This is a genomic window from Amycolatopsis jejuensis, from assembly GCF_000717335.1.
Classification (GTDB): Bacteria; Actinomycetota; Actinomycetes; order Mycobacteriales; family Pseudonocardiaceae; genus Amycolatopsis; species Amycolatopsis jejuensis.
The window spans coordinates 57,672-115,342 of the sequence record NZ_JNYZ01000010.1; the positions used below are offsets into that span (position 1 = coordinate 57,672).

Below are 57,671 nucleotides of genomic sequence, written 5' to 3' on the forward strand. Positions count from 1 at the left end.
CGCCACCGGACAGCGCGGTTCCGCCTTCGCCGACCCGGGTTTTCCAGCCCTGTGGCAGGCGCGCCACGATTTCCGTCACCCCAGCCAGAGCCGCGGCTTCCCGTACCTCCTCTGTGGAAGCGTCGGGCCGGCCGAGGAGGATGTTCGCCTCCAGGGTGTCGTCGAAGAGGTACACGTCCTGCATCACCAGGGAAATCTGCGCCATCAGGTCCACAGTGGACAGATCGCGGACGTCCGCCCCGCCGACCCGGACCACCCCGGCGTCCACGTCGAAGAACCGCATCACCAGCCGGGTGATGGTCGTCTTCCCGGACCCCGACGGCCCGACGATCGCGGTCATCGTCCGCGGTGGCACACGCAGGCTGACGTCCCGCAGCACCGGGGTCGCGCTCTCGTAACCGAAGCGGACCCCGGCGAGCTCGATCTCACCCGGACGCGGCACCGCGGCCGAGCCAGTCGCCTCCGGCAGTGGTTTCTCGTCGAAGAGCGCGGAAAGGCGCGCGAGATCGTTGCCTGCCATGCGCAGCATCCCGCTGTACCCGGCTGCCTCGGTGAGCGGTCCGACGAACCGCGCAGCCAGTGCGAGCAACGCGACCAGCGCCACCGGCTCGATCGCCGACCGCAGCACCAGCAGCACACCTACCGCAACCAGCGCGGCGAAACTCAGCTGCACGGCCAGCCCGTTGGCCAGCAACCGCGGCATGGTCTGGGCCAGCATCCGGCCGCCCGCCACCTTCTGCTGTTCGATCGCCTCGTCGAGCGGACGGTACCCGCCTGCGCCGCGGCCGAACGCCCGCAGGGTCTGCTGGGTACGGGCGAATTCGACCACCCGGTTACCCGCGAGCACACCTGCCGCGTCGCGTTGCTCTTCCGCGCGGCCCACCCACGACGACGACCAGCGGTGCATCAGGTAGATCAGCGGCGCGACCGCCACGACGACGAGGCCGAGCCGCCAGTCGTAGAAGAGCATTGCGACGCCGACGGTCGCGGGCGTGAGCACTCCGCTCGCGACCGGGGTGAGCAGATGCGCGAAAACGTTGGTGACCATGAACGTTCCGCCGGTCGCACTGCGCGAGAGCCGCCCGACCTTCTCCGACGTGAACCAGCCGAGCGGAAGCTTGGCCACGTGGTCGCCGAGCCGTCCGTGCAGTGAACCCAGGGTCACCAGTGCCAGCGCGAAACCCTTCATGGCCTGCTGGTACCGCGCAATGCAGGTCAGCAGCACGGCGCCGGCGAGCACGCCGAGCCACGGCGCGGCCCCGGCCGGGTCGCCGGACAGCACCGTCCGCAGCACCGGTACCACCAGTGCCATCGCCACGCCTTCGAGCACCGCGTAACCGGCCAGCCAGGCCAGATACGCCCGCAGCGCACCGCGGTGCTCCGGGCCGAGAATGCGGGCCAGGTGCTTGATCATCGGTCCCCCTCCGTTCCCTCGTGTGCCGCCCACATGGCCGCGTACCGGCCGCCTCGGGCCAGCAGTTCGGCGTGCGTGCCTTGTCCGGCGATCCGTCCCTCGTGCAGCACGACGATCCGGTCGGCGCCGGTGATCGTGGACAGCCGGTGCGCGATCACCAGTACCGTGCGGTCGCGGGCCACTGCCGTGAGCGCGTCCTGGATCTGGGCCTCCGACTCCGGATCGGCGTAAGCCGTCGCCTCGTCGAGCACCAGGACCGGAGTGTCGGCCAGCAGCGCACGGGCGATCGAAACCCGTTGCGCCTCGCCGCCGGACAACCGGGCGTCCGCCCCCACGACGGAGTCGTAACCACGGGGCAGCCGCAGGATCCGGTCGTGAATCCGGGCGGCAGTGGCGGCGGCGACCAGTTCCTCGTGCGTCGCGCCCGGACGGCCCAGCCGCAGGTTGTCCGCGACGGTCCCGTGCAGCAGCTGCACGTCCTGCAGGACGAACCCGGCCTGCCGGTACAGCCGCTCCGGCAGCACCTCCCGGACATCGACCCCGCCGACCCGCACCGCGCCCGCGGTCACGTCGTGGAACCGGAGCAGCAGCTTCGCGAGCGTCGACTTGCCCGCCCCCGAGCTGCCCACCAGCGCGGTCACCGTGCCGGGACGGCAGACCAAATCGATGCCCCGCACCACTTCCGCACCCGGTTCGTAGGCAAACGAAACGCCGTCGAACACCACCTCGCCGCCGTGCGGTTCCCGCGGCTTCTCCGGCACCGGCAGCGCCGGGGTTTCCAGCAGCGCGGTGATCCGCTCGGCGGCGGCGACCGCCTTCCGCTGCGCGGTGAGCCCCTGGTTGAGGACGAGCAAGGTCGACGGGATGACCACCGCGACGAGCACCTCCGCCAGTACGTCCACCGGCGCGACCCAGCCCTGCGCGACGAACCAGGTGCCACCGGCCAGCCCGGCCAGTGCGATCACCGGCACGGACAGCGCCATCGACGTCAGCGCTTCCAGCTTCAGCACCGGGCGGATCCAGCCCGCGTAGCGTTCGGCGAACCCGCCGACGGCGCGCCGGTACCCGTCGTGCGCGCGATCGGCCTGGCCGAACACCTTCACCACCGCGATGCCGTGCACGAACTCCGCGATCGCCGAGCTGACCTTGGCGAACCCGCGGTCCATTTCCCGCATCTTCCCGGTGAAGCCCCGCATCATGAACCCGTACGCGACGAGGTAGACCGGCAGCGTGGCCACCGCGAGCAGCGCCAGCCGCCAATCGACCCACAGCAGGTAGGCAAGTCCGCCCGCGGGCAGCACGATCGCCCCGGCCAGCTCCACGTCGTGGTGTGCCACCAGGTGGTGCAGATCGTCGATGTCGTCCAGCGCGGCCTTGCGTACGGCGCCGGAGTTCGTGTCGGTGTACCAGCCGAGCTCGATCCGGCCGAGCTTCGCGACCAGCAACCGGCGCAACCGGGCCTGCAACCGGTCGTCGGCAACATGGGTGAGCCAGAGCGCCGTGCCGTTGCAGCTCCAGCCGGCCACCAGCGCCACCGCCACGACCGCCGCGGTCAGCACTACCCGATCGCTGTCCAGCGGTCCCGGCGCGAGCAGTGCCCTGCCGAGCTCCGCGATGCCGACGAACGGCACCAGCGTGGTCAACGCCCCGATCGCGCCGAGAAGTACGCCGGTCCGGGTGAGCCAGGCAACCGGACGGCGTAACGCTTTCAGCGGCGGCACCCCACGTACTGCCGGAGCCGGTGCAGGACCCGTTGCGGTGTCGGGAGCTTCTTGCTCGGTGAGGGTCACGGTCGTGCCTCCGATCCGGCCGCGCGGCGCAGTGGCGCGGCCAGGTGCTCGGCCACCGCGGCGAGGTGCGGTGGCTGGATGACGCTGAAGTGGTTGCCGGGAACGTCGTGCACGGTGAACCGGCCGAGGCAGGTGCGTTCCCAGAACGGCGCGGCCAGATGCCCGACGCCGCCGGTGATGCCGAACGACTGCTGCTCGGCCGCGCGCAGGAAGGTCAGGTCACCGGCGTAGGGCTCGGGATCGAAGCGCGCGGCGATCATGCTGTGGCGGCACACGCGGTAGAGCGCAGGGACGAGTTCGGCATCGACCGGGAGCCCGGACTGCTCGGCCGCGGCGCGGGCATACCCGGCCAGCCGTTCCTCCTGCTGGATTTCAGCTCGCCGCCGGGCCGCGGCCGCCACTGCCGCCAGACCTGGATCACCGCCGAGTTCGGCCAGCGCTCCAGCCGGTACCCGGCCGCCGTACTCGGCCATCAGCAGTTCGACCGCGCGGTACACGTCGGCCGCGTCGACGTCCTCGCCGAACACCGCCGACACCGGGTCCAGGTCGAGGTTCGGCACGAAAATCGCTTCGAAAGCCAGTTCCTCGTCGGTCTCCAGGAACATCGGAATGCTGTCCACCAGGGTCAGGTCGACCACGTCGAGACCGCGTTCGGCCAGCCGTCTCGCCACCTCGACCGCGAGCAGGCCGCCGAGGCAGTACCCGACGAGCTGGAACCGGGAATGGCCTTCGGCGGCGAGGCTGCGGGCGTAGTCGTCGGCGACCGTGGAGAGCAGGCCGCCGGGAGACTGCGCGCAGTAGGCTTCCGCGTCCCTGACCGCCAGTCCGGTCACCGGGCCGAGATCCTGTACGGCAAGGCTTTTCCCGAGTTCCTGGAAGTAGTCCATCGTACCGAGCGCGGCGTGGAACAGCACACGCATCGGGCCGTCACCGTCCCCGCCGAAGGGCACCAGCAGCGCATTCCCCTGTCCGGCCCGGCGTGCGGCGGACGGCTCCGGCGCCGGGTCCGCCGCCAGCATCCGCGCGAGCGCCGCGACCGTCGGCTCGTTCAGCATCTGCCGCAACAACGTGTCGTAAGCGAAGCCCGCCGCCTCCGGGACCTCCTCGCGGAGCCGCCCGGCCATCCTTGCCATGATCAGCGAATCGGCACCGTGGTCGTAGAAGCTTTCGGTGCGGCCGATGCGGTTCGTTCCCAGTGCGTCGGCCCAGTGCGCGGTCAGCCGCTGCTCCAGGCCGCCACCGGTCGGCGCCTCGGGTTCGGCGGCAAGCTGCGCCGGACGCCATCCGGCGAGCACCCGCCGGTCGACCTTGCCGTTGGCCGTCACCGGCAGCGCGTCGACGACCTGCAGGCACCCCGGAACCATGTGTGCGGGCAACCGTTCGGCGAGGAAATCTTCCAGGTCGACGGGATGCACCGGCGTTCGATCGGTTTTGACCCGGGCAGCGAAAAGGTGCATGCCGTGCGCAGCAAGGGCGTGCTCGTCGCCGGGCAGGCACAGCACTTCCTCGGCACCCACGTCGGCGAGCAGTTCCCGCCACCGCGTGCGGGAAAGCAGCGGGCTGGGGCCGTGGTCGTCGTCGCCCGGACGCATCATGAACCCTTGGGTGAGCATGATGTTGGGGTGGCTGCCGGTGGGTTCGGTGAACACGAGCCAGCCGCCCGGGGCGAGCAGGTCGGTGATCGTGGTCAGCGCGGCCGCCGGATCCACGGTACTGCTCAGCACCCCCGCGGCCAGCACCACCTCCACCGAGTTCGGCGCGAACCCCTGCTCCCGGAGTTCACCGTCCACATCGAACAGTCCGAACCGGACTCCTTCGCCGCTGAATTCCGTGCGGGCAGCGGAAAGGTGGAACGCGGTGACGTCGGTGAAGTGGTAGTCCACGTCGTGCCCGGCGAGCAGCGGCAGCACCGAGGCGGTGGTGGCGCCGGTTCCCGCTCCTGCTTCGAGCACCCGCAACGGACGGCCACTGTCGTGGGCGGCGGCAATCCGGAGCAGGACTGCGGCCGCTCCCGCGTTGAGGTACCGCGCGGCCGGATCGTCGCGGTACACCGCATGCGCCGGTCCGGCCTGTCCCTCGGGGAAGAGCAGTTCGAACGGGTTCTGCTCGTCGTCCAGCAGGGCGTCCAGCCGGTCAGCGTGTGCCCGATGGTAGGCGACAAACTCCTTGGTACACAACCCTTCCCGGCTGCGGGCTTCCACTCGCTCCCATGCTTCGCGCACCTCGTCAGCACTCGGCACCGCCTGGTATCCGTCCACAAGAGACTCCAGCCACTGGCGGACCAGCCATCGATGCCGCCCGGCCACCCTGGCCGCGGACAGCACGTCGTCCGCCGATTCCGCCCCGGAAAACGCGCCCCGACCAGCGAGTGCGTGCAGCATCGAAAGCCGCGACGCGTGATGCAGTTCCTCGATGTACTTCCGCACGAGCGTGGGATCGGATTCGCCGATCTGTCGCTGCGCATGACGGCTCACCGTCTCCCGCAGCCGTTGCATGTCAACCGGTTCGGCAGTCCCGTGCGCCGGGACGGCGAACCCGAGCAAGCCGCCCTCTTCCCCGACCACGACCGCGGCTGCGCCCACCGCGGAATGTGTTTGCAGGACTGTCTCGATTTCGCCGAGCTCGACCCGGTGCCCGCGGATCTTGACCTGACCGTCCTCGCGGCCGAGGAACTCGATCTCACCACCCGGCAGGTAGCGGCCGAGGTCGCCGGTGCGGTAGAGCCGCGTGCCGTCGCGGGGATGGGTGACGAACTTCGCCGCGGTCAGCTCCGCATCGCCGAGGTAGCCGAGCGCGAGCCCGGACCCGGTGATGCACAGCTCACCCACTGTCCACACCGGACAGTCGCGAAAGGACTCGTCGAGCACACGGAAACCCTGGTTCCGCAACGGAACGCCGTACGGAATACTGGGCAACGTCGGGTCCACGTCGTCGATCGGGTGCACAATGGACCAGATCGACGCCTCGGTCGCACCGCCGAGCGACACCGTTTCCAACCCGGGTACCAGCTCCTTCGCTTTCCCGGGCAGCGGTACCGGAATCCAGTCCCCGGACAGCAGCGCCAGCCGCAGCGACGGCAGCGCCATCGGGTCGGACTCCAGGTACCCGGTGAGCATCTGCAGCTGCGCGGGCACGGAATTCCACAGCGTGACGCCGTGCCGGGCGACGAGGTCCGCCCAATGCGACGGGTCGGCTCCTCGCGCCGGATCCGGCAGCACCACCGCGCCGCCCGCGGCCAGCACGCCGAACACGTCGTACACCGACAGGTCGAAACCCAGCTGCGCCAAGCCGAGTACCCGGTCGTGCGGGCCGACCGAGAACCGCTCGGAGATGTCGTCGATGGTGTTCAGCGCCGCCCGGTGGCTGATCACCACTCCCTTCGGTGCCCCGGTGGACCCGGAGGTGTAGATGACGTAAGCAGGCGCGTCCGGGTCGCCCGGGACGACGGGCGGAATGTCGGCCTCCGGAGTCAACCGATCGACTCGGGTCAGCACGTGCCGCACCCCGGCCCCGGCGATGACCTTGTCCCGGCGCAGGCGTGGCTGTGTGGTGTCCAGCGGGAGATACGCGCGCCCGGCCAGCAAGACCCCCAGCGCGGCGGCGAGCTGGTCGGGGCCTTTGTCCATCACCACCGCGACCGGCTCGGGACCGGCCGGCAGTGTGGCCGCCACCGCACCGGCGCGCCGAGCCAGGTCACCGTAACTGAGTTCACCGGCCGCCGAGATCACTGCCACCGCGTCCGGAGTACGTGCGGCTTGTTCGAAGAAACCCTGGTGCAGCAAGGCATCCCGCAGCGGTCCGGCGGTGTCGTTCACCTTGTCCCGCTCGGCGACCTGCCAGGACGGCAATGCCACCGGCTCCTCGGCGAACCACGCCTGCTCCTCGTCGGCGAGGGCGCTCAGCACGGCGGAGAACGCGTCGAACATGTCCGCCACGAGACCGTCCGGGAAGATGCCCTGCCGTTCGTCCCAGTCCACGACCAGTCCTTGCGCACCGTCGTTCACCTGGCAGTCCAGGAACACCTGCGGGGTCTGGGTGATACCCGCACCGAGCCGCCGTCCGCTCGCCGGTGCGTCGCCGGGACCGAGTCCGAGCGCGCTCGTGAAAACCACCGGCAGCAAAGCCTGCTCGCGACCACGAGCCCGCGCCACCTCACGCAGCACCTCAACGCCGGAATACAGCCGATGCTCGAGGTCCGCGAACAACTGCGCACCCAGCCCGCGTACGCGATCCAGGAAACTCTTGCCCGCCAACGGTTCCACGGCGAGAACGCTGACCGAGGTGAAGTCGCCGACGATCCGGTCGACGGCCGGGTGCAGCGGCAACCGGTTCAGCAACGTGACATTCAGGCTGAACCGGCCGCCACGGCTCCATCGGTCCAGCACCGAGGCGTAGGCGGCGAGCACCACATTGCCCGCGGTGACGCCGTGTGCGGCAGCGCGTTCCCGCAGCCGGGACCACTCCTCGGCAGCCAGCCGGAAGCGATGCCGCCGGAACCGGACCGGGCCGTCGTCCTCCGGATGCGGTGCCGACGGCAGTTCGGGTGCGGCGGGCAGCTGGTCGATCCGGGCTCGCCAGTACTCGCGATCCCGCTGGTACCGCGCGGTGTCGCGGTACCGCCGCTCGGCCAGCAGGTAGTCCCGGAAGGTGAGGTCGAGCGGCGGCAGCTCGCCGCCTGCGACGAGGGTGTCGAACTCGTCCAGCAGGATCGCCGCGCTCCCCCAGTCCGCGATGAGCGAATCGAGCGAGATGTGCATACGGTCGCCCTCGGCGGTGCGCACGATCCGCGGTTCGAACAACGGCCAGCGCGTGGTGTCGTAGACGCGATGGCCGAGTTCCTCGCGAATCCGATCGATCTCGGCGGCCGGGTCGGCGGCAGTCCGCAGGTCGTGCACCGTGATCCGCAACGGCGGCACCTCGGGCAGAATCCGCTGGTACCCGTCCTCCTCGAGGACCGCGCGGAGCATGTCGTGCCGCGCGACGAGGACGTTCCACGCCGTCTCAGCTGCCTCGGGATCGAGAACCGGGTAGTGCACTTCCAGGTAGCCGTGACAGGCGACGCCGCCGTAGCCGAAGGAAGCGCGGCGCCCGAGCAGGTACGCCGTCTGCACATCGGTGAGCGGGAACGGCTCGTGCCGCGCCGCCGGGTCCGGGACGACGACCGGTTCCTCCGCGTCGAGCAGGCCGAGGATCTCGTCCCGGTGCTCGGCGAGCGCCTCCCGGCGGGTGCCGGTGAGCACGCCCTTCGGCGCCCGGAAGCGAAGCCGTCCTTCCTGGGCCCAGAGCTGCACCCCCAGGTCCTGGAGTTCGCTGATGAGCTGGTGTGCGGTCATGGTCGGAGCACTCCTCGTCGGTCCGCTGCACCGAGCAGGCGCAGGACGGATTCGCTGGGTTCTTCGTTGTCCGGCAGCAGGTCTTCGGCCCGGCCACACGCGGCGACGCGGCCCTCGGCGAGCACGAGCAGGTGATCCGCCGTGGTGGCCGCGACCCGCGGATCGTGCGTGACGAGCACGACGGCCAGGCCGAGCGCGGTCTGCAGTTCCGCGAGCAGATCGAGAATCCCGGCCTGGGTCTCCTCGTCCAGCGCGGCCGTCGCCTCGTCGCAGATCAGCACCTCCGGCTGCGCAGCCAGCGCCCTCGCCACCGCGACGCGCTGCCGCTGCCCGCCGGACAGTTCACCGGGCAGCCGCCCCACACACGAGGCAGGAAGGTGTACCGCGTCGAGCAGCCTGGCAATCTCGCTGGTCCGGGACACCGGGTCGCGCATCCTCAGCGGACGGTCGAGCGCGGTCCGCACGTCCTGTCGCGGGTGTAGTGCTTCGGCCGGGTTCTGCGCGACCAGGCCGAGCGCGGCCCGCTGCTGCGGCGTACGGCGCCGGACGTCGGCCGCCAACGCGGTGCCGTCCAGGAGGATTTCCCCGCCACCGTCCGGATGCAGGCCGACGAGCCGCCGGGCGAGCGTGCTCTTGCCCGCGCCGGACACGCCGAGCACGGCAAGGCATTCCCCGGCCCGCACCTGCAGGTCCACGCCGGAGAGCACCTCTCGCTTGCCGTGCCGAGCAGAGAGCGCACGGGCCGACAGCACCACCGGCTGGGTACTCGGCTGCGTTGCCCGGCGCCGGAGCGGGCGGACCGGCGCGCTGCTCTCGACAATCCGGCCGGAGTCGACAGTGACGACCCGGTCCACGCCGGACTCGACGTCGTGACTGATCCACAGCAGCGCAACGCCCTCGCTGCGCAGCCGCGCCAGCTCGGCCGCGACTTCCCGGGTAGCCACCGGGTCGAGCGCCGACGTGGGTTCGTCCAGCACCAGCAGCCTCGGCGAACGAGCCATCGCCGCAGCGAGCACGACGCGCTGCTGCTGCCCGCCGGACAGCTGGTGCGGATAGCGGCGAGCGAACGAAGCCGGGAGCCCCACGCGTTCCAGCAACGGCCCGGCACTGCGTCCCCCGGCAACCCGCAGGATCGACCCGACCCTGGCGTACGGGTTGAGCACCGCACCCGGGTCCTGGCCGACGTAGCCGACGATCCCGCCGCGGACCCCGGGCGCGGGTTCCGGAAGCATGTCGCGCCCGTCGACCCGGACCACGCCGGACTCGTAACGCACCCCAGGACGCAGGTGTCCGAGAACGGCAAGCGCGGTGGTCGTTTTGCCCGAACCGGAACGGCCTGCGAGCCCCACCGCCTCGCCCGCTGCGATCTGCAGGTCGATTCCGTCGAGAAGCCGCGTACCGGCCGCGCTGAGCCGCAACCCCTGGATGTCCACCAGGCTCACGCGAGCACCCCCCTGGCCCGCGCACCGGCGCCGTCGGCCAGCAGATTCGCCGACACGGCAAGCAAAGCGACCCCGAGCATCGGGCCGAGCAGCGCCCACGGCTGCAGTGCTACGCCCGGCAACGCCTCTGCGATCAGCAGTCCCCAGTCCGAATCGGAGGTGCTCAAGCCCAGGAATCCCGCTGCCGCCACGAGGTAGACCGCGGATACGAAACGCACTCCCAGGTCGGCCAGCAAGGTCGCCGCCACCAACGGCAGTACTTCCCGTCCCAGCAACCACATCCAGCCCTCCCCGCGCAGCACGGCGGCCTCCACGTGCGCCCGCCCGGCCACCTGGTCCCCGGCGGCGCGCGCGACGCGAGCGGACAGCGGGAGGCCGGACATCACCACCGCGAGTACCAGCCCGGTACGGTCCGGCAGCGCGGTGAGGATCAGCAGCAGCACCAGGATCGGCGGCACCGAGGCGAGTACGTCGAGCGGGCGCATCACCAGCGTTTCCGCCCACCGCGTTGCCGCCAGCGCGGTGAACAGCCCCGCGGCCGCACCGGCCACCGTGCCGAGCACCGCCGCACCGGCGCTGGTCAGCAGCAGTGACCTGCCCCCGGCCAGCATCCGGGACACGACGTCACGGCCGAGCTGGTCGGTGCCGAGCCAGGTATCGGTACCCGGCGCGGCAAACGGGGGTCCCACCGGAGCCGTGGCGGAATACGGCGCCAATGCCGGACCGGCCAGCACCACGACGAGCACCACCACGAACAGCGCCCACCCGATCCGGGTCATCGCGACCACCTCATCCGCGGAGTCAGCAGCACCGCCGCCAGATCGGCCACCACCAGCGCGAACACCGTGACCGCACCGAGAATCAGCACCAGCGCCTGCACCACCGGCAGGTCAGCGCTCAGCACCGACGAAACGAGCAGCTCCCCGAGACCCGGGTAACCGAACACCCGCTCGACGAGCACCGTCCCGCCGAGCAGACCGGCCGCGGTGACCGCCCACACCTGCACCGCCACCGGCGCAACCGCAGGTACCACCACATGCCGCAACACGGTGCGCGACGGAATTCCGCTCAACCGCAGGAATTCCACCGGCGCCGAGCGCAACGCCGCCACCGCGGTGCCGCGGATCACCCGGATCGCGTAAGCCAGCCCGGAAAGCAGCAGGCTCAGCACCGGCAGCACCAGCGCGGACGGCCGGTCGAGCGGACTCGTCCCCGGCGGTACGAACGAGATGGCCGGGAAGATCGGCAACACGACGGCGAACAGCACCACCAGCCCTGCGGCGACGACGAACTCCGGTACCGACACCAGCAGCAGCGCACCAGCGGACACCATCCGGCGGTTCGCCGCCACCACCCCGAGCAGGAGCGACAGCGGCATCAGCAGCACCACCGCCAGACCGGTCAGCAGCACCGAGTTCCCGACGCGATCGGACAGCATTTCGCCGACCCGCCGCCCGGTCGCCGACGTTCCGAAATCACCGCGCAGCACCCCGGCCGCCCATTCGGCGTAACGCCCGAGCACCGGCCGGTCGAGCCCGAGGTACTGCCGGGCCTGCGCGATCCGCTCGGGGGTCGCGGACGGGCCGAGGCGCGCCGTCGCCGGGTCCCCCGGCAGCAGGTCGACCCCGACGTAGACCAGGAACGACAACAGCGCCAGCACTACGACACCCAGCACCAGCCGCCGGACGACCAGTGCGCCGGCTCGGCTCATGCGAGACCGGCCTTGCCGAGGTACGGGTACTGCGCCTGGTCGTGCACTTCGATCCCGGTCACCTCCGCCCGCGACAGCGAGAGGATGTCCGCCTCACCCCATACGACGGTGTTCCCCTTGTCCGCCATCAGGTTCTGCACCTGCTGCCAGGTCCGGACCCGGTCGGCTTCGCCGGTCGCGGCCATCGCCTGCGCGAGCGCCGCGGAGAAGTCGGCGTCGGGCAGCACGAGCGACGGGATCCCGGACAGCCGCCCGTAAGCCACTGCCAGCGGGTACGTGCCGATCGAGAAGGTCACCGAGTCCGCCGCGGCAAGTGCGGCCGGTTCGAAGAACTCCGCCAGACCGACCAGCTGTGGCTGCACGTCGAGGCCGAGTTCCTTCATCTGCTCCGCGAACAGCTGGGTCGACGCGTTGTACCCGGTCTGGTACTCCGCGGACCGGGCGATCACCTTCACCCCCTCCGCGCCCGCTTCCCGCACCAGCCGGCGGGCCTGGTCGACGTCGCGCGCCAAGGGCGGCCGGTTGTCGAAATAGCGACTGCCGGCGCCGAAAAGGTCGTTACCGGGCACGCCGTACCCGAGGAACACGGTGTTCACCAGCGCCTGGCGGTCGATGCCCAGCCGCACTGCCCGTCGCAGCCGGGCATCGGCGAACGGCGGTTTGCGCGCGTTGAGCACGAAGGCGAAACCCGTGCGGTTCGCCGGTCCTGCGGTACGGACCTCCAGCCCGGACGCGGGACGACCGGCTTTGGCCGTGGTGAACGGGATGTCCCCGGTGTAGTCGGCCAGGCCGGTGGTGACGGCATTCACCTGCGCCTGCGCGTCGGCAAGGCTGAGCAGCACCATCTCGTCGGCAGGCGCGGCCTCGCCCCAGTACTCGGGAAAGCGGGTCAACCTGCTTTCCCGTCCCGCCTCGAACGCGCGCACGCGGAACGGCCCGGTGCCCACCGCCTTGTCCGCGGTGAACGACGTGGCTCCCTCTTTGACCATTTTCGCCGGGAAGGCGGCAAGGAGCAGCGCCGGATCGCCGACCGCCGTGCGCGCCGGAACCCGCACTGTCTTGGTGTCGACGATTTCGACCTTCGTGAAGTCGAAGTACGTGGACAGCTCACTCGGGTGTGGTCGTCCGGGCGAACTCATATACGTGAAGCTGTACGCCACATCCCGCGCGGTGAACGGGGTCCCGTCGTGCCAGCGCACGCCTTCGCGCAGATGCAACAGGAACGACCGGCCGTCCGCTGCGTTGTCCAGTGATGTGGCCAGCGACGGCACGGCCGCGCCGTCCTTCTGCACGAACAGCGAGTCGTACACGATGTCATTGCGGACGAAGTCGATCGGCGCGCCACCGGCATACGGGTCAAGGCTTTCCGCAGCGCCGCCGCCGGTGAAGGCGACCCGCAGCACCCCACCGCGGCGCGGCAGCCGGGTGTTCGAAGCCGACGTCGGCGCGACGGCACCGCCGGTACCGCAGGCGGCCAGCAGGGTCGCGGCACCGGTCATCCCGGCGAGCCGGAAGAACTCGCGACGGGGATGGGACATGGTTTTCTCCAGTCTCGGTCAGGCGGCGGGGACCAGCACGGCGCCGTGGGTCAAGGCGGGATCGGGCCGGGCTCGCAACCCCTCGAACTCCACCGCCAGTACCCCGGTGTGTTCGGCAGGTTCGAGCCGGAACCCCTCGGCACCGCCGAGCAACCGGGTCACGGCCGCTTCGTCGGACGGCTGCACACCGAGCACGACTGTGCGCACCCCGGTGGCACCGTTGCGATGCGCAACCGCGGGCGGATGCTGAGGCGGGTCATAGGGGGTGACGAGGAACGGCAGCCGCGCGATGCGGGGGTAGCTGAACCGGAAGCGCGTCCGACGCCCGTCCGGCCGGGTCCGGGTCCAGCGCACGGCCCGCCCGGTGGCCACCCCGGCCGCCGCGAGGTCGGCCCGCAACGCATCCAGCCGCCGGTCGTCGACCAGGACGGCCACGTCGCAGAACCCCTCGCCACGCGCGGCCCATCCCACCATCCGGCGGCCCGCACCCCGGCCGAAAGCCAGGTCGAGGCCGACCCTCAGGACGCGGGCCGCACGCGGGGTGGTGAGGAGTTCGATGATCGGGCCATCGGGGAACCACACGTGGGCATGCAGCGCAGTGTCTTCCCGGGTCGCGAAATGCACGTCGAAACCCGCGGACCGGAAGTCGGCGACGGCGCTGGGCAGGTCGGTCACCCGTACCAGGACATGACTACACCGGCTCATCGGCAAGCCTCCCCAACGACAACACCGGCGGCTCGGCAGGCCGGATCAACTCGGGAATGCCGAGCACCGCAGTAAGATCCGCCCAAGCACGCGACACCGACAACGCCCACTGGCCACTGTGGACTCTCCGGCGCGGTTCCCGGATGTCACCGGCGAACCGGCGCAGCGCAGCCCGTACCGCGCCGGGCCACAGCCGGGAGAACACCTCGTGGTAGGTCCCCGGTTCCGGGCCCAGCGCCGAGGTACTGGGCACCCCGAGCCGTTCGGTTCCCGGCCCGGCCAGCACGAGGCGACCGGTGTGGTCGCGGGGCGAGTGCAGACGGGGATGCCAGAGCACCGGTCCGTGCGTGTCGGCCAGTGTCACCACCCCGGCGTCGGAACCGGCGGAAATCCGGTGCAGCAGATGCGAATGGTTGTCCGGATCCTCGGGGTGTACCTGGTTCTGCACCCGCAGGGTCACCGGCACGCCACCGATCGCCGCGTGCAGCGTCCGGAACGGCTGCTCCCCGGCGCAGGCCCCGGCGACGGTCTCGTCCACCGGCTGCGGGGCGCCGAACGCCCACGGGCGCAGGGTTCCGGCGGCCCGGCCCAGCACGTCGAGCAGCGGGTACGCGACCTGGCTGTTGCACGCCGCGTCCAGGAACGCCAGCCCGCCCACCGGGCGCAGCGCCCGTGCCGCGACGAGGAATCGCCGTACCGGAGCCAAATCCGGGTAGAGCGTGTGCACGGAGTAGGCCGCATCGGCTTCGCGGGCGGTCCGGAGATTCGCGGCGATCTCCTCGGCGTGTACGGGATGTTCTTGGAGGACATGGATTCCGCGCCGGAGAAACGCCCCTGCGAGGTCGCTCCCAGGCCCGCCGGTGGCGCCGGACCGCACGACCACGCACACCACGTCCGCCTCGGTCACCTCGGCAGGATCGGTGTGCAGGGGCACGTCGTACCGCGCCGCCAGTGCGCGGGAGAAGTCGCTGCCCTTCGCGAGAATCCCGGTGAGCACAAAGGACTCCGGAGCCGAACGGACGGCATCGAGGTAGATCCGGCCGAAGGCGGTACCGGCGACGACGACCCGCAACGGACGACTCACGACCCCACCGCCGCCGGTACCAGGTACCTGCTGACGCTGGCCAGCTTTTCCCGCGTCTCCTCCAGTTCGCGCTCGGGACGGGACCCGGCCACGATCCCGGCGCCCGCCCGCAACCACGTCCGCCCGTTCCGGCGGAACACGCTGCGCAGCACCAGCGCGGCATCCAGCGAGCCGTCGGGGTCCACCGCGACCACGGCGCCGCTGTACAGCCCCCGCGGGCCGTCCTCCAGGCGGCGCAGCAACGCACACGCTTCACTCTTCGGAATCCCGGATGCCGTCACCGCCGGAAACAGCCCGGCCAGTGCGTCCCAAGCGTCCTTGCCCGGACGGAGTTCCCCGGTCAGCTCGGACGCCAGGTGCTGCACGCTCCCGCGTTCCTTGACCGTCATGAACTCGCCGACCCGGACCGTCCCCGGAACGCAGAACCCGGCCAGTTCCGCAGCCGCGAGCCGCACCGACACCGCGTGCTCGAAGACCTCCTTCGCGTCGCGGTACAGCTCCGCCCGCCCGGCCGCGTCGGTGTGCCGGTCGCCGGTGAGCGCCCGGGTACCGGCGAGCGGTTGCGTCGTCACCTTCCGCGCGGCGTCGATCCGCGCGACGATCTCGGGACTGAACCCGGCCACCTCCCAACCGCCCAGCCGCAACAGGAACGAGCGCGCGGGCTGGTTCGCGCGGCGACCGGCCAGGTAGGTGGCAGGCAGGTCGAGGGCAGCCAAGACCGGCACGGCCCGCGACAGGATGACCTTGTCCAGCTCACCCGCGCGGATGGCTTGCACCGCAGCGGCGACCGCCTCCAGGTAGTCCTCGGCGCCGTGGTCGGCCACCGGAATCCGCCCGGCAGGTTCGACCCCGGATCGCGCCGCCGCGGTCACGCGCCTGGCCAGCTCGTCCAGTTCCGGCTCGCTTCCGGCGATCAGGACGGCTTCGCCCCGGGTGAAGATGATTTCCCTGCGGGGCAGGAAGAACCGGGCGACGACGTCGTCCGCGACCGGTTCGAACAGCTCGGCCGCGACCCAGCCGTACGCCCGGCACCCGGCCCGGCGCAACGCCGCTCCCACTGCAGGCAGCGGCCCCTGCGCCGCCGGGAAGTCTTCCTCCTGCCCGCCCTCGCGCAACCGGACACAGCCGGGGCGCGCTTCGACGGTCGCACGTTCTCCCTCGGCCCAGGTGACCACTCCGCCGTTTTCGTAGAGGAGGTGCGGTTCCTGCGAGGTGGAGCAGAGAGCGGCCGCGGTCGCCACCGCGTCCCCGGCAAACGAAAGCACGCGTCTCATCCGGCCACCCCCTGCGGCATCGCGATCAGCCCCTGCACCGCTTTCCGATGTTCGAGCAGGTAGAAATGCCCACCGGGAAACGAATGCACGGCGAACGGGCCGGTGGTGTGCGCCGCCCATTTCCGCGCCTGCCGGAGGTCCACCTCGGTGTCCTCGGTGCCGAAGACGGCGGTCACCGGGCACTGCAGCGACGCCCCCGCAGTGGGCCGATGGGTCTCGGCAAGCCGGAAGTCGGCCCGGATCGCGGGCAGGAACACCTCCCGCGCCGCCGGGCTGCGCAGTACCTCGGTGCCGACGCCGCCGAGCCGGTCCAGCTCGGACACCAGCCCGGCGTCGTCGCGCAGATGCACGTCGCCGGTGACCGGTTCCGACGGCGCCGCCCGCCCCGACACCACCAGATGGGCGACCCGGACGTGGTGCCGCTGCTCGAGTTCCCGCGCCACCTCGTAGGCGACCAGCGCCCCGAGACTGTGCCCGAAGAGCACGAGCGGCACCTGCGCGATTCCGGCCACCGCATCGGCGATCAGCCGGGCCAGCTCCGGTATGTCGTCCGGGCCTTGCTCGGCCAGCCGGTCTTCCCGGCCCGGGTACTGGACCGCGAGCACGTCCGAGTCCGCGTCCAGGTCCGCCGCCCAATTCAGGTAGAAGCTCGCGGTCCCCCCGGCGTGCGGCAGGCACACGAGCCGGGTCCCGCACTCCGCCGGGGACCGACGGCGGCGCAGCCATGCGTCACGCACGGTCAGCGCTGGTCTGTCATCACCCATACGGGACATCCAATCGGTTAGTGATAATGATTGTCAATGTCGTTTAGTGAGTGTGGCGTCACCCTCACCAAACTCAGCACCCCAGTTGTGAAGTAAGGCTAGGCTAGCCTAATTAAGCGCGTGGCAACGGCGACGAGGTCCGTCCGGACCGGCCGGGATGCACGATCGGGAAACCCGGGTGCGGCCAACCCCGGCCGGACATCGCCGGACATCGCCGGACATCGCCGCCGGGTGGCTGGTGCCGCCCGGCCGGTCGGCGGGGCGGGGCGCGCCGGGCCACGGGTGGCGGGCCAGGTACGGCTGCGACGACACTGGACGCGGACAGCACTCCGGGAGGGTTGCAGGCAATGGTGCGGGTGGTCGTCGTCGACGACGAGGAGCTGGTGCGGTCGGGGTTCCGGCTCATCCTGGAAGCGGCAGGCGACATCGAGGTGGTGGCGACGGCGACCGGCGCGGACGCGGTCAAGGAAATCGGCCTGCACCGGCCGGACGTCGTGCTGCTGGACATCCGGATGCCCGATGTGGACGGGCTCACCGTGCTGCGCGAACTGCGCCGCCGGAAGGATCCGCCCGCAATCGCGATGCTCACCACCTTCGACTCCGACGAGTACATCGCGGTCGCCCTGCGTTCGGGCGCGGCCGGGTTCATCCTCAAGGACACCGCGCCCGACCAGCTCGCCCAGCTGGTGCGGACGCTCGCCGTCGGCGGGGTGGTGCTGTCGGCGAAGGTCACGCGCACGGTCGTCGACGGTTACCTCGAATCGGGTGCCGGATCGTCGGCCGCGAGCCAGGTCGCGCATCTGTCCGAACGGGAACGAGCGGTGCTCGTGCTGATTGCCGAAGGGCTGTCGAATGCGGAAATCGCCGCCCGGCTGCATCTCGGCGTCGGCACGGTGAAGGATCACGTGAGTGCGCTGCTGACCAAACTGGACGTCGGCAACCGGGTACAGGCGGCGCTGGTCGCGCAGCGCGCCGGGCTGCTCGAAAGCCCGTCGTGAAACAGGTTCCGCCGTGGCTCATCGACGCCGGACTCATCACGGTCGCGGCTTCCGACGCATTCATGAACCGCTCCGAGAACTACTCTTGGATCGTCGCGGTCATTTCGCTCGCCGCTCTCGCCGGACGCCGGAAATGGCCCATTCCGGCGTTCGCGCTGACCTTGCCCGCTTTGGTGATCAATGGCATCACCATCCCGACCCTCATTGCGCTCTATTCGGTCGGGGAACGCATCGCCAACCGTTACGTCCTCACCGGTTGCGGCGTGCTCACCGCGATCGGTTACGCCTTCCCCGGGCTGAATTTCACCTTCCTGCGGCTCGATACACTCATGGTGATCATCTACGCGGTCATGGCCGCAGCCGCGCCCCTTTTCCTCGGCCGCCTGGTACGCACGCGAAAGGAACTCGCGCTGCGACTGGAAGAAGTGCGGCAGGCGCGCGAACATGAGGAAATACTGGGTGCGCAAGCTTTGCTGGCCAAGGAACGCAACCAGCTGGCCCGCGAAATGCACGACGTCGTTTCGCACCAGGTCAGCCTGATCGCGGTACAAGCGGGTGCGCTTGGGGTCAGCACGAATGACGTGACAGTGAAAAATGCAGCGGAGAAGGTCCGCCGCCTTTCGGTGGACACTTTGGACGAATTGCGGCATATGGTGAATCTGCTGCGGGCGTCGGGAACCCAAGCGACGGAACTGACTCCCCAGCCGACGCTGTCCGATTTGGAACGTCTGGTGTCCGGGAGCGGCATTGAGGCACGGCTCACCGGCGAAGTACCGGACGGGCTCGACAACGCCGTTCAGCGCACGATTTACCGTACGGTGCAAGAAGGATTGACCAATGTCCGCAAGCACGCCCCCGGCGGATGCGCGACGATCGAATTCGGCGGCGACGAATCGGAGCTGACCGTCACAGTCACCAACACCCCGCCGACCCGGCCGACGCTGGCCTTGCCGAGCGACCGGCACGGACTCGCCGGGTTGCAGGAACGCGCAGCGCTGCTGGGCGGTTCCGTGGAATCCGGGAAACTGCCCGACGGCGGTTTCCGGCTACGGCTGTCGCTGCCACTCGATCGGTGACGCCTTCCGCAGCCCGAAATACGTCAGCACGACCACGGCCAGCCCGATCACGTACGCGAGGACCAGCAGCCCCACCCGGCCGCTGAAATTCCCGCCGACCGGGGGAAGAACGACGGAGAACACCGCGACCAGCGTGATCAACGCGGCCCGCGCGCGACCGGCCGGAAGCGACGCGGCGAGCGGAATTGCCGCCCACAGCAGGTACCACGGCTGCACTGCCGGACCGAACACGACGACCACCGCGAGCATCAGGCCCAGCGAGCGGACCGCGTCGATCCGCCCGGTCCATTGCCGGTGCAGTACCACTGCAATGCCCACCACCGTGAGGACGTACCCGATGATCTTGCCGACCCCGATCATCGTCTGCGTGACGTTCAAGCCGAACAGCGAGCCGATGCCGCCGGTGAGGAAACCGAACCAGTTCGTGGGCGCCATCCAGCTGTTGACCTGCCCGGACGTACCCAGCGCGGACACCCAGCTGAACCCGTGCCCGGTCAGCAGCGAAATCGCCACGGAGACCACGGCGAAGGTCGCGACCATCGCCGCACCGGCGAGCAGGAACCCGGTGACGCGGCGGCGGGCGAGCGCCGTGCCGACCGCCGCCAGCGCGACCAGCGCAGGCAGCTTCACCTCCGCACCGAGCGCGATGAGCAGCACCCCACCGGCGAGAGGCCACCAGCGGATCCGGTCGCGGACCGCGCCGAGCGCGATGGCTGTGCCCGCGATCATCAGGCCGAGCATGAGGGCGTCGTTGTGCACTCCGGCCACGACATGCCAGAGGACCAGCGGGTTCAGCACCCCGAGCCAGAGCGCGACCCGTGGCGAGCCGGTCGCCAGCCGCGGCACCGCCCACACGATCAGCGCGAGACCCAGCACCTCGACGAGCCGGTGCAACGCCACGCCGGCCACCGGGTTGCCGCCCGAAACCTGCGCAATCACCCGCTCGACGGTGCCGAACAGCGGCCCGTACGGCGACGGCGTTTCCCGCCAGTAACCGCTGACCCGCCCGACGATGTCCGACGCCGGTCCGAGCGCCTGCACCGGCCCGACGACGTTGACGTCGAACCCCCGCGCGGCGACGGCGCCTTGGGCGAGGTAGCTGAAGACGTCCCCGCTGAACAGCGGCGGGACGACGAGAAGCGGACCGCACCAGAGAACGAGGGTCCACCGGAGCCAGGCAACGGTGGTCTCGGCCATTCCGACCAGCACCCACCCGAGCACGACCAGTCCGACCCCGGCAATCCCTCCGGCGTACGGCAGCACGCCGGACATCCCCGCGTTCCCCGCGAACACCGCCGCGACCAGCAGCAGAACGCCCCCGAACCCGGTCCAGCGCGCGCCCGCGGGCGACGCGAACCCGAACGCCCGCACGGACCACGAGGGGGCAAGCGTCGGACTGCTCATTCCGTGATCGTATCTGCCGATCCGCCGGGGAGCCGGGCGCGGGTCAGTACATTGTGGACAGTCACGGACCCCAGCCGCCGCCCAGCGCCAGGAGCCGCACCTGCAGTTCCAGGGTGAACCGCTCGACCGCGTCGTCCAGATTGACCTCGCACAGCTGCTCGATCCGCTGCAACCGGTAGCGGAACGTGTTTCGGTGTACCCGCAGCGCCGCGGCCGCGCGGGTGACGTCACAGCCCGCGTCGAACCACTTCAGCAGCGTGTCCAGGTACTCGACGCTGCGCGGGGACGCGTCGTGGCGCAGGACGTCCAACGCGCCGTTCAACAGGCCTGGGTGATGCTCCGCCACCGAGGCCAGTTCGGCGATCACCAGGTGAGCGTGCAGGCCGGCGAGGTCGGCCGTCGCTGGGGTCGGGCGGCTCGATAGGACCTCGATGGCCTGCCGTAGCAGTCGTCCTTCGCTGCGGACGACACCTCCGGTCGGTAGCGGGCGGCTAACGCAGGCCACCAGAGGCGCGCTGACGGCCGTCGCGACACGGTGGCGTAGACGGTCAGCCAGGGTGTCGCCCGGGGAGAACGGCATCAGGACGTACGCGACGGAATTCACCACAGCCGTCGCGGCGCTGCGGTTCAGCATTCGTACGCAACGGGCTAGTACGCCTTCGATTTCCGGTGTCAACCCGGGCGATTCGTGTGCGCCAAGGCCGATCATGACCCAGCCACCCGGAGCCGGGCCCAGGCGTTCGGTCAACGCTTCGGCGGAGCCCGCGCCGGAAAGCAGGCCGCGGAGCAGCTCCGCTCGTACGGCGTCCTCCTCGTCGCGGGCAGCGGGTTCACCCAGGAACCACGCGGCGGCGGCGGTCGCGACGTCCTCCAGCACCCGCGGCGCAGACGGCGGCGTGTCCGCCCCCGGCGACAACACGACGTGCCCGACGACCTGGTTGCCGACCAGAATCCGGGTCACCAAACGACTTCCGGCGACGTCGATCCACCCGGCCGTCCGCCGCGTCGGTGTCAAGTGTTCCCGCAACGCCGCGGGCGCGCGCCGGGCGAGGATCGTCTCGGTGGTGAAGGCGTCGACCGTTCTCCCGCAGGCGAAAGCGAGCACGCGCGACCCGGCGTCGGTCAGGAGCACGCTGCCGTCCAGTGCCAGCGCCGCGCTTTCGGCGAGGTCGAACAGTCCCCCGGCCGTCGGTGCCGGGTCGCGGACCCCGAACCCGGCCGCCGACCGCAACGACCGCGCCAGCGCGGCGAGTTCTCCCCAGCTCACCGATTCGGCCACCGCCAGCACGGGCACCCCGGCGGTCGCCGCGTCGAACTCCCCCGGCAGCTCACGGACGACCACCGCCGCGGCATCCGCGGCCCGGGCCGCGGCGAGTGCGTCGGCGAAGTCCCGGGGTTCCGGCACGAGCACGAGCTGGTGCGTCGCGAGCGGCCGGTCCGGGTCCCAGGTCGCGACCCCGGCGAGCGGCCGGTCGAGCCCCGCCGCCGGAGCCGGCACCATCAGCCACCCGCGCCGCGCCGCGATCAGCTGCCGCAGCGGGATCGGCGAGACCTCGGCAGCCACGGGCCGGTTGTCCACCACCGTCATTGGGGGTACCTCGCCTTCCACCAGGGGAGAAATCCCAGGTTAGGAAGGAGTCCGGCGGCCGTCAGTGGGCTCTGTGCCCTGCTTGGGCCGCCGGGGTGGGCGCTGAGCCAAGTCAATCCCAGTCGACGTCCGCGGCCCGGGTGGCGAGATGCACGGCCAGCCGATCGTCCGGGTCGTCGAGATTCGCTGCCACCAGCCGGGTCACGCGTTCCATCCGCTGCATGACGGTATTGCGGTGCACGCCGAGCAACACCGCGGCTGCTTTCGCCGACGACTGGCAATCCAGGTACGCCCGCAGAGTCCGGATCAGCTCACCCGACGGATCGGCCTCCCGCAGCGGCGCCAGCAGGTCGGCCGCCGCGCCACGCAAGGGCGCCGAACCGTACCAGGCCGCAAGCAGCCGCCGGGTACTGACCGCGTCGAAGTGCTCGACGGTCGCCGGACGCCGGACTGTCCGCGCGAGCAGCGCCGCCTGCCGCGCCTGATCCGCCGAACGGCCGATCCCCGCCGCACCCGCGTGCGCGCCGCCGAGCCCTGCACACAACCGCAGGCCAGGATGCTCGGCTTCGACCGCAGCGAGCGCCTCCGCGACCCGGCGCGCCAGCGGTCCAGGGTCAGCCTCGGCGTCGGTCGTCGACCAGAACACCCAGCCCTCACCCCGTTCCGCAAGCGCCGCGCCGACCTGGTCCTCCAGCTCAGCCCCGAGCGCAGACAACCGCACGGCCGGTGCGGCGGCCGACACCTGGACGTGCACCGCCGTATGCCACCCCGCAAGCCGCCAGCCGAGCGCAGTCGCCCGCTCGACGGTGCGCCGTCCGGGATCATCGGGTTGTTCGATGATTTCGTTGAGCAGCAACGACCTTCGCCGATGCTCCCGCTCCACCCGAACCGCATCACCCGCCACCCGCACGGCGAACGCCAACGCAGCAATCGCCACCGCCCGCCGGATCGGCTCGAGCAGCACGCCGGTCGCCGACGCAGGCAGCCGCACCACAATCCACGAAACCGCCGGGCCTACTGGGTCGACCTGCACTGGCTGGAGGAGCAAATCGGTGCCGCGGAGGTGGACCGTGGTGGCGACCGGGTGCGAGGTGCTCAGTTCAGCGCCGGTCTCGGCCTCGGACGCGGTCTCGGCGCCGGTCTTGGTCGCGGTCTTGGTCGCGGTCTTGGCGCCAGTCTTGGCCGCGGTCTCAGCGCCGCTCCTGGTCGCGGTTTCGGCGCCAGTCTTGGTCGCGGTCGCGGTGTTGGCCGCGGTCGCGGTGCCAGTCTTGGCCGCGGTCCCAGCGCCGCTCCTGGTCGCTGCCTCAGCGCCGCTCCTGGTCGCTGTCTCAGCGCCGGTCTTGGTCGCGGGCCCAGCACCGCTCCTGGTCGCGGTCTCGGCACCGGTCTCGGCCTCGGTCGCCTCGCCTGCGAGCAGGGCATGCACCGCCGGATTCCCGGCCACGAAACGCGATTCCGCGTCGACGAGCGCGACCGGTTCCCCAAGCGTGTCAGCCAGCATCGACGTGAGCGCATTCGCATTGGCCGGCGGCCGTTGGAACCGCCGGGCAGCATCGCTGAGCACGCGCAACCCAGCGATCTCCGGCGCCCGCACATACGGATCGAAGGCCGTGACGACGCGCACCGGCGCGAGATCCTCGACGCCGATCAGCGGCAGCGCAAACCGATCCGCCAGCCGCCGGGTGACCAAGGGAACCTGCCGCACCGTACGAGCCGCAACCAACCCGGACAGCCCAGCCCCGGCAGCCAGCCGAATCGCGAGGTCCACGGCGAGGTCGTCAAGTGCGAGCTGCTCCCTGCCGAACACCACGACACTGCCTGGCGCGAGAGCGGAAATCTCATGCACACTCGTGCCGACGACGACCACACGCACCGGCCGCCTCAGCCCACCGGCACCACCGAGGATTTCGTACCCCTCCAGGAGGTTCAGGTCGAGTAACTGGCCGAGCGTGACGGCAGCCGTGGTCACCACGAGACCACCTCCGCCGGATCGAGCAGCTGCCCGAGCGTCACGGACGCCGGGGTCACCACAAGACCACCCCCAGCCGGTTCAGGTCGAGCAACCGGCCGAGCGCGACAGACGCCGACGTCACCACGAGACCACCACCAGCAGATCCAGACCCAGCAACCAACCGAGCGCGACGGACACCCGACTCACCACGAGATCACCTCCGCCGGATCCAGCACCGGCCCGATCGCCATAACCTGCAGCCGTGCCGCGGGCACCGGAACGTAGGTCATCAACGCCTCCCGCACCGGAATTTCCCGCAGCCGTGCCGGGTCCGCGCCCGCGCGCAAGGCCGCGTCGGCCGCCAGTCTGCGCGCTCGCGTCACCGCGTCCTGCCTGCCGCCGGAGCCCTGCCAGAAGATCCGGTCCACCGAGCCCGCCGCTTCCGCGGTCGCCGCTCCGACCGCCGCCACGAGGTCGCGTTCCTCCGGCGGCAACGTCTCGCCGACATCCACCACCGGGAGATCATCCTGCCGCGCCAGCACTTCCGCCAATCGCTCGCGCGGCACCACGGTCAGGCGCGGCATCCGCAATCCCGTCCGAAGACCCTCGATTTCCCGCGGTACTCCGGAATCCGGCAAGACCCCGTCGACCGTCACCCCGACGACCGCTTCGTCCGGACCGACCTCGACCACCACCGCGGACGACACTCCCGCCAGCCGCGCGGCGCCGTGGATCAAGCTGCCACGGGCCGCGCCGAGCCAGGCAGTGGCGTGCCGATGCGCGTCCGCAGCAGGCAGCACCGTGCCCTCGCCGCGGACCACGTACAGCTCGGCGTCCGTGGTACGCAAAACCGTTGCCAGCGCGTCGATTCGCGTTGCAGCAGCGTTGGCCAGCATCGCGTCGAGCACGGCAGTGTGCTCGCGCTCCAGAAGTCCGATTGCCTCCGTTTCGGCGCCGCGGACCACTGGGATGTCCGGCCCGAGTTCGTCGGCGAGCAAGGCCGTAGCTTGTTGTTCGTGTTCGGGATTCTCCAGCGCGTGCACCCCGGCGACCGCGACCGCGTCGACCCTCCCCGCACACGCGCGCGCGAATTCGGCCACTGCAGGCAGGTCCAGGTCAGCGGCGACCCGGCCGTCGTACTCGTGCCCGCCACGCACCATGCGCACCGGACCCACGAGTGACGTCCGCGCCCAGCCGACGAGCGGCGGCACCACAGTCGCGGCCGGCGCACCGATGCGCAGCACGCCGACGCGTGCCCCGTCCACGAGCGCGGGCTGCGTTCGCAGCACACCGCCGCGAACGCCCTCCGCCAGCGCGGGCTGCGTTCCCACCACGCCAACGCGCGTCCCGTCAACCGGCGCGGGATGCCTTCGCGGCACACCGACGCGTGCACCATCGGTCAGCATGGGCGGCGGCAGAATCGCCACCACCCGGTCGACCGGCCCGATCCCGCTCGCGAAGAACGCCTTCAGCACCTGCTCCGGTGCATCCCGTCCCGGCCGCCCGCGATGCACCGCGACGATCCGCCCGTCCCGGTCCAGCGCAACAGCGCGAGCCCCTACACCATCCAACCCCACCCTCAACCCGCTACTCATCATGCACCACCGAACCGCACCGGATCAACCGAATATCCGAACGCGCGCGGACCCACCATCGCCAATCCTGCGTCGGTGTGCCATCGCGCGTCACCCGGGCTGACCAGAACGTGTATTTCTTGTCCCAGCACCAGATCCACCGTCTGCACCAGGATGCCGGTATCCGCGTCGGCGAAGGTGATGAGGTCCGGAACCGTTGCCAGCACAGTGCCATCGCGGCTGAGGACCAGGTTTTCGTTCTGGAAGTCGATGCGGGCGAACCCGTCCGGCGTGCGCAGCGAGACAACGCCGCGCGGCCAGCCGTCGGTGGAGTTCTGCACGAGTTCCGCGACCGTTCCCGTGCACACCAGACTTCCGCCGCACGCACGCAGAAACGGCTCCAGGCCAGGCTCGGCGAGCGCCGCCCCGATCCGCGCGCATTCCGACACCGCGCCGGCAGTACCCAGTCCGGCACAATCCGCCGCCGTGACACGGTACGCACTGATCAACGCGACCAGCCCGAGCGACGGCATCACCGCACGGAGCATCTCCCCCAGCACAGTCGCCTCGCCGCTGGTGAACTCCGCCACCACCCCGGCCCCGCCGACGACCGTGACCGGCGCGACCGGATGTCCGGCCAAATGCAGCAGAGTCAGGTCGATCGACGGCAGCGTGCGACCCATCAGATCGGCGTCCAGGCACGGCAACCCGAGTTGCGCGGCGACCGCCAGCGGCACGGCCAGGTTCACGCTCCCCCGCTGCACCGGCAGCACTGCCACGCATTCGCGGCCCGCACGCGCCTCCACCGCCGAACGCAACGTCTCCGCGTCCGCCAAGCTGTGCGCCTTCTCGGCCAGCGCGTACGGAACACCGGCGGAAATCACCGGCAGCACGAACGCGTCGGGGTCGAACCGGGCGGCGTCGACCAGCGGAACCGGACCGTGCCGACGGAGCGCGGCGACGAGCATTTCTCGCCCGAGGTGCAGGTCACCGCCGCCTCCGCTGCCGAAATGCGCGGCGCCGCGGAGGACGTCGTCGAGCGCGCCTTCGGTCACCTGCTCCATCCGGAAACCTTAACTGCCACCCCGGAAATTCGCGTACAACCGGGCGAAGGTCCGTGCTGCCGTCGCCAGGTCGGCGACCACCACGTATTCGTCGGCGGCATGGGCGACCTTCATCGAGCCCGGGCCGTACACCACCGCCGGAATGCCGAGCTGGTTACGGAGAAACCTCGCATCGGTACCGAGATACAGCCCGCGGATCGGCGCGCTGTCCGCCGCTTCTCGCACTTGAGACACGAACGGGTGATCCGCTTCGATTTGAGAACCTTCGGCGAACGCCAGGACGTCTGCCTCGATATGAAAATCTCCCACTGCATCGACAAGTTCAAACAAGCTCTTCAGCGCTTCTTCCGCCGACTGGCCGGGCAGCACCCGCCGGTCCAGCCTGATCCGGCAGCTCGCGGCGACCACGTTGGCCGAGACCCCGCCCTCGATGGTCCCGGCGTTGCACGTGGGCGAGCCGAGCAGCGGATGCTGCGCGCCGAAATCGGCCAGGTGCAGAGCCGTGACGATCCTGGCCGCGTCGGCCACCGCAGACCGCCCGACGGCCGGGTCGCTGCCGTGCGCGGCTTTGCCGTGCACGGTCAGTTCCACGAGCAACGCACCCCGTTCCGCCACGCACACCTGCAGGTCGCTGGGCTCGGGCACCACGGCTGCGTCGGCCCGCACGCGCCCGGACGCGACCAGCGCCTGGGTACCGGCTTGGCTGCCGGTTTCCTCGTCGGCGACGAAGTGGAACGCGAGCGTCGACGGCGGCTCGATCCCGGCGTCCCGGCAAGCCCGCAACCCCTCGATCGCCGCGGCGATCCCGCCCTTCATGTCGCAGGCGCCCCGCCCGTACAACCGGTCACCGCGCACCTCGCCACCGAACGGCGGCACCGACCAGTCGGCCTCGGTCACCGGCACGGTGTCGATGTGCCCGTTGACGAGCAGGGTCGGCCCATCGCCACGCCCGACGGTGGCCAGCACGGACGGCCGCCCCAGCACGGGTTCGAAGATCTCGATCTCGGCGCCGAGCTCACGCATCACCGCCACGAGCGGTTCCACCACGGGCTGCTCGCCACCGGGCGGATTCCTGGTGTCGCACTGGATCAGCCGACTGGTCAGCTCGGTTACGCGGCGCTCGTCCACGGCTCCTGCGACGTCGGTCATCGAGCCCCTCCCGGCATTGTGGCGGACGCCCTGCCGTTGAGAAAACCCAGCGGCGCCAACCCTTCCGCAAACCCGGCCTGCGCCGAACGGACCACCCCATCGCCGCGGCCCGGCAGCACCTTCGACAGTGGCTCCAGTGCGACCGGCGACTCCACTGTCGCCAGCGGCAGCTCGGTCACGAGCGGCTCCACCACCAGCCGCTCCACCGCCGCCAGCGGCAGCCCCGTCACCGACAGCTCCACCGCGACCAGAGGCAGCTCCGTCACCAGCGGCACCACCGCCACCGGCGACTCCACCGTCGCGAGCGACAGCTCCGGGACCAACGGCACCACCGCCACCGACGGCAACACCGTCACCTGCCCACCACCGGACCGATCCCTCGCGTCACCCCCCACCACCCGACCGGTCGACCCCCGCACATCAGCCGCATCCGCAACGTCGATCACCGTACGCCTCCCACCAACGCAGCGAGGGCCTCCGCATCGAGAAAACCCAACGGCGCCAACCCCTCCACGAACCCGGCCAACGCCGGACGAAAGGCAGCAACCTCCGCGAACAACGCAGCCGCCTCAGCGAACCGCCTCGCCCGGGCGAGCAGCACCGAACGCCAGAAATCGGCCTCGCGATTGTCCGGCCCGATCGCCTCCGCGGCCTCGGCCAGCCCAGCCAACCGCGCGTCCAGCTCCTCCGACGACACGCCCGCAAACGGCCCGAGAGAAAGGCCACGACTGAACATCACTCCACCCACCACCGCAAAGGCCCGCGCGCGCGGAACCAGCCGGGCGAGCTCGGCGAGTGGATCGGGGTGGTCGTCGACCCGCAGGTCCACCACCACCTCGTTCCACGGTTCCGCGGTGCGCTTGCCGGACACCACCAGCAGCGCCGCCGACTGTGACCCGCGTACGTCGCCGCCGGCTGACTCACCGGCCTGCAGTCCGGCGAGGATCCGCGACGCGAGGTCGCCTTGCGCGGATTCGAAAGCTGCGAGGGCAGCGTCGCAGACCTCCGGCGTGGCGAGCATGTTTCCCTGCACGGTCACCTGATCGCCTTGCGCGGAAACAGCATTCGGTGCGCACGACGAGCCGGTGTGGGTACCGACGAGACCCTGCGCATCGACCACGCCGAGCTGCCGGTACGCGGCATCGGCATCCCCGGCGACGAGAATGTCCACAGTAGATTGAGAGGTGACGCCCTGGCGTAGCAGTGAAAGGCCGTTCGGCCCGTGCCCGACGTTGACGAAAGCCTGCGTCGCGACCGCTCCGACGCCCGCTTCCGCCCACGGGAGCAGCGCGCCGACGCCGAGGAAGTGCGTCTGCGCGCCGACGCCAAGGTGTCCGGTCGCCGGGTCCCGTGCCACGATGGAGTAGGTCACGCAACCGCTCCCGTGTGGTCCCGGAGGATTTCCGCCACGCGGGAAGGTTCCTCGAGCATCGGCAGGTGGCCGACGCCCGGCAGGATCCGTACGGTGCCGCCGGTTGCGTCGGCGAGTTCGCGGGACATGTCCGGCGGGCAGGTCGGGTCCTCGGTACCGGCGACCGCCAGCACGGGTGCGGAGACTTTCCCGGCGAGATGGCGGATGTCGGCCCCGAAAGCGCCGTGCAGGATCGCCGCGACGACGCTTTCCGCGCGCGTGCCTACCGCCGTCGCCATGACCTCGCGTACCCGTGGGGACCCGAGATGGGCCTGTCCGATGATCTGCGGCACCAGGTCGGCGAAGTAGTTCGCCGTGCCCTTCTGCCGTAGCTCGGCGACCATCTCGTCGATCGCCTCCGCCGGGACGCCGGTGCCGAGTGTCGACCCGAAGGTCGTCACGCTCAGCACCTGCTCCGGGTACAGCGCGGCCAGCGCAACGGAAATCGTCCCGCCGAGCGAGCCTCCGGCTAGGTGTACGCGGTCGAGGTCGAGGGCGTCGAGCACAGCGAGCACGTCCGGCGCGTAGCCGCCCTCCACGGTGAACGGCTCCAGCGGGGCCGATTCGCCGTGGCCGCGCAGGTCGACGGCCACCACCGGCCGGTCGACGAGTGCGGCTACGTCGGTCCACACCACCGCGGCGGAGTTGATCGGGTGCAGGAGCACGAGCGGGTCGCCGGGGCGGTTGCCGGTGGTGCGCACCACCGACAACCGGCCGTCCTCGACGTTCAGCCGTTCCAGCGGCATGTCATTCCGTCCCGTACTTCGGCATCTGCTGGTCCTGGATGCTGCAGTGCATGTGCCAGATCCGCCACGCGGGCTTGCCGTTGCCGTCGTCGCGGCGGTAGACCTCCGTGGCGCGGAACGGGGTCGCTACCGCGTCGCCGGGCTTGCCGTCCGGGCCGGGCATCACGAGGTCGCAGGTGCCCTCGGCAGTGAGCACGGCGACGTCGCCGAACACCTGCACGTCCGGACCCACCACGTCCTTGATCGCGGTGATGTTCACGCCGAGCGCAGGCAGGTTGAGCCACAGCCGGTGCTTGTCCAGTACGCCCTGGTAGGTGTGCCCGTTGAGGTTGAACTGGTGGTAGCCGTCGCCTTCGGGGAAGTACGGCAGCATCCGGTCGGCGATCAGCCCGACGTTCGCGTCGTACCAGCCGTTGTGCACCGCGAGGATCTGCTCGAGGTCGCCAGCCATGGTCATTCCTTTCCGTGGGTGAACTCGCCGGTCAGCTCGCCGACGGCGGCGAGGGTTTCGGCCGCCCCGTCGGCGACCACCGTGGCGAGGGAAACGTTGTCCGCACCGGCGGCGAGGTACTCGCCGATCCGGGCGCGGGCGGTGTCCTGGTCGCCGACCAGGCCGAAGAGGTCGAGCCACTCGTCCGGCATCTCCGCGGCGACGACCTCCGGGCCGCCGCGGGAAAGCAGGTCCGCGAGCTGCTCGTTGGCACCGGCCGCACCGGTGAGCGGGCCGGGGCCGGTCGCCGCGAGGTAGAACGCCAGTACCGGCTTGAGCGCGGCCCGGACGTCGGCGACCCGGGACGGGTCACGCGTGACGTTGGCGGCGAGCAGCACGCTGATCGTCACGCGGTCGGTGCGGCCCGCGGCCTCGGCGGCGGCGTCGAGCTTCTGCCGGGCGGCGCGGACGTACTCGACCGGGGCCAGCGCGCTGACCAGCAGACCGTCGGCGAGCCGGCCGGTCAGGTCGAGGCCCTTGTCGCCGAGGACGCCGGTGAAGAGCGGCAGCGGTTCGGGTACCGGATGTGTGAGCGCGACCTGGCGGAATGTGGCGAACCGGCCCTCGTCGTCCACGGTTTCGCCGTTCAGCAGCGCCCGGACGCCGGTGATCGTCTCGCGCAGCGCGCTCATCGGCGATCGCTGGGTCAGGCCCATTTGCGCGGTCCATGCCGGAACGCCGTGTCCGAGGCCCGGGATCAGCCTGCCCGGGTACGCCCTGGCCAGGGTCGCGAGCTCCATCGCGAGCAGCGCCGGATGCCGGACCACCGACGACATCACGCCGATCCCGACCGGAATCCGCGCCGTCGCACCAAGCGCCAGCGCGGCGCCCGCGATACCGCCGAGGAAGAAGTAATCCTCGGGGATCCACAGTTCACCGTAGCCCGCGGACTCGGCTTCGGCCGCGTACTTGCCGATTTCTTCGGGCGGGGTCGTGCTGCCGAGCAGCATTCCCAGCCTGCTGCGCACCGGGTCGGTCATGAGCGGGCTCCTCACGTTTTCCTTGGCTGGCGCCACGTTATGAGCGGCGCGGAGCCCGGCGCTTCGGACGCGATGACGAACCCGCGCGGCGCGGGGTGTGCACCGTGCCCGGTCCCGCTATCGTCGGACCACCCGCCGCCGACGAGGGGAACGCCGATGGGGCAAGCACCTTCCACAGCACTTCAGCTCGGTCTGCTGGTGCTGTTCGTGCTGCCCGGGATCACCTACCAGTTCCTGCGCGAACGCTGGCGCGGCCCGGTTCCCGGCGAACGCGACCTCGGTGAACGGGTACTGCGCTCGCTGGCCGCGTCGATCGTGCTCGACGTGGCTTACCTGATCGCGGCAGGCCCGGAGCTGGTTCGGCTGGTCCGAGGCATCCACGGCTGGGACGTTTCGGGTTCCACGCTGCGCGTCGCCGGGCTGCTGGGACTGCTGCTGTTCGTGGTGATCCCGGCCGCCGCCGCGGGTGCGGTCACGTTGGTACAACGTCGTCGGCGCCGCACCGCGCGGTACCTCAACACCCCCACGGCCTGGGACTGGATGTTCCGCGATCGCGGCTCGTGCTTCGCGCGCGTCCGCCTGAGCGACGGCACGTGGGCAGGCGGCTGGTACGGCTCGCGCTCGTACGCGTCGTCGTATCCGCATCCGGCCGAGCTGTACCTGCAGACGGCCTGGGTGATGGGCCCGGACGGCCGGTTCCTCCGCCCGGTCGAGGGAAGCGCCGGACTGCACCTGCGCGCGAGTGACGTCGACCTGGTGGAGCTGCTGGATGTTCCCGCTCAGGAGCCCAGCACGGACTGACCCGGCTAGTGCTCGCCGGTCCGGTTGGGCAAGTTCGCGTAGCGGGGGTCCACCCCCTCGTAGCGGGCGGACGCCTCGTCGCCCGGCTTCCGCATCTCGGAATTCGGGACGAGGCAGACGCAGCACCGCGCGCAGCTGCCGCGTCTGCCGGAAACCCACCTGCCCGCCGGTACCGAGCTCCCACAGCTTGCGCGGCGGCCACGAATTGCGCGGGAACTCCCCAGCAGCTCGGCCAGCAGCAGTGCGTCGGAGGCCGTGACCGGTTCCGGCACCCCGCCGGGACGATACCGATGGAGCGGTGGCCGGGGCTCCCACAGAGCCGCCTCGACGCGCTGCGGATCACCGCCGGAGGGGTCCGCAAACCGTGCACCGGTCAGCGCCATCCACGCCTGCCCGATGGCGCCTCGAAACCGCATCGTCGAGCAGAATCGCGCATTCCCGGCTGCACGCGTGATAGAGCGGCGACTCCGGGCCAGGTGGATGAGCAGCCCCTGGACGGAACAACCCGGCGGAAATCGGGTTCCCGTCCGCTTCGCAACGCCAGCCTGCCGCAGCCCGCACGAAGGGCCTTGACGAAACGGCCGACGTGACTCACGATGTGTTCGTCAGTCGCGCAGTCGTACGTCAGACGAACACGGAGCGGTGATGTCGGTGATGTCGACCGGAAGATTCTTCAAACAGGCTTTCACGTCGAAGCTGTACCTCACGGTGCTCGTCGCGATCGTGCTCGGTGCGCTGGTCGGCTTTCTCTGGCCTCGGACGGGCACGGCGCTGCAGCCGGTCGGCACCGGGTTCATCGCGCTGATCCAGATGCTCATCGCGCCGGTGGTGTTCTGCACGATCGTCACCGGGATCGCGTCCGCGGGCGAGCTCGCGAGCGTCGGCCGGATCGGGGTGAAAGCGCTGGTGTACTTCGAGGTGCTCACCACGATCGGGCTGATCATCGGCCTCGTGGTGATGGACGTCGTGCGTCCCGGCGACGGCATCCATGCCGACCCGGCGTCGCTCAAGCTGTCCGGCGCCGCGCAGCAGTACGTGCAGACCGGGGAAAACCAGCACTGGTACGACTTCCTCGTCAACATCATCCCGAAGACCGCGGTCAGCGCGTTCACCGAGGGCAACGTCCTGCAGGTGCTGCTGATCTCGATCCTGTTCGCCGTCGCGATCAAGGCGATGGGCAAGCGGGGCGAGCCGCTGTTGCACGGGATCGAGCGCGTCGGCGAGGCGACCTTCGGCATCGTGCGGCTCGTGATGTACCTGGCGCCGCTGGGTGCGTTCGGCGCGATGGCCTACACCACCGGCAAGTTCGGCGCGTCGACGCTCGCGAGCCTCGGCGGGGTCGTCGTGCTCTTCTGGGTCACCGGGATCCTGTTCTGCCTGCTGGTGTTCGGCGCCGTCGCGCGGCTGTGCGGGATCCGGATCCTGCGGCTGTACCGCTATTTCAAGGACGAGCTGCTGATCACCCTAGGCACCGCGAACTACGAGGTCGTGATGCCGCAGCTGATGGACAAGCTCGAGCGGATGGGCTGCCCGAAGCGGATCGTCGGGCTCGTGGTGCCGTCCGGGTACGCCTTCAACGGCGACGGCGTGTGCCTGTACCTCGGGTTTGCGTCGCTCTACATCGCGCAGGCCTTCGACGTGCACCTCTCGGTGTGGCAGCAGATCGGTCTGCTCGCGGTGTTCATGCTCACCTCGAAGGGCAGCGCGGGCGTCGCCGGGGCGGGCTTCGTGATCCTGGCCGCGACACTGTCCACTCTGGACACGGTGCCGAACGCGGGCATCATGCTCATCCTCGGCATCGACCGGTTCCTCTCCACCATGCGCGGCATCGTGAGCCTGTGCGGGCAGATGCTCGGCAGCATCGTGGTGAGCCGCTGGGAGAAGGTCCTCGACCTGAATCGCGCGCGAGCCGTGCTGGCCGGGGAAACCCCGGCCGTCCCGGCCCCGGTGTAGTCAAGAAGTAGTCAAGACCTGGCCAAGACAAGGGGAAACTGTGGCACGAATCGGCTCTTCCGACGCGGGCGGCCCGGTCGCCGACCGGATCCGGCAGCGGCGCGGCGGGCGGCTCACCCCGCTCGACACGATGCTGCTGCACAGCCCGGCGTTCGCCGACGGCTGGAACAGCCTGCTCGGCGCGATCCGCGGGGCGTCGACCCTGTCCGCGGACGTCCGGGAACTGGCGATTCTGCGGGTCGCGGAGCTGAACGGCGCCGCGTACGAATGGGCGGCGCACGAGCCGGTCGCGCGGGAGGCCGGGATGACGGCCGAGCAGATCGCCGCTCTCCGCGCGGATGGCGACCCGGCCGTGCTCGCCGGACCGCACCGAGCGGCCCTCGCGTACACCGACGCGATGACGCGGGAAGTCGCCGTACCCGACCTGGTTTTCAAGGCACTGCAAGAACATTTCGCCGACCAGCAGATCGTCGAGCTCACCACGACGATCGCCGCGTACAACATGGTCTCGCGGTTTCTCGTGGCACTGGAGGTGGGCCGGGAATGACGAGGCTGACCGGCAAGGTCGCGGTGATCACCGGTGCCGGGAGCGTCGGGCCGGGCTGGGGCAACGGCCGAGCAGCCGCGGTCCTGTTCGCCCGCGAAGGGGCGACGGTGTTCGCCCTGGACCGGCGGCCGGACGCGCTGGCCGAGACCGTCGAACGGATCTCGGCCGAAGGCGGTACGGTCCGCACGCACCTTTGCGACGTCACCGACAGCGCGTCCGTCAAGTCCGCAATGGACACTTGCCGGGCCGAGTTCGGGTCGCTCGACATCCTGGTCAACAACGTCGGCGGCTCGCGTCCCGGCGGACCGGCCGAGCTGAGCGAGGCGGACTGGTCGGCACAGCTGGAGTACAACCTGACCAGCGTGTACCTCACCTGCCGGCATGCGATTCCGGTGATGCGGGAGCAGGGCGGCGGCGCGATCGTGAACACCGCGTCGACGTCCGGCCTGCGCTGGACCGGGTCGCCGCAAGCGGGGTACGCCGCCGCCAAGGCCGGAGTCATCCAGCTCACCAAGGTGATCGCCGTACAGCACGCCGCCGACGGGATCCGCGCGAATGCCGTCGTACCCGGTCAGCTGCACACGCCGATGGTCGAAGCGCGGCTGGCCGGACAGCGGGAAGACGGCGACGTCGACGCGTTGCTCGCGCGTCGGCAGGCGCGGATACCCTTGGGATTCATGGGAGACGGGCGCGACACCGCGTACGCCGCGCTGTACCTGGCTTCGGACGAGGCGAGGTTCGTCACCGGTACCGAAATCGTCGTCGACGGCGGCATGACCGCGAGGTGTGACTGATGCTGCAACCCACGTGCGCCGGACCGGTCGCTTCGCCGACGAAGCCCGCGCTCGCCCTTCCGCCCGACAGCTGCGATGCGCACTGTCACATCTTCGGCCCCACCGACGTCTTCCCGTACGCGCCAGACCGCACCTTCACGCCGCCCGAAGCACCGAAGGAGGACCTCCAGCGGCTCCACGCTTTTCTCGGCTTCGCGCGCGCAGTGATCGTCCAATCTGCTTGTCACGGAACAGATCACTCCGCGCTCCTCGACGCGCTCGAGAACGGCAACGGCCGCTATCGCGGGGTCGCAATCGTCACGCCGGAGACGCCCGACGCGGAGATCGCACGGCTACACGAAGCGGGCGTACGCGGCGCGCGGTTGCACTTCACACCACACCTCGGCCCGGCGCCGTCACGGGAAACCATCGACGCCATCGCAGCCAAAATCGCGCCGTGTGGCTGGCACATTGCGCTGCACGTCGCCGGAGACGGCATCGCCGACCACGAAGACCTGGTGCGCGAACTGCCGCTGCAAGTGGTGATCGACCACATGGCCCGCGTGGACCTGCGCGCCGGGCTGGACAGCAAACCGTGACGGCGTTGCTGCGGCTGCTCGACACCGGCACGGTGTGGGTGAAGCTGAGCGGCGCCGACCGGATCGCCACCGCACCCCCGGATCTCGCCGATTCCGCCGCGCTGGCCCGGCTGCTGGCCGAACACGCGCCGGAACGCGTGGTGTGGGGCACCGATTTCCCGCACCCGAACACCCACGGCTTCATGCCGGATGACGGCCACCTGGTCGACCTGCTGGCCGACATCGCACCCAGCCCGCAAGCACTACGCCGGCTACTGGTGACAAATCCCGCGCAATGCTTCGACTTCGCGTGAGCAGCCCGTCACGAATGCAGACCGGCGATGTCCTTCGTGATCGCATCCGCCGTCTCCAGCAACCGCGGGACGAACTCCGCGCGCAGCTTCTCCACCGACACCCGCGCGGCGTTCGCCGACACGTTCAGCGCCGCGATCACCCGGCCGCCACGGCCGCGGACCGGCGCCGCCGCGGACCGCACGCCTTCCTCGCGTTCGCCGTCCACCAGCGCGTACCCCTGTTCCGCCACCCGCGCCAGCTCGGCCTTCAGCGCCGCCCGGCCGGTGATCGTGTTGGGCGTGAGCCGGCGCAGCTCGGTGGTGTCCAAATAGGACTCCAGCTCTTCGTCGGTCAGCGCGGCCAGCAGTACCCGGCCCATCGACGTCGGGTACGCGGGCAGCCGGGACCCGACGTTGAACGTAACGGTCATCATCCGCGACGCCGGAACCCGTGCCACGTACACGATCTCGCCGTCGTCGAGGGTGGCGAGCGAGCTCGACTCGCGCACCTCGTCCGACAGCGCGCGCATGTGCGACTGGGCGTGTTCCCAGAACGGCAGCGCGGCGAGGTAGCCGTAGCCGAGCCGCAGCACGCGCGGGGTGAGGCTGAACCGGCGGCCGTCGGTTTCGGCGAACCCGAGCCGCTCGAACGTGAGCAGGATGCGGCGCGCGGTGGCGCGCGTGAAGCCGGTGACGGCCGCGGCCTCGCTGACGGTCATCGCCGGGTTGTCTCCGGAAAAGCTTTGCAGCAACCGGAAAGCCTTCTCGACCGAATCGATGACATCCGGGTCCTCGCGAGACACCGCCGCTGCCCACCCTCCTGCCAGGCCGTCAAGTTCAGGAAGGACACTACCCGATGACCGAGGCGTTACTGTTCGTGCTCGCCGAACCCGGGCCGGTCCCGGAGGAGGAATTCCACGACTGGTACGACACCGAGCACGGCCCCGCGCGGCTCGGCGTGCCGGGCATCCGCACCGGGTACCGCTACCACGCGCTCGACGGGCAGAAACCGAGCTGGCTGGCGTGGTACGAACTCGATTCCGCCGCACTGGACAGCCCGGAGTACGAAATCATCCGACACCGAAGCCCACGGGAGCAGGACATCGTCGACCGGCTCACCACGCTGGACCGGCGCGTGTACGAACTCCTCGACGACCGCGGCACGGCGCCCCCGGAACCGGCCGTGGTGGTCGCCGTCCAGCTGTCCACGTCCGATCCCGACGGCCTCGACGCGTGGTACCGCACCGAGCACCTCCCGCTGCTGCACCGCATGGACGGCTGGTACCGCACCCGCCGCTACCGCCGCACCTCCGGCGCAGGTCCGGATTTCCTGGCATTCCATGAGATTTCGGATGTCCGCCTGTTCGATGCCGACGAATACCGCCACGCGACGAGCACCCCGGCGCGCACGCAGGTGATGGACAGGGTGACTGCCCGGGAACGGCGGGTGTTCGGCTTCCATCGGCGCATCTCGCGGTGATTGGTACAGCAGGCACCACCACCGCGGTCGCGCCTGCTGAACCGGAGTCCGGGCATTGTCTTCATGGTCAACTTCCGGACCCGCTCTCTAGGGTTTCTTTCGTCCACTCAGGACAGCCGAACCAAGAGAGCGGGGACAGGGAAATGGTACGTGTGAGAGCGCTCGCCGCCGTGGTGGCGACCGGGGCGGGCCTGCTGGCCGGCGCCGGGTTCGCCACCGCGGGACCGGTGAGCGAGGGGGGATCGGGCCTGGACCGGTACTACCACCAGCGCCTGGACTGGAAAGCCTGCGGGGTGAAGAACCTCGACGACGCGGGCGCGCAGTGCGCCGACGTCACGGTGCCGCTGGACTACTCTCGGCCCGGCGGGCGCACGATCAAGGTCGCGATCTCCCGGCTGAAGGCCACCGACCCCGGGCAGCGGCGCGGGGTCATGCTGTCCAACCCCGGCGGGCCCGGCGCGGCGGGGCTCGACATGATGCTCGACGTCCGGACCGCGATGACCCCGGCGGTCACCGCCCGCTACGACCTGATCGGCATGGACCCGCGTGGCATCGGCCGCTCGACACCGGTCAACTGCGGCTGGCCCGTGGGCACCATGTTCCGCTCCGCGGGCATCGACCGGACCGGCTTCGACCGGACCCTCCGGCTCGAAGAGAAGCTGGCCGGCCAGTGTTTCGCCGCAGAAGGTCCTGGCGTCCGGCAGTTCACCACCCGGAACACCGCCCGCGACATGGACGTGGTCCGCGGCGCGCTCGGCGAACCGAAGGTCAGCTACTTCGGCTGGTCCTACGGCACCTACCTGGGCGCGGTCTACACCCAGATGTTCCCGCAGCGCAGCGACCGGATCGTGCTCGACAGCGCGATCGACCCGAAGCACTACGGCGTCGGCAGTTTCCAGGCGATGGGCCCGGCGAACGAGGCCGGGCTGGACGACTGGGCGGCCTGGACCGCGGCCCGCGACGGCGAGTACCACCTCGGCACCACCGGCGCGCAGGTGCGGGCGCAGGTCGAGAACCTGATCCGCGGGGCCGCGAAGTCCCCGATCAAGATCGGCACGCACCAGGTCGACGAGCACCTGGTGCCGACCGTGCTGTTCAACCTGCTCGCCGACCAGCGCCTCAACGACGTCCCGGCCGCGCTCGTGCGGCAGCTCGTCGACGCCGCCGCGGGCAAGCCGGTGCAGATCGACCCGCGACTGGACTTCCTGCTGACCGCGCTGACCAAGCCGACCCCGGAAACGCAGGGTTCCGGCGAAGCTCCCATCGCGTGCGGTGACGTCTGGTCCCCGCACGACCCGGAGTACTACTGGCGCACGATCGAGCGCAACCGCGCCTCGCAGCCGGTGTTCGGCGGCTTCGCCAACGGCCCGACCGCGTGCGCGTTCTGGCTCCCGCCGGTCGAACCGCCGACCGCCGTGCACAACTCGGTGCCCACGCTGATCGTGCAGGCCACTCGCGACAGCCGCACCCCGTACGCTGAAGGCGTTGGGCTGCACCAGGCATTGACCGCGTCGCGAATGGTCACGCTGCAGGACGTCCGGGTCCACGCCGTCTTCGGGCACTACCCGAACGCCTGCGTGGAGAAGGCCGTCAACACCTATTTCAGCGACGGCGTGCTCCCGAGCGCCGATACGACCTGCTGATCCCATCCACCGCAGCGCCTTCGAATTCTCGGAGGCGCTGCGGTGTCACGAGAGCCGCGCGCGGATCGCGGGTACCACTTCCTCCGCGAACCGGCGCATCTGGCCGTCGTAGTCCCCGGCAGGCCAGAAGACGAACCCGGTGATCCCGGCGTCGGCGGCGGTCGCGGCCTGGTCGGCCCACTGGGCGACCGTGCCGGTGAACGGGTCGCTCGACGACGTGTCCGCGATGGTGCCCGAAATGTTGTAGACCTTCCGGATCGCCGACGGGTCACGACCGGCGGCGCGGGCACCTTCGTCGATGCGGGCGGAGGCGGCGGGGAGTGCGTCGAGCGGCAGATAGGCGTGCGACGGGAGCCAGCCGTCGGCGCGGGCGCCGGTGAGTTTGAGCGCTCGCGGTCCGTAGGAACCCAGCCACAGTCCCAGATCCGGACCGGGTGGCGGGCCGGGGTGGACGCCGGACAGCCGGTACACCGACCCGTCGGTTCGCGCCGAACGTTCGCCGCTCCACATCGCGCGGATGACGTCGATCGCCTCTTCCTGCGCATCGATCGCTTCGCGCGGCGTCCGGCGCGGGCCGCCCATTGCGGCGATAGCGTCCCAGAACCCACCTGCGCCGAGGCCGAGCTGCACCCGGCCGCCGCTCAGCAGGTACAGGCTCGCGACGGCCTTGGCCAGGATCGCGGGCGGCCGCAGCGGCAGGCACGCCACGGTCGGTACGAAGGTGATGCGCTCGGTGCGGGCGGCCAGGAACGTGAGCAGCGTCCAGGTGTCGTGGAAGCGCACCTGGTACGGGTGGTCCTGGATGGTGATGAGGTCGAGTCCGTACTCCTCCGCGGCAAGGGCTTGGCGCAGCGGTGCGTCCCCGTTCTGCCAGAGCGGGTCCACGTTGGCACCGAACAACAACGACATCACGGCTCCTTCGGCCTCGGAGTGCTTCCTCGGCAGCGTGCCACAACTGCGGCTTTCGCGACGCCGTGCACGCGCCTACCGTCATCGCGAGGAGTTGAGCACGATGGTCGAACCGTTGCCGTTCGTCGGGCGTGCCGCGGTGCTTCGCGAGGTCGCCGCGGTACTGGCCGCTGCGCGCGCCGGGCGCGGCGGGCTCGTGCTGCTGACCGGCGCCGGCGGAGCCGGGAAGACCCGGATCGCGGCCGAAGTGGCCGGTACCGCGCAGGATTTCCGTACCGTCTGGGCCTGGTGCCCGCCCGACGCTTTCGGGCCGTGGGCGCAGATCCTCCGCGATCTGGTCGCGGATGTGCAGGGTGGCCGGATCGCACAATCGTCGCCCGAATTGCGGGCAATCGTCACCGGACAGGTGCAGAGTCGGCCGGGCAATCCCGAGGAGTCACGGAGGCAGCTCGCGCGGGACGTCGCCGCGGTACTGCGGGCCGAATCCGCTACCAGGCCGCTCCTGTTGGTGCTCGACGACGTGCACGAGGCGGACGCGTCGTCGCAGCGGTTGCTCGCCGAAGTCAGCGCGACGATCCGGACGGCGCCAGTGGTCGTCGTCGCCACCGCGCGCGACGACGATTATTCCTGGCACGGCCGCACCCAGACCCGGGCAATGCTGCTCGGCCGCGCGTTGTGCATCCCGGTCGGACCGCTCGACGACGCCGACGTGGCCCAGCTCGTCACCGCGGCCACCGGGCAGCAACCCGACGCCGACGAGGTCCGCGAGATCGTCGCCCGCACCGGCGGCGAGGCGTTTTTCGTGACTGAACTCGTGCGGCACGGTTCCGGTGTCCCGGCCTCTGTGCGCGCAGTCGTCCGCGCCAGGACGGCCGGTCTACGAGCGGAATGCGCGACCGCCCTCACCGCGGCTTCCGTACTCGGCGTGCGGTTCCGGCTCGACGTCCTCGCCGACCTGACCGGGGTCGCGCTGCCCGGAGTCCGGGCGCTGCTGGGTGAGGCGTCGGCGGCGGGTTTGCTGGGCGAGCTCGACGCAGGTACCGCAGCGTTCCGCCACCAGCTCCTGCGCGACGCGGTGTACGACGCCATACCTGCGGCCGAACGCGCCGAGCTGCACGCCAAAGCCGCCGACGTGCTGGCGAGCCACGCCGAACGCGGACGCGACCTCGGTCCGGCCCAGGTCGCCCAGCACTACCTGCAAGCAGGTCCCGAACATGCCCTCGCTGCCGCCCGATTTGCCCGGCTCGCCGGGGATCAAGCCGCCGCGCTGCTGGCCCACGACGAGGCCGTGGCGTGGTACGAACGCGCCCGCGAAGCCGCCCCCGGCGACGACCCCGAGCTGTTGCTCGCCTGCGGAACGGCCCGGCTCGGCGCAGGTGACCGCGTCGGCGCGCGAGCCGATTTCCTCGCCGCCGCAAGGCTTTCCGACGCGCGGCCCGACCTCCTCGCCCGCGCCGCACTCGGTCTCGGCTCGGGCGCGACGGGCATCGAGGTCGACCTGCTCGACCACCAGCAGGTCGACCTCCTCGAACGCGCCCGGGCAGCGCTGCCGGAGGAAGATTCGGCGTTGCGGGCAGCGGTCATCGCGCGGCTGTCGGTCGCGACGACGCTTCTCGAACCGGACGACCAGCGGCTCGCGCTCGCCGAGGAAGCCGTGCGGGTCGCCCGCCGGGTCGGCGATCCGGCCGCCCTCGCCCAGGCGCTGGCCGCGCTCTGCGACGCGAAGCCCGGACCCGCGAACTGCACGGACCGGCTCGGCTGGGCGGACGAGATCATCGCCCTCGCCCGCGGGCTGCGCGATCCGGTGCTCGAACTGCTCGGCCGCCGGTTGCGGCTGGTCGCGCTGCTGGAAACCGGGGCGGTCGCCGACGCTGAGGTGCTCGCTTTCGACCGCCTCGCCCAGGTACTGGATCAGCCGTTCTACCTTTGGTACCCGCCGTTGTGGCGTGGCATGCGCGCGCTGCTGGAAGGCCGGTACGACGACGCCGCCGAGCTGCTCGACCGCACCGAGGAGCTGGGTCGCGAATCCGGCAGTGCGAACGCGATCATGCTCGCCGCCACCCAGCGCTGGTGCCTGCTCTCCGACGACGGGGACCGCGCAGCGCTGGCCCGGTTCACCTCGCAGGTCGCGCTCGACGAAATTCCCGGACTCTGGCCGCAGGTGACGCTCGCGCTGCTGGCCGCTCAGTTCGACCGGCCTGCCGAGGCCCGCGACCGGCTCTCCGCCGTTGCCCCGCGGCTGCCCGACGCTCCCCGAGACTCCGAATGGCTGCCGATGCTGGCCCAAGCCGCCGAGACGATCGCGCTGACCGGCCCGCATCCGCTGGCCCGCCCGCTGTACGACTGGCTGCTGCCCTACGCGGACCTGTTCGTGGTCGAAGGTATCGGCGCGGCCATTCGGGGTCCGGTACACCGGCATCTCGCGCTGCTGGCCCACGCGCTCGGCGACCCCCACGCGGCCGCGAAACACCGCGACCGCGCCGTCGCCGCAGCGGAATCGATTGGCGCGACCGCGCTGGCTGCCCGAATCCGCACCGAATCCGGGTCGACGCCCGGCGTGGACACCTTCGCCCGCGACGGCGAGGTGTGGCTGCTCCGGTTCGACAGCCGCGAGGTCCGGCTCCCGGACGCCAAGGGCCTCCAAGACCTGGCGCGGTTGCTTGCCCAGCCGGGAGTCGCCGTGGCCGCCATCGACCTCGCGACCCCCGTCCGTCCGCCTGTGGAAGGCGACCTGGGTGAGGTCGTCGATGCCACTGCCCGCGCCGCCTACCGCCGACGGCTGAAGGAACTGGACGCAGCATCCGACGCCGCCGACGCCGCCGGAGATGCGCCAAGGTCAGCAAAGATCGCCGAGGAACGCGAAGCCCTGCTGCACCAACTGTCAGCCGCCTACGCCATCGGCGGCCGCGCCCGTCGCGCAGGAATACCGGCCGAACGCGCCCGTACCGCCGTCACCGCGCGGATTCACGCCGCTATCGAGCGGATCGGCCGGGCGCATCCCGACCTCGGACGGCATCTGCGCAACACCGTCCGCACCGGCACCCGCTGCGTGTACGAACCGGAGACCGCACACGCCTGGCACACCTGACCGCACATCGTGCGATCCGACCTCACGCCTACCCGGTGCACACATCCACCGGCCGTGAGGAGCCTCCGATGCCGCGCACCAGCAAAGCCGAAGCACCGCTGTCCGTCGACGAACCCGAGATCGAAGGCCGTTATGTCGACCTCGGCGAGTACACCGTCGGCTACGAAACCTACAAAGCCGACGTCGACCCGGCTCCGCTGTTCCGCGGGCTGCCGGACGACCGCTGCCAGTGCCCGCACTGGGGCACCGTCGTACGCGGGAAGATCGTCTTCCGCTACCCCGATCACGACGAGGTCTTCCAGACCGGCGACGCCTACTACGGTGCACCCGGCCACCTGCCGCTGATCTTCGCCGGTACCGAGGTCGTGGAGTTCAGCCCGACCACCGCGCTGGGCGCCACCATGGACGTCGTCGGCCGCAACCTCGCCGCGGCGAAGGCAAGGTGACCCCGATGTTCCTCGCCGCCTACCACTTCGACGGACCGTCCGACGAACTGCTGCCCGCCTACGACAAGCTTCTCGCCGGATTCCCGGCCGACGCGATCGTGCTGCACGCCTGCGTCGTCCGCGACGGCGGGATCACCGTGTACGACTCCTGCCCGGACCGCGCGGAGTTCGCGAAGTTCAGCACCGATCCCGGGTTCCGGGCCGCAATCGCCGACGCCGGACTGCCCGCCGCCCGCATCGAACCGCTCGGCGAAATCCACGCCGTGCGCGGAACCCGGACGGTGACCGGATGACCGACCTGTCCACTTTGGACGCCACCGCGCAAGCCGCGCTGGTCCGTGGCGGCGAGCTCACCGCCACGGACCTGGTCGAGGCGGCCATCACCCGGATCGAGCGGCTCGACCCGCTGCTCGGCGCGGTGGTGACCCCGATGTTCGAGTCGGCCCGCGCCGAAGCCGCCACCGCGAGCGGTCCCTTCGCCGGAGTGCCGTTCCTGGTCAAGGACCTGGTCGCCGAGGTCGCCGGAGTCCGCTTCACCGAGGGGTCGGCCTTCTTGCGGGACAACGTTTCCCGCTACGACTCGGAGCTCGTGCGGCGGCTGAGGCGGGCCGGTCTCGTACTGGTCGGCAAGACGAACACGCCGGAGTTCGGCATGGTCCCCACCTGCGAGCCGGTACTGCACGGGCCGACGCGGAACCCGTGGTCCACCGACCACTCGACCAGCGGGTCCAGCGGCGGTTCGGCGGCCGCGGTCGCCGCCGGTCTCGTGCCGATGGCCCACGGCAACGACCTCGGCGGCTCGCTGCGGTTCCCGGCGTCGGCGTGCGGGCTGTTCGGGCTGAAACCGACGCGCGCGAGGGTCCCCCTCGGCCCGGAGTACGGCGACGTACTGGGCGGCTGGGCCGTCGAGCACGCGCTGACCAGGTCGGTCCGCGACAGCGCCGCCCTGCTGGACGCACTCGCCGGACCATCGCTCGGCGACCCGTACCCCGCGCCGGTACCCGACCGCCCGTTCGCCACCGAGGTCGGCGCCGATCCGGGCCGCCTGCGGATCGCCTTCAGCCCGCGCCTGCCGGACGGATCCACCGGACACCCGGACTGCGTCGCTGCTCTGGACGACGCCGTCCGGCTCTGCGATTCCCTCGGCCACACCATGGAAGAAGCCGACCTGCCCGGCCTGACCCCACCGGTCGGCGACGCAATCGGCACGATGTTCAATGCGGCGACGGCGTGGATCGTCGGCTATTGGATCCGCAAGCTGGGCCGCCACCCTGGCCCGGACGAACTCGAGCCGCTCACGTACGCGTACTGGACCGCCGGACAACGCGTGAGCGCCGCCGATTACCTGCTGGCCGTGGAGGATCTGCAGGCGTTCGCCCGGGTGGTCGCACAGTTCCTGTCCCGCTACGACGCCTGGCTGACCCCGACGATGTCCGCGCCGCCCGCTCTGATCGGCGAGATCACCTCGACCTTGGCGGAACCGATGCGCGCGCTGGAACGCGGTGCGCCGACGGTCGGGTACCCGGCGGTGGTCGCGAACATCACCGGCAACCCGGCGATGTCAGTCCCGTTGTGGCGCAACGGCGACGGCCTCCCGATCGGGGTGCACTTCCTGGGCCGTTTCGGTGATGAAGCCACGTTGCTCCGGCTCGCTTCCCAACTCGAACAGGCCCGCCCGTGGGCCCTTGCGCTGGAGGAATGCCAGGCACGGCTGCAGTGATCATTCCGTTGTGCCAACGAAGGCCACCCTGATCCGGCTCGGATCCCGATTTCCGTTGCCGAGGACCGAAACCCGATCGCGACGTCGGCGCCGAGCCGGTCGCGCGACGGCCCTCCTGCGCGAACGCACCCGTTACCTCCGCGAACAGCACCGCGACCACCGAGCGCCGACGTCCAGGAAATGCGCATGATCGAGGTGCACTTCGAGAGCGGGACCTCCCCATCCCGCAGTGAGAGTTACAGAGGTCCAATCTTTATGCTTAAATGGAGGTGACCCGCCCAAGCCCCGAAGGAGCACGAAGCATGCAGCGGAACGTCCTCGTCGTGCTCACCGACGATCACGGGCAGTGGGCGGCGGGCTGCTACGGGAACTCCGAGGTCCGCACCCCGACGCTCGACCACCTCGCCGGCACCGGGGTCCGGATGGCCAACGCGTTCACCCCCACCCCGGTCTGCTCGCCTGCCCGCGCCAGTTTCTGGACCGGGCGGCTGCCGTCGCAGCACGGGGTGCACGACTACCTCGCCGGCCGCGACCCCGAGGTCGCCGCGACTCCGTGGCTGCAGGACGAGACGACGCTCGCCGCTTTGCTGCACGACCAGGGTTATGTCACCGGGCTGTCCGGCAAATGGCATCTCGGGCCGGTGGGGGAACTGCCGCCCGCCGGGTTCGATTTCTGGTACGAACGCTCCGGTCCGGTGCCGCGCCCGCTCCCCTGTTTCGCGCCGTGGCCGACCGAACCGGAGCGGGAAACACCGGGCTACGACCGGCACGCGATGACCGACCGCGCGGTCGAGTTCCTGCGCCGCCGCGACGGCGAACGTCCGTTCTTCCTCACCGTCGGCTACTTCGCCACGCACAGCCCCTGGCTGGGGCACGCCGAACGGCTCGTCGACTCCTACCGCGGTTGCCACTTCGACGACATCCCCGACGACATCACGTACCCCTTCGGCCGGTTGCGCTCCGAGGCCGTCTACGGCACCCGAGCGAACCCGCGGGAAGCGCTCGCGCAGTACTACGCGGCGGTCACCGACGTCGACGAGCAGGTCGGCCGTCTCCTGGACGAACTCGAGGCGCAGGGCCTGCGGGAGTCCACGCTCGTCGTCTACACCGCCGACCACGGCCTCAACGCGGGCCACCACGGCTTGTGGGGCAAGGGAAACGCGACGATCCCGTACAACATGCTGGAGGAGTCGATCCGCGTCCCGCTGATCCTCAACCAGCCCGGGACCCTGCTCGGCGGGCAGGTCCGCCAGGAACCGGTGACCCATCTCGACACGTTCGCCACCATCGCCGAGCACGCCGGGGTACCGCTTCCGGCCGACCGGCGCTACCCCGGCCGATCCTTCCGCGACCTGGCCGTGGGCAAGGCAATTCCCGGCTGGCCGGACGCCGTCCACGGCGAGTACGGCACCACGCGGATGATCCGCACGCCGCAGCACAAGCTCGTCCGGCGGCATCCCAGCGGACCGCACGAACTGTTCGACCTTGCCGCCGATCCGCGCGAAACCACGAACCTCCACGCCTGCCCGGAGCATCAGGAGCTGGTCAAAAAGCTCACCGAGGACCTGGATCGCTACTTCGAGGAGTACACCGACCCGCGGTTCTCCGGCTTGCGCGCGGCGGAACTGCCCCGCCACAACGGCGACGAGGCATGGCGCGAACCGGGTGCACACGTCGTCGTGGACGAGCCCGCGTGGCTCGCGAACCTGTGACCGCGAAGGGAATTTCCTTGACCGAGCCCGATTTCGCCGGCCGCATCGGACGGACCGCCGCCGAGTCGACCCCGTACTGGACGCCGGACCAGCCGCGCGGCAGCAGGCCGAACGTTCTCCTCGTCCTGCTCGACGACACCGGCTGGTCCGATTTCGGGTGCTACGGCTCGGAAATCCGCACGCCGTCGATCGACGCACTGGCTCGCGACGGCCTCCGGTACCGCAACTTCCACGTGACCCCGCTGTGCTCGCCCACCCGCGCGTGCCTGCTCACCGGCCGCAACCACCACGCCACCGGCATGCGGTTCCTCGCCGACACCGACACCGGGTTCCCCAACTCCCGCGGCCGCGTGCACCCGGAGGTGCCGACGCTGCCGGAACGCCTGTCCGCCGCTGGGTACGGCACCTACCTCGTGGGCAAGTGGCACCTGGCCCCGCTGGCCGAGATCACGCCCGCCGGGCCGTACCACAACTGGCCGCTCGGCCGGGGGTTCGAGCGGTTCTACGGGTTCCTCACCGGCTGCACCGACCAGTACACGCCCGAGCTGATCGAGGACAACCACCAGGTCGACCCGCCCGCCGACCCGGACTACCACCTGTCGGCCGATCTGGCCGACCGCGCCATCCGGTACCTCACCGACCACGCGACCTTCCGCGGCGAGCAGCCGTTCTACCTGCAGCTCGCCTTCGGGGCGACGCATGCGCCGCACCAGGCGCCACGCGAGTACGTGGAGCGCTATGTCGACACGTTCACCAAGGGCTGGGACGCGACCCGCGCCGACCGGCTGCGCCGCCAGATCGAAAACGGCCTGACCCCGCCGGGAACCGCACTCGCGGAACGCAACCCAGGGGTCCAGCCGTGGGACGAGCTCGACGCCGACGCCAGGACGCTGTACACGCACCTCCAAGCCGCCTTCGCCGGGTTCCTCGAACACACCGACGCCCAGCTCGACCGCGTGCTCGCGACCTTGCAGCGCCTCGGCTTGCGCGACAACACGCTCGTCGTGGTGTGCTCGGACAACGGCGCGAGCCGCGAGGGCGGACCGCACGGTTCGGTCAGCACCAACGAAACCTACAGCGGCGTCCGGCCCCCGGTTGCCGCGCAGCTCGGCGACCTCGGCGTGATCGGCAGCCACGAGGGCCCGTCGGTCTACCCCGAAGGCTGGGCGATGGCGGGCAATACTCCCTTCCGGCGGTACAAGCAGTTCGTCGACCTCGGCGGGGTGCGCTCGCCGCTGGTGGTTTCCTGGCCGGCCGGGATCGAGGCCAAGGGCGAGGTCCGCACGCAGTTCGTGCACGCGATCGATTTCGCCCCCACCGTCCTCGACCTCACCGGTACCGCCTCGGACACTCCGCTGGACGGCACCAGCATCGCCGCCACTTTCGCGGATCCGGCCGCCGCCACGAGGGAAACCCAGTACTGGGAAATGCTCGGCCACCGGGCAATCTGGCACCGCGGCTGGAAAGCCGTCACCGAACACACCGCAGGCACCGACTACGACAACGACACCTGGCGGCTGTACGACACCACGTCCGACTTCGCCGAGAACCACGACCTGGCCGCCGAACAGCCGGGCAAACTCGAGGAACTCGTCGCCGCGTGGTGGCGGGAAGCCGAGCGCAACCAGGTACTGCCGCTGGACGACCGGTCGCTGATCCAGCTGATCAGCGGGGGCTCGGTCGGCCTCGCCGGCCGCGGCGACCTGGTGCTGTACCCGCAGAGCGGCCACGTTCCGGTGGCCAGCAAGGTCACCGGCACCCGCGGCGCGCTGCGAATCACCGCACGGCTGCGCGCTCGGCACGACGGCGTCCTGCTGTCCAGCGGGAGCGCGCAAGGCGGGTACAGCCTGTACGTGCAGCAAGGTCGGCTGGTGTTCGAGCACCTGCTGCCGGACGCCCGGGTACGTTGTGTGGCAACGGAACCGGCCCCCGACGGCGAACACACCCTCGGCGTGACGCTCGAACCCCGGCCCGACGGCAGCTCGGCAGTATCGCTGTGGCAGGACGACCGGGTGGTCGGCGAGGCAACACTGCCGCGGACGCTGTCCCACCCGTCGTTCTGGGGACTGGACTGCGGACGGGACGCGGTCAGCCACGTCTCGACGTCGTACAAAGGCGAATTCCCGATCCCGCCGGACGCGCTGGAGAGCGTGACCCTCACACTCACCCGGCGCGCACCCGCCCGCGAAGTGGCCACCGAAATCGAAGCAACCCAATAAAACCTCAGCCGCGAACAACCCGATTCAACCCGAGCGTGATCACATCCGTGCGGTAATACACCTCGGTATGCAACAGCACCGTCTCGTGCGCGGACAAACACGCCTGCTTCACTCGCACCAACGGGAACCCGGCCGGTACCTCGAGCAGCGCGACCGTGGTCCCGTCGGCGAGCACCGGGTCCAGTGCCCCCTGCAGCCGGGCGATGCGCTGCCCGGTTTGCTCGCGGATCACGTCCAGCATCGAGACCCCGACGTCCACCAGCGACCGCGGATCGAACTCCTCGTCGTGATAGTGGGTGGACGCGTAGTCCCGGATCAGCACCGCGGGCGTGCCGTCGACCGCGAACACCCGTTCCACGAGCCACAAAGCGGTCCCCGGGGCGATGTCGAAGAGCTTCTCCAGGCCCTCGTCGGACGTCATCGGCTCGACCGCGGCGTGCGCGAGCGTCGCTTCGTGCCCGTGCCCGTCGATCACCTGCTGGAACGACAGGATCTCGTTCAGGCTCACGGTGACCGGGCCGGTGCGTTCCCGCACGATCGTGCCGACGCCCCACTTCCGCTCGACCAGCCCCTCCACGACGAGGTCGGCCAGCGCCTCGCGCGCGGTGTTGCGGCTCACCCCGATGCGCTCGGCCAGCTTGGCCTCGGGTGGGAGCCGGTCACCGGGCCGGTACTCGTCCCGGATGATCTCCCGCAGCGCAGCGGCTGCCTGTGCTTTCAGCGTGCGGACCATCGCCATCACAGCCACCCCTCCCTTTCCGCCCAGCGGAAGCCGGGTCACGATACCGCGGGTGCCGCCCGGCCCCGCGGAGGTCACAGCGCCGGACCGCCCTTGAACACCTCGGCGAGGATGCTCACGTCGGTGACCGAGCCCAGCTCCGGCAGGTTCGCGATCCCCGAAGCGGTCATCGTCGGGTACACCTTGGTCTTGATTTTCTCCACGTCCAGGGTGAGCAGGCCGTTGCTCCGCGTGAGGTCCGACGACAGGTACGGCACCTGGGCCCGCGCCGCCGCCTTCTGCTGGTCGAGCTTCAGCCCCAGCGTCTTGCCGTACTTCTTCACCGCCAGCTCGGCGGCGGCGTCCGGCTCGGTGATGAAGGCCTGGAAGCCGCGGGCAGTCGCGCGCATGAAGTCGACCACCTTCGCGCGGTTGGCCTCCAGGTAGTTGCGGCCGACCAGGATCGCCCCGGCCAGCAGGTGGTAATTCAGGTCGCTGAACGGCGTGAAGACGTAGTCCTTGCCCTCGGTCATCCCTTGCTGCTGCAAGACGATCGGCGCATTGTCGGCGAACGCGAGCAACGCGTCGCCCTCGCCCTGCAGCAGCGGGCCGACGTCGGTACCCGAGGGCACGAACGAGAAATCCGTGACCTTGTTGATCTTCATCAGGGCGTTCATGTTCGGCCGGTTCTTCGGACCCGCGAGGATGCGTACGCCGTGCAGGTCGGCAGGCGTCCGCACCGGGCGCTTCGCCAGCGACAGGAACCCGTTGGGCTGCCCCTGGTACTGCGTGCCGATGAGCACGACGTCCTTGTGCGCACTCAGGTACTCGAAGAGCCGCACCGTGTTGGACTCGTTGGCCAGCATGGCCTTGCCCGAGTTGAGGACGACCTCGGGAGCAGGCGCGTTCGGCCCGCCGGCGAGGAAGTCCGGCGTCAGGTGGGCGTCGCGGTAGAACCCGCGGTCGTCGGCCAGCCAGTACCCGCCTGCGCCGACGTCGGGCAGGAAGCCGAGCTGGAACGGCAGCGCGGCACCACCGGCGGCACCGGGGCCGTCGGCGGGCCCGGCACCGCACGCGGTGAGCGCGGTCAGCGCGGCAGCCCCGCCGACGAGTCCGAGGAAGGACCGGCGGCTGAGATCGGTATAGGTCATCATTGCTCCTTGCCGGAAAGTTTCAGGTGAACCGCTTGACGACGGTGGTTTCGAGCCAGCCGGCCAGCAGGTACGCGGCGATTCCCACCGCCGCGGCGCAGGCCGAACCGACCCAGACAGCCGGGATGTCGAACGAGTCGAGCCCCTCGGTCAGCACCAGGGCGAGGCCGGGCGTGCCCATCAGGAACTCGGCGACCAGGGCGGCCGCGATCGAGGACGCCGCTGCCACCCGGATCGAGGTCGCCAGCGCGGGCAGGCAGGCGGGCAGCGCCAGCCGCCGGTAGTGCGCCCACCGGGAGGCGCCGTTGACGGAGAACAGATCGTCGCCGTTCGCCGGGATGTCCCGCAGGCCCGAGCTGACGAGGACGAACGTCGGGAAGAAGCTGACCAGTCCGCAGATCAGCCACGCCGACCGGTCGCTGTAGCCGATGAGCCGGCTCAGCACCGGGATCAGCGCCACGAACGGCACCGACCGGATCACCACCGCCAGCGGCGTGATCACGTTGCGGGCGAACGGGGACGCCCACACGCACGACGCCACCACGAGCCCGGCGCCCACCCCCAGCGCCAGCCCGATGGCCGCGGTGCCGACCGTGTGCAGCAACGGAAGCAGGAACTTCGCCGGTTCCTCGCCGAGCCGGCCGAGCAGCTGAGCGGGCGCGGGTACCAGCAACGGGTTCACCGCGCCGAGAGCCGACACCAGCTGCCAGATCGCGACCACGGCGAGGACGAGCCACCAGCGGCGGGCAAATCGACCGACCAGGTTCATGTGAACCGCCTCCGTGCGATGACCTGCAGCAGCGAGAAAAGCCCGTAACCGGCCAGCGCCATCGACGTCGCCAGCACCGCCGCGGCCCACAGCTGGTCGATCTGGAAATTCTGCGCCGAGCTGACGATGATCAGGCCGATCCCGTCCGGCGCGCCGAACCATTCGCCGAGCACCGTGCCCAGCACCGCCCCCGGCGCGGCCAGCCGCAGTGCATCGCACAATCCCGGCACTGCGGCGGGTAGGTACAGGCGGAGAAACCGGGTGGACCGGCCACTGCCGAACACCGTGAAAAGGTCCCGCAGGCCGGTACCGGCGGTGCCGAACGCGCGGGTCGCGGCGACGTACGCCGGGAAGTACGCGGCGATCGCACCGAGCACCAACGGCGCTTCCGTGCGGCCGATCGTGACCACCAGCACCGGCGCAACCCCGATGTGCGGGATGGCGTGTGCCGTCACCGCGAGCCGGTCGAGCCCGTCGCGCACCCCCACGATCGCCTGCCGGAGCGCAGCGATCACCAGCCCGCCGCCCGCGCCGATCGTGAAGGCGCCCAACGCCGACAACGCGGTGGCCGACAGCGCGCTGCCGAACAATTCCCCGGAGCCCTCTTCGAAATACCGCGCCAGCACACTGGTCAGCGACGGGAATCCGGGACCCAGCAAGCCGGACGCGCCGATCAGCTGCCAGGCCACGACGAGGATCACCGCACCCGCCGCCACCTGCGCGCCGGTCCGCACGCCGGTCACGGCTCGTCGCTCCCGCCCGGTGCGTCCAGCAGACCGGTCAGCTGCCGGGCGAGCTGTGCGCTTTCGGGCTCCTGCAGGCTTTCGGCGGAACGCGGACGGCTCGCCGGCACCGGCACCACGGCGTGCACCCGCCCGGGACGGGCCGACATCACCACGATCCGGTCCGACAGCAGGATCGCCTCGTCGATGGAGTGCGTCACCAGCACCGTGGTCACCCCGGTCGCCTGCCAGATCCGGGCGAGCTCGAGGTTCATCCGGCGGCGGGTGATCTCGTCGAGTGCACCGAACGGCTCGTCCAGCAGCAGGACGTCCGGGTCGAGCACCAGCGCCCGCGCAATCGCGACCCGCTGGCGCATCCCGCCGGAAAGCTGTTTGGGACGGGCTTTTTCGAACCCGGCAAGGCCGATCATCTCGACCAGTTCGGCCACGCGGGCCGGGTCCACCGGCCGTTTCGCCAGCCGGAACGGCAGCGCGATGTTCTCTTGCACGCTCGCCCACGGCAGCAGGGCGTGCTCCTGGAAGCAATACCCGACCCGGTGGGCCCGCACCATTTCGGCGGGCGAACGCTCCCCCACCGAGACCGTGCCGTCGGTCGGCGTCTCGAGCCCGGCGATGAGCCGCAGCAGCGTGGTCTTGCCGCAGCCGGACGGGCCGAGCAGGCTCACGAACTCGCCGGACGCGACGTCGAGGTCGACCGGCGCCAGCGCGCGGACCGATTTCCCGCGCCCCAGCGGGAAAACCTTCTCGGCACCGTCGGCGCGAATGCCGGTGGCGGTGCCCCGGCCAGCCCGGGGGTCGCCGCGGGTCTCGGCCACCGCGCCGTTCACCGGACTGCTCCGTCCGTGGGACCGGGTGCCGCGGGGATGCCGTCCATCGCCGTCCTCCAAGCCATCAGAGAGCCAAAGGTCCAATCTCATGTCATACTGACCGCCGGGAGGACCGGGGTCAAGACGGGAACGGAAGGTGCCGGATGGATTTAGTGCTCGACGTGGACACCGGGGTGGACGACGCCCTCGCCCTGCTACTCGCTGTGCGGCACCCGGAACTGACCGTCCGCGCGGTGACGTGCGTGCGCGGCAACGCCTCGCTCGACCAGGTGGTGCGCAACACCCTGAACGTGCTCGACGCAGCCGGGGCACCCGATCTTCCGGTGGCCGCGGGGGCCCGCCGCCCGCTGATCGCCGAGCCGCACGACGCCGGTCACGTGCACGGCAAAGACGGCCTGGCCGATTTGGGGTTACCCGATCCCGCCCGCAGGCCGGACCCGCGGCACGCGGTCGAACTGCTGCGAGACGTCGTCACCGCGGCCGAAGACCGGCTGACCTTGGTGGCGCTGGCCCCGCTCACGAACGTCGCCCTGTTCGTGCGCACCTACCCGGACCTGGCCCGGCAGCTGGCGCGGATCGTCGTCATGGGCGGCAGCGCGGGCGTCGGGAACGCGAGCCCGGTCGCGGAGTTCAACACCTGGCACGACCCCGAGGCCGCCGCAATCGTCCTCGACGCGGGCGTGCCGGTGACGATGTACGGGCTCGACGTCTTCTACCAGCCGGCCGTCGACAGCATCGGCCGCGAGAAGCTTGCTGCGGCGGGAAATCCGGCCGCGGACCTCGCAACCCGGCTCCTGCAGCACGCGCTGGGCAACGGGGAGCCGCGCGTCCCCGCCGGTGGCGCGCCGCTCGGCGACGCGGGCGCGGTGTGCTCGCTGCTGCATCCGGACGGACTGGTCACCGGAAGGTTCCCGGTCCACGTCGAACTGGCGCCGGGACGCACGCGCGGGCAAACGGTCGTGGACCGGCGCGCGCAGCCCGGTGAGCAGGAAATCCACGGGCTGGCCGGAACCGGCGCGCCACTGGTCGACGTCGCGCTGGAAGTCGACGGACCCGGGTACGGCAGGCTCTTCGTGGACACCCTGCTCGGGGTGACCGGATGACCGGTGTGGTGGTGGCCGGTTCGGTGAACGTCGACCGGGTGGTGCTCGTGCAGGCCCATCCGCGCCCGGGGGAAACCGTGCTGGGCCACGGTTTGCGGGTCTCCCCCGGCGGCAAGGGCGCCAACCAGGCGGTGGCCGCCGCTCGTGCCGGTGCGCGCGTGCACCTGCTCGGCCGGGTCGGCGCCGACGCCGAACTCTCCGGGCTGCGGCGCCACGGCGTGGACGTGACCCACACGCTCGCCACCGCCGGAGTACCGACCGGTACCGCGCACATCACCGTGGACGAGGCCGGGGAGAACAGCATCATCGTCCACCCCGGAGCCAATGCGGCAGTGCAACCGTCCGATATGGACAAAGCAGCGGCCGTCATCGAATCCGCCGTGGTTCTGCTTGTCCAGCTGGAAATTCCGCTCGACGCCGCCGTCCGGGCCGCCGAAATCGCGGCGGCAGCGGGGGTGCGGGTGGTCCTCAACGCCTCGCCTGCCGGTGCGGTACCCGAGCGGCTGCTCGACCTTGCCGACCCGGTGATCGTCAACGAACACGAACTCGCCGCGCTCGGACCTTGCGCGGCATGCGTCACGCTCGGACCGGCCGGTGCTCGCTGGGGCGCGCACACTGCACGACCGCCGAAGGTCGAGGTCGTGGACACGACCGGCGCCGGGGACAGCTTCGCCGGGGCACTCGCCGCGGCGCTGGCTGCGGGTTGCGGCGACGCCGAAGCATTGCAGGCCGCAGTCGACGCAGGTGCGCGCGCCTGCACGTGGCACGGAGCCCAGCCACCGGAGCCGAAAGGAAACGCATGACCCGGCCCAACATTCTCTGGATCCTGAGCGACCAGCACAACGCCGACGCCTGGGGCGGCGCGATCCAGACCCCCGCGCTCGACGCGCTCAGCGCCGAGGGCACCACCTTCGGCCACGCATATTGCCAAGGACCGTTGTGTGTACCGGCGAGAGCGTCGCTGCTCACCGAACGCTACGTGAGCGAGCACGGGGTACGCGACAACCGGTGGCAGCAAACCGGCGAACTGCCGACCGTCGTGCAACGCATCCGGGACGCCGGATACCGGACCACCGCAATCGGGAAGATGCACCTCTACCGGTACCCACCCGATGTCCGCGACGGCCGGGAAACCATGCGGCAGCACGGTTTCTCCGAGGCATACGAGATACTCGGCAAGTACGGCGTCATCGGCGGCACCTCGGCCTACACCGAGGAGCTTGAGGAACGCGGCCTGCTGGCCGGGTACCGGGAGTTCCTCGCCGAACGCGACCCGCACCACGGCGCTCCCGGCGATCGCGTCCCGCACTGGACGACCGATCCGGCGCCGCTGCCCGCCGACGCCCATCCGGACGCCTGGGTCGGCAGGCGGACCGCCGACTGGATCCGGGACTACCGCGGAACGGAGCCGTTCTTCCTCTGGGCCGGCTTCCCCGGTCCGCACGATCCGTGGGACGCGCCCGCCGAGTACACCGATCGCTACGACCCGGCGGAGATCCCGCTGCCGCGTTCCCTCACCCCGCCGGAGCCCGCGACCGGCGATTTCGGCCGCTACGTCGACGCGATCCGCCGGTACTGCACCAGCGAAACCGTCGACCTCGACGTGATCCGCCGCGTACGCAGGCATTACTACGGCGCCGTCACGATGATCGACCACTGGATCGGCGCGATCGTCGACGCGCTGGCCGCCCGGCCGGACCTGGCGAACACGTGGATCGTCTACAGCAGCGACCACGGGGAAATGCTCGGCGAGCACCGGATGTTCACGAAATGGCTGTTCCACGAGCCGTCGGTCCGCGTGCCACTGATCATCCGGCCGCCGGGCGGGCAGTCCCCGATCCGGTACGACGAACTCGTCGAGCACCTCGATCTTTCCGCCACGCTGGCCGAACTGGCGGGCGCGCCGCCGCTGCCCGACGCCGACGGACGCAGCCTGCTCCCCGCCGTCTCGGGTGATCTCCGGCCGATCCGCGACGTGGTACGCAGCGAGTGCGAAACGTTCGGTATGTGGCGGACGCGGGACTGCAAACTCGTCGTCGACGAGCAAACGCGCACGCCGGTGCAGTTGTTCGATCTCCAGCGCGATCCGGACGAGGACCACGACGTGCACGCCGATCCCGGGTATGCCGACGTCGTACGGGAAATGATGGACACCCACGTGCGGCCCGATCTCGCCCGGAGCCACGGGCCCGGTTAACCGACTGGTGCGACCAGGTTCGTCATCCGGATCGGACCGTCGAACGGACCCTGCCAGCGGACCGAAACCGTGTCCCCCTTGGTGCCCTTGCCCGGCAAGGTGAAGCGGATGTCCGTTGGCCGCAATGCGCCGTCACCGGTCTCGGTCCAGATGTACACCACCACCTCCCGGCCGTCCACCAAGCGGAACTCGGTGTATTCCGGGTCCTGGCCGCCGCCGATTTCCACCGGGACCGGGGTGCCCGAGGCGGCGAAACTCACGTCGCTCACGGTGCCGCCGATCATGCAGCCCTCGGCGGATTTCCCTTGGAACGTCAGCGAAAACAGGCGCGAGTCCGACGAGGGGGAGACCAGTTCCGACGCGGTGATCTTCACGTCCCGGGCAGCGCACCAGCCGACCGGCTTGGCTCGCGGCGGGGCCTCGTGCGACTCCGTTTCGCGCTGGCCGGCCGGGGACGGCGAGGTCCTCGACGACTGCGGGACCGACGTGGCCGTCGGCGCAACGGATGTCGAAAT

The 57,671-nt window shown here is 70.6% G+C and carries 49 protein-coding genes (2 of these 49 cut by a window edge); 19 read left to right on the forward strand and 30 right to left on the reverse strand.

All coding sequences use genetic code 11. The annotated features are described in order from the left end of the window. The 11 genes in view from OO71_RS13925 to OO71_RS13975 are tightly spaced (at most 18 nt apart) and all read right to left on the reverse strand, a layout consistent with a single transcriptional unit that may run on beyond the window. On the reverse strand, positions 1 to 1,414 hold the 5' portion of the coding sequence (locus OO71_RS13925; RefSeq protein WP_033290186.1) for an ABC transporter ATP-binding protein. 329 nt of this gene lie to the left of the window's left edge; 1,414 of the gene's 1,743 nt are visible here — the first part of the coding sequence; it begins with the start codon at positions 1,412 to 1,414; its stop codon lies off the left edge, out of view. Next, complete coding sequence (locus tag OO71_RS13930; protein WP_211260520.1) at positions 1,411 to 3,204, reverse strand: ABC transporter ATP-binding protein; 1,794 nt, start codon at positions 3,202 to 3,204, stop codon at positions 1,411 to 1,413. Before OO71_RS13930 ends, OO71_RS13925 begins: the two co-directional genes overlap by 4 nt. Beyond that, entirely contained in the window at positions 3,201 to 8,537 is a 5,337-nt protein-coding gene (locus tag OO71_RS13935) for a non-ribosomal peptide synthetase (protein ID WP_033290187.1), read from the reverse strand. Before OO71_RS13935 ends, OO71_RS13930 begins: the two co-directional genes overlap by 4 nt. Further along, positions 8,534 to 9,979 carry an ABC transporter ATP-binding protein gene (locus OO71_RS13940; RefSeq protein ID WP_051791532.1) on the reverse strand — a complete coding sequence of 482 codons (1,446 nt, stop codon included), beginning with the start codon at positions 9,977 to 9,979 and terminating at the stop codon, positions 8,534 to 8,536. Before OO71_RS13940 ends, OO71_RS13935 begins: the two co-directional genes overlap by 4 nt. Next, positions 9,976 to 10,758 (reverse strand): ABC transporter permease, encoded by a 783-nt coding sequence (locus tag OO71_RS13945; protein ID WP_033290385.1) that lies wholly within the window; start codon positions 10,756 to 10,758, stop codon positions 9,976 to 9,978. Before OO71_RS13945 ends, OO71_RS13940 begins: the two co-directional genes overlap by 4 nt. Further along, the gene (locus OO71_RS13950; protein ID WP_033290188.1) at positions 10,755 to 11,690 is read right to left on the reverse strand and encodes an ABC transporter permease; all 936 of its coding nucleotides are present in this window, start codon (positions 11,688 to 11,690) and stop codon (positions 10,755 to 10,757) included. The genes OO71_RS13945 and OO71_RS13950 overlap by 4 nt, the downstream gene beginning before the upstream one ends. Further along, on the reverse strand, positions 11,687 to 13,228 hold the full coding sequence (locus OO71_RS13955; protein WP_033290189.1) for an ABC transporter substrate-binding protein: 1,542 nt from the start codon (positions 13,226 to 13,228) through the stop codon (positions 11,687 to 11,689). Before OO71_RS13955 ends, OO71_RS13950 begins: the two co-directional genes overlap by 4 nt. 18 nt (positions 13,229 to 13,246) lie before the next feature. Continuing rightward, a complete protein-coding gene (locus tag OO71_RS13960; protein WP_033290190.1) occupies positions 13,247 to 13,933 on the reverse strand; it encodes a VOC family protein in 687 nt (228 codons plus the stop codon). Beyond that, entirely contained in the window at positions 13,920 to 15,017 is a 1,098-nt protein-coding gene (locus OO71_RS13965; RefSeq protein ID WP_033290191.1) for a Gfo/Idh/MocA family oxidoreductase, read from the reverse strand. Before OO71_RS13965 ends, OO71_RS13960 begins: the two co-directional genes overlap by 14 nt. Beyond that, entirely contained in the window at positions 15,014 to 16,291 is a 1,278-nt protein-coding gene (locus tag OO71_RS13970) for a salicylate synthase (RefSeq protein WP_033290192.1), read from the reverse strand. The genes OO71_RS13965 and OO71_RS13970 overlap by 4 nt, the downstream gene beginning before the upstream one ends. Further along, positions 16,288 to 17,055 (reverse strand): thioesterase II family protein, encoded by a 768-nt coding sequence (locus OO71_RS13975; RefSeq protein ID WP_033290193.1) that lies wholly within the window; start codon positions 17,053 to 17,055, stop codon positions 16,288 to 16,290. Before OO71_RS13975 ends, OO71_RS13970 begins: the two co-directional genes overlap by 4 nt. 347 nt (positions 17,056 to 17,402) lie before the next feature. On the opposite strand from OO71_RS13975, the gene OO71_RS13980 reads away from it, so the two are divergent. After that, positions 17,403 to 18,053: a response regulator gene (locus OO71_RS13980; protein ID WP_033290194.1), complete on the forward strand. Its 651-nt coding sequence runs from the start codon at positions 17,403 to 17,405 to the stop codon at positions 18,051 to 18,053. Then, a complete protein-coding gene (locus tag OO71_RS13985; protein ID WP_033290195.1) occupies positions 18,050 to 19,129 on the forward strand; it encodes a sensor histidine kinase in 1,080 nt (359 codons plus the stop codon). The genes OO71_RS13980 and OO71_RS13985 overlap by 4 nt, the downstream gene beginning before the upstream one ends. Here the strand turns inward: OO71_RS13985 and mptB are convergent. From mptB to OO71_RS14040, 11 genes are all read right to left on the reverse strand, one after another. Next, entirely contained in the window at positions 19,100 to 20,533 is a 1,434-nt protein-coding gene (gene mptB / locus OO71_RS13990) for a polyprenol phosphomannose-dependent alpha 1,6 mannosyltransferase MptB (protein WP_033290196.1), read from the reverse strand. The genes OO71_RS13985 and mptB overlap by 30 nt on opposite strands. Positions 20,534 to 20,594: 61 nt before the next feature. Continuing rightward, positions 20,595 to 22,121: a PucR family transcriptional regulator gene (locus OO71_RS13995; RefSeq protein WP_033290197.1), complete on the reverse strand. Its 1,527-nt coding sequence runs from the start codon at positions 22,119 to 22,121 to the stop codon at positions 20,595 to 20,597. A 112-nt stretch (positions 22,122 to 22,233) separates the two neighbouring features. Then, the gene (locus OO71_RS48200) at positions 22,234 to 24,090 is read right to left on the reverse strand and encodes a PucR family transcriptional regulator (protein ID WP_245633661.1); all 1,857 of its coding nucleotides are present in this window, start codon (positions 24,088 to 24,090) and stop codon (positions 22,234 to 22,236) included. A 185-nt stretch (positions 24,091 to 24,275) separates the two neighbouring features. Beyond that, the gene (locus OO71_RS14005) at positions 24,276 to 25,649 is read right to left on the reverse strand and encodes a hydantoinase/oxoprolinase N-terminal domain-containing protein (protein ID WP_425388675.1); all 1,374 of its coding nucleotides are present in this window, start codon (positions 25,647 to 25,649) and stop codon (positions 24,276 to 24,278) included. A gap of 17 nt (positions 25,650 to 25,666) precedes the next feature. Then, the gene (locus tag OO71_RS14010) at positions 25,667 to 26,710 is read right to left on the reverse strand and encodes an S-methyl thiohydantoin desulfurase family protein (RefSeq protein WP_033290199.1); all 1,044 of its coding nucleotides are present in this window, start codon (positions 26,708 to 26,710) and stop codon (positions 25,667 to 25,669) included. Between the two features lie 9 nt (positions 26,711 to 26,719). Continuing rightward, positions 26,720 to 27,859, reverse strand: a complete 1,140-nt coding sequence (locus tag OO71_RS14015) for a M20 family metallopeptidase (RefSeq protein WP_033290200.1) — start codon at positions 27,857 to 27,859, stop codon at positions 26,720 to 26,722. Then, positions 27,856 to 28,215 carry a hypothetical protein gene (locus OO71_RS14020; RefSeq protein ID WP_033290201.1) on the reverse strand — a complete coding sequence of 120 codons (360 nt, stop codon included), beginning with the start codon at positions 28,213 to 28,215 and terminating at the stop codon, positions 27,856 to 27,858. The genes OO71_RS14015 and OO71_RS14020 overlap by 4 nt, the downstream gene beginning before the upstream one ends. 86 nt (positions 28,216 to 28,301) lie before the next feature. Then, positions 28,302 to 29,231 carry a DUF1028 domain-containing protein gene (locus OO71_RS14025; RefSeq protein ID WP_033290202.1) on the reverse strand — a complete coding sequence of 310 codons (930 nt, stop codon included), beginning with the start codon at positions 29,229 to 29,231 and terminating at the stop codon, positions 28,302 to 28,304. Then, a complete protein-coding gene (locus OO71_RS14030) occupies positions 29,228 to 30,016 on the reverse strand; it encodes an alpha/beta fold hydrolase (protein WP_084144932.1) in 789 nt (262 codons plus the stop codon). The genes OO71_RS14025 and OO71_RS14030 overlap by 4 nt, the downstream gene beginning before the upstream one ends. Position 30,017: 1 nt before the next feature. Continuing rightward, positions 30,018 to 30,467, reverse strand: coding sequence for a nuclear transport factor 2 family protein (locus OO71_RS14035; protein WP_033290203.1), 450 nt, complete (start codon positions 30,465 to 30,467; stop codon positions 30,018 to 30,020). Positions 30,468 to 30,469: 2 nt separating this feature from the next. After that, positions 30,470 to 31,486: an LLM class flavin-dependent oxidoreductase gene (locus OO71_RS14040; protein ID WP_033290204.1), complete on the reverse strand. Its 1,017-nt coding sequence runs from the start codon at positions 31,484 to 31,486 to the stop codon at positions 30,470 to 30,472. A gap of 156 nt (positions 31,487 to 31,642) precedes the next feature. Between OO71_RS14040 and OO71_RS14045 the strand changes: the two genes are divergently transcribed. The 6 genes from OO71_RS14045 (at position 31,643) to OO71_RS53560 (ending at position 36,452) form a co-directional block, all read left to right on the forward strand. Further along, a complete protein-coding gene (locus tag OO71_RS14045; RefSeq protein WP_033290205.1) occupies positions 31,643 to 32,287 on the forward strand; it encodes a DUF6338 family protein in 645 nt (214 codons plus the stop codon). Positions 32,288 to 32,932: 645 nt separating this feature from the next. Beyond that, entirely contained in the window at positions 32,933 to 34,240 is a 1,308-nt protein-coding gene (dctA, locus tag OO71_RS14055) for a C4-dicarboxylate transporter DctA (RefSeq protein ID WP_245633663.1), read from the forward strand. 40 nt (positions 34,241 to 34,280) lie between these two features. Continuing rightward, complete coding sequence (locus OO71_RS14060; RefSeq protein ID WP_033290207.1) at positions 34,281 to 34,787, forward strand: carboxymuconolactone decarboxylase family protein; 507 nt, start codon at positions 34,281 to 34,283, stop codon at positions 34,785 to 34,787. Further along, the gene (locus tag OO71_RS14065) at positions 34,784 to 35,581 is read left to right on the forward strand and encodes an SDR family NAD(P)-dependent oxidoreductase (protein ID WP_033290208.1); all 798 of its coding nucleotides are present in this window, start codon (positions 34,784 to 34,786) and stop codon (positions 35,579 to 35,581) included. Before OO71_RS14060 ends, OO71_RS14065 begins: the two co-directional genes overlap by 4 nt. Next, positions 35,581 to 36,159 carry an amidohydrolase family protein gene (locus OO71_RS46390; RefSeq protein ID WP_281178413.1) on the forward strand — a complete coding sequence of 193 codons (579 nt, stop codon included), beginning with the start codon at positions 35,581 to 35,583 and terminating at the stop codon, positions 36,157 to 36,159. The genes OO71_RS14065 and OO71_RS46390 overlap by 1 nt, the downstream gene beginning before the upstream one ends. Then, positions 36,156 to 36,452, forward strand: a complete 297-nt coding sequence (locus OO71_RS53560) for an amidohydrolase family protein (RefSeq protein ID WP_281178414.1) — start codon at positions 36,156 to 36,158, stop codon at positions 36,450 to 36,452. The genes OO71_RS46390 and OO71_RS53560 overlap by 4 nt, the downstream gene beginning before the upstream one ends. An 8-nt stretch (positions 36,453 to 36,460) precedes the next feature. Here OO71_RS53560 and OO71_RS14075 read toward each other — a convergent pair whose 3' ends face one another. Then, positions 36,461 to 37,234, reverse strand: coding sequence for an IclR family transcriptional regulator domain-containing protein (locus OO71_RS14075; protein WP_033290209.1), 774 nt, complete (start codon positions 37,232 to 37,234; stop codon positions 36,461 to 36,463). A gap of 53 nt (positions 37,235 to 37,287) precedes the next feature. Here OO71_RS14075 and OO71_RS47355 point away from each other — a divergent pair, with 53 nt between their 5' ends. Together OO71_RS47355 and OO71_RS14085 are read left to right on the forward strand one after the other, a co-directional pair. Next, a complete protein-coding gene (locus tag OO71_RS47355) occupies positions 37,288 to 37,911 on the forward strand; it encodes a hypothetical protein (protein WP_051791534.1) in 624 nt (207 codons plus the stop codon). 143 nt (positions 37,912 to 38,054) lie between these two features. Continuing rightward, entirely contained in the window at positions 38,055 to 39,554 is a 1,500-nt protein-coding gene (locus OO71_RS14085) for an alpha/beta fold hydrolase (protein WP_033290210.1), read from the forward strand. A gap of 45 nt (positions 39,555 to 39,599) precedes the next feature. Here the strand turns inward: OO71_RS14085 and OO71_RS14090 are convergent, their stop codons facing one another. Then, on the reverse strand, positions 39,600 to 40,463 hold the full coding sequence (locus OO71_RS14090) for an LLM class flavin-dependent oxidoreductase (RefSeq protein ID WP_033290211.1): 864 nt from the start codon (positions 40,461 to 40,463) through the stop codon (positions 39,600 to 39,602). A gap of 103 nt (positions 40,464 to 40,566) precedes the next feature. Between OO71_RS14090 and OO71_RS14095 the strand changes: the two genes are divergently transcribed. From OO71_RS14095 to OO71_RS14120, 6 genes are all read left to right on the forward strand, one after another. Then, the gene (locus tag OO71_RS14095; RefSeq protein WP_033290212.1) at positions 40,567 to 43,551 is read left to right on the forward strand and encodes an ATP-binding protein; all 2,985 of its coding nucleotides are present in this window, start codon (positions 40,567 to 40,569) and stop codon (positions 43,549 to 43,551) included. A gap of 68 nt (positions 43,552 to 43,619) precedes the next feature. Continuing rightward, complete coding sequence (locus OO71_RS14100; protein ID WP_033290213.1) at positions 43,620 to 43,997, forward strand: cupin domain-containing protein; 378 nt, start codon at positions 43,620 to 43,622, stop codon at positions 43,995 to 43,997. 5 nt (positions 43,998 to 44,002) lie between these two features. Further along, a complete protein-coding gene (locus OO71_RS14105; protein ID WP_033290214.1) occupies positions 44,003 to 44,290 on the forward strand; it encodes a protein-tyrosine phosphatase family protein in 288 nt (95 codons plus the stop codon). Beyond that, positions 44,287 to 45,717, forward strand: coding sequence for an amidase (locus tag OO71_RS14110; protein WP_051791535.1), 1,431 nt, complete (start codon positions 44,287 to 44,289; stop codon positions 45,715 to 45,717). The genes OO71_RS14105 and OO71_RS14110 overlap by 4 nt, the downstream gene beginning before the upstream one ends. A gap of 302 nt (positions 45,718 to 46,019) precedes the next feature. Then, on the forward strand, positions 46,020 to 47,429 hold the full coding sequence (locus OO71_RS14115; protein ID WP_051791536.1) for a sulfatase family protein: 1,410 nt from the start codon (positions 46,020 to 46,022) through the stop codon (positions 47,427 to 47,429). A 17-nt stretch (positions 47,430 to 47,446) separates the two neighbouring features. Then, the gene (locus OO71_RS14120; RefSeq protein ID WP_063740069.1) at positions 47,447 to 49,648 is read left to right on the forward strand and encodes an arylsulfatase; all 2,202 of its coding nucleotides are present in this window, start codon (positions 47,447 to 47,449) and stop codon (positions 49,646 to 49,648) included. Positions 49,649 to 49,652: 4 nt separating this feature from the next. On the opposite strand, the gene OO71_RS47360 is transcribed toward OO71_RS14120, so the two are convergent. The 5 genes from OO71_RS47360 to OO71_RS14145 all read right to left on the reverse strand — a co-directional run bounded on the left by OO71_RS47360 (position 49,653) and on the right by OO71_RS14145 (position 53,856). Next, positions 49,653 to 50,387, reverse strand: a complete 735-nt coding sequence (locus tag OO71_RS47360; protein WP_156096293.1) for a GntR family transcriptional regulator — start codon at positions 50,385 to 50,387, stop codon at positions 49,653 to 49,655. A 74-nt stretch (positions 50,388 to 50,461) separates the two neighbouring features. Next, positions 50,462 to 51,517 (reverse strand): ABC transporter substrate-binding protein, encoded by a 1,056-nt coding sequence (locus OO71_RS14130; RefSeq protein WP_033290215.1) that lies wholly within the window; start codon positions 51,515 to 51,517, stop codon positions 50,462 to 50,464. A gap of 22 nt (positions 51,518 to 51,539) precedes the next feature. Continuing rightward, a complete protein-coding gene (locus OO71_RS14135) occupies positions 51,540 to 52,286 on the reverse strand; it encodes an ABC transporter permease (protein ID WP_051791539.1) in 747 nt (248 codons plus the stop codon). After that, a complete protein-coding gene (locus OO71_RS14140) occupies positions 52,283 to 53,029 on the reverse strand; it encodes an ABC transporter permease (RefSeq protein WP_033290216.1) in 747 nt (248 codons plus the stop codon). The genes OO71_RS14135 and OO71_RS14140 overlap by 4 nt, the downstream gene beginning before the upstream one ends. Continuing rightward, complete coding sequence (locus tag OO71_RS14145; RefSeq protein WP_211260522.1) at positions 53,026 to 53,856, reverse strand: ABC transporter ATP-binding protein; 831 nt, start codon at positions 53,854 to 53,856, stop codon at positions 53,026 to 53,028. Before OO71_RS14145 ends, OO71_RS14140 begins: the two co-directional genes overlap by 4 nt. A 143-nt stretch (positions 53,857 to 53,999) precedes the next feature. Here OO71_RS14145 and OO71_RS14150 point away from each other — a divergent pair, with 143 nt between their 5' ends. The 3 genes from OO71_RS14150 to OO71_RS14160 are packed head-to-tail and all read left to right on the forward strand — an operon-like array spanning position 54,000 to position 57,156. Further along, complete coding sequence (locus OO71_RS14150) at positions 54,000 to 54,959, forward strand: nucleoside hydrolase (protein ID WP_033290217.1); 960 nt, start codon at positions 54,000 to 54,002, stop codon at positions 54,957 to 54,959. Continuing rightward, positions 54,956 to 55,762: a ribokinase gene (locus OO71_RS14155; protein ID WP_033290218.1), complete on the forward strand. Its 807-nt coding sequence runs from the start codon at positions 54,956 to 54,958 to the stop codon at positions 55,760 to 55,762. The genes OO71_RS14150 and OO71_RS14155 overlap by 4 nt, the downstream gene beginning before the upstream one ends. Further along, entirely contained in the window at positions 55,759 to 57,156 is a 1,398-nt protein-coding gene (locus OO71_RS14160; protein ID WP_033290219.1) for a sulfatase family protein, read from the forward strand. Before OO71_RS14155 ends, OO71_RS14160 begins: the two co-directional genes overlap by 4 nt. On the opposite strand, the gene OO71_RS14165 is transcribed toward OO71_RS14160, so the two are convergent. After that, positions 57,153 to 57,671, reverse strand: partial view of a hypothetical protein gene (locus OO71_RS14165; RefSeq protein WP_033290220.1) — the 3' portion only. 120 nt of this gene lie beyond the right edge of the window; only the last 519 of its 639 coding nucleotides appear in the window; its start codon lies beyond the right edge, outside the window; the stop codon is at positions 57,153 to 57,155. The two genes, OO71_RS14160 and OO71_RS14165, sit on opposite strands and share 4 nt — an antisense overlap.

What these genes read in the sequence shown, in the direction of transcription:
- mptB (WP_033290196.1), bottom strand. Translation starts at nt 20,533, where the DNA reads ATGAGCAGTCCGACGCTTGCCCCCTCGTGGTCCGTGCGGGCGTTCGGG.
- OO71_RS14045 (WP_033290205.1), top strand. Translation starts at nt 31,643, where the DNA reads ATGGGGCAAGCACCTTCCACAGCACTTCAGCTCGGTCTGCTGGTGCTG.
- OO71_RS14010 (WP_033290199.1), bottom strand. Translation starts at nt 26,710, where the DNA reads ATGGAGCAGGTGACCGAAGGCGCGCTCGACGACGTCCTCCGCGGCGCC.
- OO71_RS14135 (WP_051791539.1), bottom strand. Translation starts at nt 52,286, where the DNA reads ATGAACCTGGTCGGTCGATTTGCCCGCCGCTGGTGGCTCGTCCTCGCC.
- OO71_RS14150 (WP_033290217.1), top strand. Translation starts at nt 54,000, where the DNA reads ATGGATTTAGTGCTCGACGTGGACACCGGGGTGGACGACGCCCTCGCC.
- OO71_RS14110 (WP_051791535.1), top strand. Translation starts at nt 44,287, where the DNA reads ATGACCGACCTGTCCACTTTGGACGCCACCGCGCAAGCCGCGCTGGTC.
- OO71_RS14100 (WP_033290213.1), top strand. Translation starts at nt 43,620, where the DNA reads ATGCCGCGCACCAGCAAAGCCGAAGCACCGCTGTCCGTCGACGAACCC.
- OO71_RS14130 (WP_033290215.1), bottom strand. Translation starts at nt 51,517, where the DNA reads ATGACCTATACCGATCTCAGCCGCCGGTCCTTCCTCGGACTCGTCGGC.
- OO71_RS14085 (WP_033290210.1), top strand. Translation starts at nt 38,055, where the DNA reads ATGGTACGTGTGAGAGCGCTCGCCGCCGTGGTGGCGACCGGGGCGGGC.
- OO71_RS14160 (WP_033290219.1), top strand. Translation starts at nt 55,759, where the DNA reads ATGACCCGGCCCAACATTCTCTGGATCCTGAGCGACCAGCACAACGCC.
- OO71_RS13995 (WP_033290197.1), bottom strand. Translation starts at nt 22,121, where the DNA reads ATGACGGTGGTGGACAACCGGCCCGTGGCTGCCGAGGTCTCGCCGATC.
- OO71_RS13970 (WP_033290192.1), bottom strand. Translation starts at nt 16,291, where the DNA reads ATGAGACGCGTGCTTTCGTTTGCCGGGGACGCGGTGGCGACCGCGGCC.
- OO71_RS14105 (WP_033290214.1), top strand. Translation starts at nt 44,003, where the DNA reads ATGTTCCTCGCCGCCTACCACTTCGACGGACCGTCCGACGAACTGCTG.
- OO71_RS13945 (WP_033290385.1), bottom strand. Translation starts at nt 10,758, where the DNA reads ATGACCCGGATCGGGTGGGCGCTGTTCGTGGTGGTGCTCGTCGTGGTG.
- OO71_RS14030 (WP_084144932.1), bottom strand. Translation starts at nt 30,016, where the DNA reads ATGCCGCTGGAACGGCTGAACGTCGAGGACGGCCGGTTGTCGGTGGTG.
- OO71_RS13975 (WP_033290193.1), bottom strand. Translation starts at nt 17,055, where the DNA reads ATGGGTGATGACAGACCAGCGCTGACCGTGCGTGACGCATGGCTGCGC.
- OO71_RS14090 (WP_033290211.1), bottom strand. Translation starts at nt 40,463, where the DNA reads ATGTCGTTGTTGTTCGGTGCCAACGTGGACCCGCTCTGGCAGAACGGG.
- dctA (WP_245633663.1), top strand. Translation starts at nt 32,933, where the DNA reads ATGTCGGTGATGTCGACCGGAAGATTCTTCAAACAGGCTTTCACGTCG.
- OO71_RS46390 (WP_281178413.1), top strand. Translation starts at nt 35,581, where the DNA reads ATGCTGCAACCCACGTGCGCCGGACCGGTCGCTTCGCCGACGAAGCCC.
- OO71_RS13955 (WP_033290189.1), bottom strand. Translation starts at nt 13,228, where the DNA reads ATGTCCCATCCCCGTCGCGAGTTCTTCCGGCTCGCCGGGATGACCGGT.
- OO71_RS14065 (WP_033290208.1), top strand. Translation starts at nt 34,784, where the DNA reads ATGACGAGGCTGACCGGCAAGGTCGCGGTGATCACCGGTGCCGGGAGC.
- OO71_RS47360 (WP_156096293.1), bottom strand. Translation starts at nt 50,387, where the DNA reads ATGGCGATGGTCCGCACGCTGAAAGCACAGGCAGCCGCTGCGCTGCGG.
- OO71_RS14035 (WP_033290203.1), bottom strand. Translation starts at nt 30,467, where the DNA reads ATGGCTGGCGACCTCGAGCAGATCCTCGCGGTGCACAACGGCTGGTAC.
- OO71_RS14095 (WP_033290212.1), top strand. Translation starts at nt 40,567, where the DNA reads ATGGTCGAACCGTTGCCGTTCGTCGGGCGTGCCGCGGTGCTTCGCGAG.
- OO71_RS14155 (WP_033290218.1), top strand. Translation starts at nt 54,956, where the DNA reads ATGACCGGTGTGGTGGTGGCCGGTTCGGTGAACGTCGACCGGGTGGTG.
- OO71_RS47355 (WP_051791534.1), top strand. Translation starts at nt 37,288, where the DNA reads ATGACCGAGGCGTTACTGTTCGTGCTCGCCGAACCCGGGCCGGTCCCG.
- OO71_RS13980 (WP_033290194.1), top strand. Translation starts at nt 17,403, where the DNA reads ATGGTGCGGGTGGTCGTCGTCGACGACGAGGAGCTGGTGCGGTCGGGG.
- OO71_RS13935 (WP_033290187.1), bottom strand. Translation starts at nt 8,537, where the DNA reads ATGACCGCACACCAGCTCATCAGCGAACTCCAGGACCTGGGGGTGCAG.
- OO71_RS14015 (WP_033290200.1), bottom strand. Translation starts at nt 27,859, where the DNA reads ATGACCGACGTCGCAGGAGCCGTGGACGAGCGCCGCGTAACCGAGCTG.
- OO71_RS14115 (WP_051791536.1), top strand. Translation starts at nt 46,020, where the DNA reads ATGCAGCGGAACGTCCTCGTCGTGCTCACCGACGATCACGGGCAGTGG.
- OO71_RS13950 (WP_033290188.1), bottom strand. Translation starts at nt 11,690, where the DNA reads ATGAGCCGAGCCGGCGCACTGGTCGTCCGGCGGCTGGTGCTGGGTGTC.
- OO71_RS13960 (WP_033290190.1), bottom strand. Translation starts at nt 13,933, where the DNA reads ATGAGCCGGTGTAGTCATGTCCTGGTACGGGTGACCGACCTGCCCAGC.
- OO71_RS14040 (WP_033290204.1), bottom strand. Translation starts at nt 31,486, where the DNA reads ATGACCGACCCGGTGCGCAGCAGGCTGGGAATGCTGCTCGGCAGCACG.